Here is a 55544-nt window from a genome sequence, read left to right on the forward strand (position 1 = left end):
TTGCAGCCGGTGCTGTCCCCGAGCGCGAAGGCCAGCGTGTAGTTCTTCACCCCGGTCGCGGACGCGGCGGAGGTCAGGGACGGCGTGTTCATCGTGATGTCGATGTACGGCGCGAACCGGATCGTCCCGCTGGGCGGGGGCGGGGTGCCGCCGCCGTCGGTGGTCTTGCCGGTGACCGCGGACGAGTAGGCCGAGACGTTGCCGGCGGCGTCGCGCGCGCGGACCTTGAAGGAGTAGGACGTGTTCGGCGACAGGCCCGTCACGGTCGTCGAGGTGCCGGTGACCGTCGTGGGGGAGCCGTTGTCGCGGACGAGGTCGTAGCCGGTCACGCCCGTGTTGTCGGACGAGGCGTTCCAGCCGACCGTCAGGGACGTTCCGGTCGCGCCGCTCACGGTGAGGCCGGTCGGGACGGACGGCGGCGTGGTGTCGGGAGCGCCCGCGCAGGACTTCCCGTTCAGGGTGCAGTTCTGCGGCGCGCCGTTGCCGGAGGCGACCCAGCCGAAGGTGGCGGTCGCGCCCGGGGCGAGGGTGCCGTTGTACTCGCGGTTCTTGAACTCGTAGTGGTCGCCCGTGCGGGTGAGCAGGGCGTCCCAGTACGAGCCGACGCTGGTGCCGGACGGCAGGTCGAACCCGACCGTCCAGCCGTTGAGCTGGGCGTTTCCGGTGTTGGTGACGGTGAACTGGCCGGTGTAGCCGCCGCTCCACTCGGAGACCTTGGTGAAGGCGGCGGTGTCGGCGTGCGCGGGGACGCCGAGCAGGACGAGCAGGGCCGTCAGCAGGACGGCGACAGCGGCTCGGGACACGGGGAGCTCCCTGGGCAGGAGGGACGCGGTCAGGCCCCCGATGGCCTTACTAAAGGAAAGTTTCCTAACTGTTCGGCCGGATGCTAACCCCGGACGCCCGCCGCGGCAAGGGCCGTCCGGCCCGCGGCAGGCCGGCCTGTCCGCCGCACGGAAGGCCGGGGCGTCGAGCAAGCGGGCCGGGGCGTCGAGCAAGCGGGCCGGGGCGTCAGGAGAGCGGGCCGGGGCGTCAGGAGAGCGGGCCGGGGCGTCAGGAAAGCAGGCCGGGGCGTCGAGGAAGCGGGCCGGGGCGCCGAGGAAGCGGGCCGGGGCGTCAGGAGAGCAGGCCGCGCAGGACGGAGCGGAGCGCGTCGGCGGTGCCCGCCGCCGACAGGTCGCCGGTCGCCAGCCGGCGGACGGCGAGGCCGTAGAGCAGCGAGACCACGGCCGGGGCGTGCAGCTCGGCGTCCGGGACGCCGAGCGCGGTGAGGATCGCGGCGGCGAGCCGGTCGTAGGCGGCGACCGAGCGTTCCGCGGTGGCGCGCACGTCGGGGTCGCGCGCGGCGTGCAGGTGCAGTTCGAGGTTGGCGATCTGGCGGCGGTCGGTGGCGAACCCGACCACGGCCTTCTCGACCTCGTCGGCGGCGCGGTCGGGGTCGAGGCCCGCGTCGCGCAGGTGCTCCACGTACGCGGTGATGCCCGCGATCTCGTCGTCCACGAACGTGGTGAGCGCCTCGCGCAGCAGGTCGGACTGGCTCGGGAAGTGGTAGGTGAGCGAGCCGAGCGAGACGCCGGCGGCCTTGGCGACGGCGCGGTTGGTCACGGCGCCGACGCCGTGCTCGGCGATGAGGTCCAGGGTGGCCTGGAGCATGCGGTCACGCGGGGTGGTCATGGTCGTTCCAGTCTTCCCCATCCGGGCGCCGGGCGTTATCGTTCGTTCGAACGAACGATACCTGGGGCGAGACGAAGGGTGCGACGGGATGGACGACTTCCTCGGTCTGGCCGACCAGGCGGCGCTGCTGGCGGACGGCGAGGTCTCGTCGCGGGAGCTGGTGGAGCACGCCCTGGCCCGCGCCGACGCGCTGGACTCGCTGGACGCGTTCCGCGTCGTCCGGTACGAGGCCGCGCTGAAGGAGGCGGACGAGGCGGACCGGCGGATGGCGGCGGGCGAGTGGCTGCCGCTGCTCGGCGTCCCGGTCGCGATCAAGGACGACACCGACCTCGCCGGCGAGACCACGCCGTTCGCGGTGCTCGGCGACCACCGGCCCAAGACCACCGACGCCGAGATCGTCCGGAAGCTGCGCGAGGCGGGCGCGGTGATCATCGGTAAGACGACGACCTGCGAGATCGGGCTGTGGCCGTTCAGCGAGTCGCCCGGCTTCGGCCGCGCGCGCAACCCGTGGAACCCCGCCCGGACGCCGGGCGGGTCGTCCGGCGGGAGCGCGGCGGCGGTCGCGGCGGGCATCGTCCCCGCGGCGGTCGGCTCGGACGGCGCGGGCTCGATCCGCATCCCCGCAGCCTGGACGAACCTGGTCGGCATCAAGCCGCAGCGCGGCCGCGTGTCCGGTTACCCGCACACCGACCCGTTCAACGGCATCACCGTCTGGGGCCCCCTCGCCCGGACGGTCGGGGACGCGGCGCTGCTCCTCGACGTCCTGACCGGAAGCCACCCGGACGACGCCTACCAGCTCGACCATCCCGTCACCCCGTTCGCGACGGCCGCCGAAACCGCTCCCGGGCGGCTGCGGATCGCCGTGTCGTTCCGGACCGCCTTCGGCGTGCCGAGCAGGCTCGACCCCGAGATCCGGCTCGCGGTCGAGCGCGTCGCGCGCCGCCTCACGGCGCTCGGGCACAAGGTGTTCCCCGCCGACCCCGACTACGGGCCGATCTTCATGGGCCTCGTGCCGCGCGGCACGACCGGCGTCGCGGACTGGCTGGACGGCATGCCGAACCCGCGTCCGGAGCCGCGCACCGAGGTGGAGGCGAGGATCGGGCGGATCGCGGGCCGCCGCCTGCTGCCGCTCGCCCGCCGCCTCGACCCGTACTTCCGCCGCCGGGTCGGCCGGATCTTCCAGACCGCCGACGTCGTCCTCACCCCGACGACCGCGCAGCTGCCGCTGGAGGTCGGCGCGTTCGACGGCGCGGGCTACCAGCGGACGCAGTCGGGCGTGGCGGCGGCCTGCCCCTACGCCTGGACGTGGAACGTGCTCGGCTGGCCCGGCGTGAACGTCCCGGCCGGGTTCAGCCGGGACGGCCTGCCGATCGGCGCGCAGCTCCTCGGCCACGACTCCGACGAGGCGACGCTGATCTCGCTCGCCGCGCAGCTGGAGGCCGTGGAGGGCTGGGCCGACCGGCATCCCGCCGAACCGGCCGCGGCCGTGAGCCGCTGACACCCGCCGCCGCCCGCCCCGGCCGCGTGCGTCGAGGCGGGCGGCGGCGTTCGCCGGGGCGGGCGGCGGCGTTCGCCGGTCAGTAGCCCGAGCCGGTGACCAGGCCGCCGTCCACGAGCACCTCGCTGCCGGTGCAGTAGGACGCGTCGTCCGAGGCCAGGTAGGCGACCAGCCCGGACACCTCGCGCGTGTTCCCGAGGCGGCCGAGCGGCAGGCCCTGGATCAGGGCCTCGGCGCGGTCGGCGGTCGCGTCGATGACGTCCTGCTGCATCGACATCCCGGTGACGATCGCTCCGGGATGGATGGAGTTGACCCGGATGCCGTACTTGCCGAGCTCGCGCGCGGCGGACTTCGTCAGCCCGCGCACGCCGAACTTGGACGAGCTGTACGCCGAGAGCCCCGCCGCCCCGATGAAGCCCTCGGTGGACGACACGTTGATGATCGACCCGCCGCCGGCCGCCCGCATCGGCTCGATCACGGCCTTCACGCCCTGCCACTGGCCGAGCAGGTTGACCTCGATGATCGCGCGCGCCTCGTCGATCGTCATGTCCTCGATCGGCTTGTGCTTGAGGATGCCCGCGTTGTTGACCAGGACGTGCAGCGCGCCGTAGGTCTCGACGGCGGTCCGGACGGCGGTCGCCCAGTCCTCGGCCTTCGTCACGTCCATCCGGACGAACCGGACGGCGTCCCCGAGGTCGGCGGCGAGCTTGGCGCCCTCGTCCTCCAGCACGTCGCCGAACACGACCTTCGCGCCCTCGTCCACGAACCGCCGCACGTGCGACTTGCCCATGCCGCGGGCGCCGCCGGTGACGATCGCGACCTTGCCGTCAAGACTTCCCATCGAGGGTCCTCCTCATCGCGGCCACCGCGCTCGCGGCGGCCTCCATGCTGCGGTAGACCGGGACGCCCGCCTCGCGCGCGACGGCCCGCACCTCGTCCTCGACCCCGGGCGGGGCGCACTCGGCGTTCCGGACGACCAGGGTGATCCGCGTGCCGGGGACCTCCGCCTGGAGCTTCCCGACCGCGCGCGTGTAGGCGACCAGCGGATCGGCGCTGTTCCCGAAGGTGAAGAAGCTCTGCACGTTCACGTGCGCGACGACATCGGAGAACGCGCGCCGCGCCAGGATGGCCGTGACCGCGTTCCGGATGAGGTCCGGGTTGCCGCGCGGACCGACCGGAATCTCCAGCGGGTTCGCGAGCGAGCTGCCCGCGCCGAGACCGAGCCCGCGCAGGGCCTCGACGGCCTCGTCCGGGAACTGCGGCAAAGCGAGGGACGCGCCGTCGAACACGTCGGCGGCGAGCACGCTCGCGCCGCCGCTCGGACCGATGACGAGCACGCCGTCCCCGCGCACCGAGCGCCGTCCGTGCAGGTCCAGGGCGTCGAGCGCGCCGATCAGGTCGTCCTGGCTCCGGACGATCGCGGTCCCCGTCTGGACGCCGAGCGCGGTCCAGATCCGGTCGTCGCCGATCATCCCGCCGGTGTGCGAGGCGGCGGCCGTCCGGCCCTGGTCGCTGCGCCCGCCGACGAGCGCCACGACCGGACGCCTCGACGCGCGCAACGCGTCGAACAGGCCGCGCCCGTCGCGCGGATCCTCCAGGTAGAGGCCGATCGCGGACGTCCCGCCGTCCGCGGCCAGGTGGCGCAGCAGCTCGGCCGGGGTGACGTCGAGGCTGTTGCCGACCGTCGCGACCTTGGAGAACGTGAGCCCGCGCCGCTCGCCGACCTTGATGATCTCGCCCGCGAGGCCGCCGCTCTGCGACACGACCGCGATCCGTCCCGGACGGCCGGGCTCACCGCCGATGAACGTCTGCCCTCCGGCGGGGGAGTAGACGCCCATGCAGTTCGGGCCGAGCAGCCGGACGCCCGCCTCCCGCGCGGCGCGCGCGAGGTCGGTCTCCAGCTCGGGCTCGCCCATCTCCCGGAACCCGCCGCTCATGACCTGCACGAACGGGATCCCGGACGCCTGCCGCACGACGTCCGCGCACTGCTCGGCGGGGACGGCGACCAGCGCGTAGTCCACGTCGGCCGAGGCGAGCGACGGGACGCACGGCACCCCGTCGATCTCCTCGGCCGTCGGATGGACGGCGACGAGCCGCCCCTCGTACCCGACGGCCTTGTAGAAGCCGAGGAACATGTTCCCGAAGTTCGGCCGCTTCGTGGACGCCCCGACCACCGCGACCCCGCGAGGCGCGAACAACCGATCGAAGTCGGTCACCTCCGGCAACGCCGTCTCACCGCGCGAGGCCCGGTCTGCCTCCAGCGCCCCGTCGCCGCGCGAGGCCTGGCCCGCCTCCGATGCCCCGTCGCCGCGCGAGACCGTGCTTGCCTTCAGCGCTCCGGTGCCGGGCGAGGCCGGGCTCGCGTCCAGGTTCAGGTCGTCGCGGCCGACGAGCCGCGCGTCCACCGCCACCGCGCCCGACGGCCCGCAGATGACCGGGTTCAGCTCGAACTCGGTGAAGCCGTCGCCCAGCGCCGTGACGATGTCGCTCACGGCGAGCAGCACCTTGACCACCGCGTCCCGGTCCACCGGCGGCGCGCCCCGGTAGCCGTCGAGCAGGGCGGAGCCGCGCAGCTCCGAGAGCATCGCGTGCGCGTCGTCCTCGGTGATCGGCGCGAGCCGCAGCGCCGTGTCGCGAAGCGCCTCGGTCCACACGCCGCCGAGCCCGACCATCAGGACGGGGCCGAACGCCGGATCGCGCACCGCGCCCACGATCAGCTCGACGCCGGGCTCGGCCTGCTCCTCGACCAGCAGGCCGTCCGCGGCGATCCCCTTGTCGTCGAGCGTGAGCAGCATCTCGGCGGCGGCCTCCGCCGCCGACTCCGCCGAGTCGAGCCCGAGGCGCACGGCGCCCGCGTCGCTCTTGTGGAGCAGCCCGGGGCCGTACGCCTTGACCACGAGCGGCGGCGTCAGCCCACCGGCGGCGGCCACGACCTCGGCGCGCGTGCGCGCGGTCGCGCCGCGCGGCACGGTCACCCCGAACCCGGAGATCCACGCCTTGACCTGGTGTTCGGCAACGTGGCTCACAGTCCTCCTCAGAAGCGGTCGCGCATCGGGCGCGGTCGCGCATCGGGCGCGGTCGCGGATCGGGCGCGGTCGCGCGGATCGGGCACGGTCGTGCGTCAGACGCGGTCGTGCGTCAGACGCGGTCGTGCGTCAGACGCGGTCGTGCGTCAGACGCGGTCGGCGTAGGCGTCGCGGATGCCCCGGCGCAGGAGCTTGCCGGGGCCGCCCGACGCGTCCTGCGTGTGCGGCAGCATGCTCGCGATGACCACGGCGTCGGGGCGCCGGTGCTCGGGCAGGCGGGCGGCGAGGGCGGACTTCACGGCGTCCTCGGTGAGGGACGCGCCCTCGCGCGGCACGACCGCGAGCAGCACCTTCTGCTCGACCGCGTCCTGGCCCTCGGGGTGCGCGGGGACGCCGACCGCGCCCGCCTCGGCGACGCCGTCGAGCTCGATCGCCGCCTCCTCGATCTGGACGGGCTGCGTCCACTGGCCGCCCTTGAGGATCGCGTCCTCGCGGCGGCCCAGCACGTAGAGGAAGCCGTCGGCGTCCATGCGGCCGAGGTCGCCGCCGACGTACCAGCCGTCCCGCAGGACGTCGGCGGTCTTGTCCGGCAGCTTGTCGTAGCCGGCCATCACGTTCGGCCCGGCGAGGTTGATCTCGCCGACCTCGTCCAGCACGCGGTTCCCGTTCGGGTCGGTGATCCGCACCGCGCAGGACGTGCGGGCGCGGCCGACCGACGAGATGTCCTGGCTGCCGTCGTCCTGGCGTCCGAAGCAGGTGTAGGGGGCCTCGGTCTGGCCGTAGTAGCTGTAGATCGCCGCGCCCGGCACGCGGGCGAGGATGCGTTCGCGCAGCGCGGGGAGCAGCGGCTCGCCGCCGAGCACGATCGCCTTCAGCGACGACAGGTCCACGCCGGTGTGGACGTCCGAGCCGAGCAGCGCGGAGAAGAAGCTCGGGATCAGCGAGACGTGCGTGACCTTCTCGCGCGGGACGACCCGGAGGAAGTTCGCCGGACCCCAGTCCTGTTCGAGCACCAGCGTCATGCCCGCGTAGAACGCCGGGCCGACGAGCGCCGGGAAGCCGATGCCCCAGATGATCGCGCCGGTGCCCATCACCGAGTCGGGGCCGTGCTCGACGTCCAGCCAGATCTGCGCGGACGCCAGCGACGAGAAGTGCGTGTGCATGACGGCCTTCGGCAGGCCCGTCGTCCCGGAGGTGTAGAACAGCGCGAGCAGGTCGTTGCCGAACCCGCCGAGCGGCGGCTCGGCCTCCGGCGCCTTCGCGGCGAGCGCGTCGAGGTCCACGGTGTCGCCGGCCGGCCCGCCGACGCGGAGCCAGAGCTTCACGTTCGGCAGGTCGGGGCGGATCTGCTCGACGAGCTTCTCGACGGTCGCGTCGTACACGAACGCCGTGCACTCGGAGTGCTCGACGACCTCCCGCAGCGTATCGGCGGGCCAGAACGGGTTCAGCGCGGCGACGACCGAGCCGATCTTCATCTGCGCGAGGTACACCTCGGCGACGTGCAGCGTCTCGTTCATCAGCGACGCGACCCGCGTGCCGGGCGCCACCCCGGCGGCGAGCAGGCCGTGCGCGACGCGGTTCACGCGGCGGTTGAGCTGGTCGTAGGTGAAGCTCTGCTCGCCGCAGTACGTCAGCGCCGTCTTGTCGGGGGTGCGCAGGGCGTTGGCGGTCAGGATGGCGTGGGCGTAGTTGCTGAACGGGCTGTCGCTGCTGGGGCTGTTCTCTCGCGCCACGGCTCGGCTCCTTCGGCTCAAGCTGGAGGGGTGGGATGCGGTGAGGACGGCGGGAGGCGAGGCGGAACCGGCGTACCGGGGGACCGGTGCGGCGGTCCGGGCCGGCGGTCAGCGGGAGCTGTACAGGACGAACAGGTTCCCCGCGGGGTCGCGGAGGACGGCGCGGATCTCGTGCGGTCCCTCCTCGGGCTCCCGGACGACCGTGGCCCCGGCGGCGGTCAGCTTCCGGGCCGTCGCCGCGACGTCGGCGACCTTGAAGGACGCGGCGGGCGCGCCGCCCGCGACGTCCTCCTCGGGTCCGGCGATCGCGAGGGTCGTGCCGCCGCCGTCGAACGCGGCGAACCGGCCGCCGTCCTGGAACTTGAGCGTGAGGCCGAGGCCGTCCCGGTAGAAGGCGACGGCCTGCTCGACGTCCTGCGCCGGGTAGAGCACGTTGCCGAGGCGCGGCAGATCGGTCATGCGGGACTCCAGTGGGGGATCGGGCCGAAGCCGGGCAGCTCGGCGAAGCGGACCCGGACCGGCATCCCGATCCGGACGTCCTCGGGCGGGCATCCGGTGACGTCCCCGAAGACGCGCGCGCCCTCCGGGAGGTCGAGCCAGGCGACGGTGTAGGGCGGTTCGAAACCGGGCAGGAACGAGCGGTGCACGACGGTGAACGTGTGCACCGAACCGCGTCCGGACACCGGCTCGTAGGCCAGGTCCGCGCCGCCGCACCAGGGGCAGCGCGGCTCGGGGAAGTGCACGAACCGGCGGCATCCGGCGCACCGCTGGAGCGCCAGCTCGCCGCGCCGGCAGGCCGCCCAGTAGGGCTCGGTCAGCGGGCTCGGTGTCGGAGCGGGGCGCGGCTGGTCCATCGCGGCCCAACCTAGCGCACGCTTGGTTGAGCGACAAGGGCGCCGATGTGGCGCCGCGAACGGACGCTCTCAGGCCGCGGCGAGGCGGTCCCGGGAGAGGCGGTCGGCGCGCCGGGTCGTCTCGGGCAGGCGGTAGCGCGGCGCGAGCGCGAGCGCGAGGCGGCAGGCCTCGTCCAGGCCGACGCGATGGCCGACGGAGACGAAGACCGGCTTCACGCCGTCCTGCGTGCGCAGGACGCGGCCGACCTCCACGCCGTCCAGGAGCAGCGGAGCCTGGTCGCCGCGCGCGGGGCCGGGCGGCTCGTGCGCGCCGACGAACGCGGTCTTGGCGATCCCGATCGTCGGCAGGCCGGTGATGATCCCGACGTGGCAGGCGAGGCCGAAGCGGCGCGGGTGCGCGAGCCCGTACCCGTCGCAGACGAGCAGGCCCGGGGTGGCGGAGAGGCCGCGCAGCGCCTCGACCAGCGTCGGCAGCTCGCGGAACGCGAACAGGCCCGGGACGTACGGGAAGTCGGACATCCCGACCGCCACCGACTCCTCCACGACGTCGAGGGTCGCCGCGTCCAGCACCACCGCGGCGGCTGCCACGCGCGTGCGGGCGCCGCCGCCGTCGCCCGCGTAGGAGACGTCCAGTCCCGCGACCGTGCGCGGCGCGACCGAGCCGGACGCCTCGACGCGTCCGCGCAGCTCGTTCTGGATCGCCTCGGCCTCGGCCGGCGTGCCGGGCCAGGGGTGCGGAACCGTGATCTCCATGGCGGAAACGGTAGCGCCCGCGCACACTGTGATCATGGCTGAGCTGGAGACGGAGAGGCTGGTCCTGCGTCCGCTGGCGGGCGCCGACTGGGACGACTACGCGGCGATGATGGCCCACCCGGAGGTCGCGGCGGGGCTGGCCGAAGGGGTCGGCCGGACCCGCGACGACGTGTGGCGCAACCTGGCGATGTTCATCGGGCACCGGGAGATCCGCGGCTACTCGCACTGGGCGCTCGTCGAGAAGGCCACCGGCGCGTTCGTCGGACGCGCCGGACCGTGGAGCCCGCACGGCTTCCCCGGCCTCGGCGTCGGCTGGTGCCTCGCGCGCGAGCACTGGGGCAAGGGCTACGCGTCCGAGGCGGCACGGGCGGCGCTCGGCTACTGCTTCACCGAGCTGGCCGCGGGCGAGGTGGTCTCGCTGATCCTGCCGGGCAACGCCCGCTCGGTCGCGGTGGCGGAGCGGATCGGGCACCGGCACCTGCGCGACACCGAGTACCGGGGCCGCCGCGTCCACGTCTACGGGCAGCGCCGGCCGGGCTGAGGGCGGTCCACGCCTACCCAAGCAAATGCTAGGTCGTTTAGGGTGGGCGGGTGCCGACCGACCTCGCCGAACTCGCCGACCCCGCCCGCACGGCGCTGCTCGTCATGGAGATGCAGCGCGGCGTGGCGGGCGACCTCGCCCGCTTCCCCGACCTGGTGACGATCTGCGCCGAGCGCGGCGTGACGGCCAGCGCCGCGCGCGTCGCGCGAGCGGCCCGCGCGGCGGGCGTGCGCGTCGTGCAGTGCACGGCCGCGTTCCGCCCGGACCGGGCGGGCAGCCACACGCGCAACTCGCCGTTCCTCCGCGCGCTGCTCAAGGACCCCTCGCACATGCTGGAGGGGACGGGCGCCGTCGAGGTGCTGCCCGAGCTGTCCGACCCGTCCGACCTCGAATCGCGCCGCTACCACGGGTTCTCGCCGTTCACCGGGACGTCCCTGGACATGACGCTGCGCTCGCTCGGCGTCGGCACGGTCGTCGCGGTCGGGCTGTCGCTGAACCTCGGCGTCCCCGGCCTCTGCCTGGAGGCGGTGAACCTCGGCTACCGGGTCGTCTGCGTGACCGACGCGGTCGCCGGGACGCCCGCCGAGTACGGGGACGCCGTCCTCGCCCACACGATCCCGCTGCTCGCCGCGCGCGCCACCGCCGACGAGCTGATCCGAGCCTGGGAGGGCTGATGGACGGCCTCGACCTCACCGGACGCGTCGCCGTCGTCACCGGCGGCGCGGGCGGCATCGGCCGCGCGATCTGCGCCGACCTCGCCTCGCTCGGCGCGCACGTCGTCGTCGCCGACCTCGACGCGGACGCCGCGTCCCGCACCGCGAAGGAGGTCGGCGGCGCGGCGCTGCGCGTCGATCTCGCCGACCCCGAGTCGATCGACGCGTTCGTCGGAACCGTCGGGCCGGTGGACATCCTCGTCCACAACGCGGGCGTCAGCATCGTCGAGCCGTTCGTCCAGAGCGACCCGGCGCACTGGGACCTCATGTGGAAGGTCAACCTGCGCGCGCCGATGCAGCTCACGCGCGCGCTGCTGCCCCGCATGGCCGAGCGCGGGCACGGCCGCCTGATCTTCGTCTCCTCGGACGGCGCGCGCGCCGGATCGGGCGGCGAGGGCGCCTACGCCGCGACGAAGGCGGGCCTGTTCGGGCTCGCCAAGACGCTCGCCCGCGAGGCCGCGCGCGACGGTGTGACCAGCAACGTCGTCTGCCCCGGCCCCACGGACACGCCCATGGTCCGGCAGGTCGCCGAGCGGCATCCGGACCTGCTCGACAAGCTCGCCAAGCAGATCCCGCTGCGGCGCATCGGCCGTCCGTCCGACATCGCGGGCGTCATCGCGTTCCTGTGCACCGACCGCGCCGCCTACATCACCGGCCAGACCGTCTCGGTCAGCGGCGGGATCACGATGCAGTGACCCGCCGCGGAACCGGACCACGCGAAAGCGGGGCCGGACTACAGGGACGCGTAGGCGGCCTCGACCAGGCGGTAGGCGCGCAGGTCGCCCGAGAGCTGGTCGCCCATGCGGTTCGGGAGGTAGGCGACGGCCAGCTCGGCGTCGATGTCGGCGAGGCCGAGGGAGCCGCCCGCGCCGGTGTGCCCGAACGCCGAGCCGCGTCCCGCCTCCGGCGTGAAGAACGTCATGGACGGACGCATGAAGCCGAGGCCGAACGCGCTGGTCACGGTGAGGGTCAGGTCCTCGCCGTCCACGCGCGTGCGGATGCCCTCGCGCAGCGTCTCCGGACGGACGTACCGTCCGGCGATGAGGTCGGCGTAGAACCGGCCGAACGCGCGCGCGGTCGCGACCATCCCGGCGGACGGCCAGCCCGCGCGCAGCACGACCGGGTTGTTGAAGCCGCCCTTGCCGGGGCTCGGGTTGTTCAGCGCGCGGTTCATGCGGCTGCCGGTGTCGAGGTAGGCGTCGGCGAGCCGCGTGAGCAGCGCGTCGTCGGCCACCGCGCGCGGGCCCTCCTCGTTCTGGACGCCCCGCACGTTCGTCAGCTTCGCCGCCCGCTCGATGACCTCGTCGGGCGCCCCGATCCACAGGTCCAGGTCCGGCGCGAACTCCTTCTTGACGAACTCCCCGGCGGGCATCCCCGCGTGGTGGCGCACGAGATGCCCGGCGAGCCAGCCGTAGGTCAGCGCGTGGTAGCCGTGCGCCGTGCCGGGCTTCCACTCGGGCTCCTGCGCGGCCAGCTCGGCGGCGCGCGCGTCCGCGTCGGCCGCCTCCTCGGCCGTCACCGGACGGGCGAACGCGGGCAGGCCGACCTGGTGCGTCAGCAGGTGCTCGTTGGTCGCGACGTCCTTGCCGTGCGCGCCGAACTCGGGCCACCAGCCGGTCACCGGGTCGTCCCAGGCGAACGCGCCGCGCTCGGCGAGCAGCAGCGCGGCGGCGGCCGTCAGCGCCTTGGTGCAGGAGAAGCCGAACGCCGGGGTGTCCTCGGTCCACTCGCGTCCGGTGCGGCGGTCGGCGAGGCCGCCCCACAGGTCCACCACCCTGCGGCCGCCGGCGTAGACCGCGACGGCCGCGCCGATCTCGCGCCCCTCGTCGAAGTTCCGGGCGAACACGTCCCGGACGGCGGCGAAGGCCGGGTCGCAGTGTCCCTGCACGGTCGTCATGGCGGCGTCCTCTCCTCGGAAGGGTCTGAAACCGAATGATGCTCGATGAGCCGAACAACTGGGGACGGTGGGGTGCCGCCGACGAGCGCGGCGCGCTGAACCTGCTCACCCCGGAGACCGTGCTGGCCGCCGCGTCCTGCGTCCGGGAGGGGCGCGTGCTGGGCCTGTCGCTGCCGATCCGGGGGGCCACCTCCTCGCCCGCGCCGACGACCGTGCCGCACCTGCGCGGCCGGCCGCTGCCGCAGCACTTCATGTCGGTGGACGGCGGCGACTACGCGGCGGGCACCCGGCCGATCGGCGCGGGCCTGAGGATGGCCGACGACGCGCTCGTCGTGACCCCGCACGGCACCACCACCCACATGGACGCCCTGTGCCACATGTGGTCGGGCGACGAGCTGTACAACGGGCACCCGGCCGATCGCGTCCGCTCCTACGGCGCGGGACGGTGCGGCATCGACAAGGCCGGCCCGGTCGTCGCGCGGGGCGTCCTGTTCGACGTCCCGCGCCTGCGCGGCGTCGATCACCTCGCCGCGACCGACCGCATCACGCCGGACGACCTGGAGGCGTGCGGCGTCGAGCTCCGTCCGGGCGACGTCGCCGTCGTCCGCACCGGCTGGCCGCTGGTCTGGCAGGACGGCCCGGACGCGTACTGGAGCGGCCAACCGGGCCTGTCCGCCGACGCGGGCCGCTGGCTCGCCGCGCGGGACGTGTGCGCGGTCGCGTCCGACAACGCGGCGATCGGCGGCCTGAACGAGCGCCAGCTCGCCGACGAGGGCCTCGCCGACGACCTCCACATGATCCTGCTGTGGCGGCACGGCGTCCCGCTGCTGGAGATGCTGTGGCTGGAGGAGCTCGCCGGGACGTCCCGTACGGACTTCCTCTTCCTCGCCGCGCCGCTCAGGATCGAGGGGGGTACCGCCAGCCCCGTCACCCCCGTCGCCGTCCTCTGACCCGGGCCGCCCCCCGATGCGCGTGGCCGAATCTTCGTCTTTTGTCCATCCAAATGTGATCAACAGGTGATCGTCCGCCGACAGCGTTGCGAGGGTCCATCCCCCCACCGCAAGGAGGACACCGCTATGCGCAGACTCGTGACGGTCGGCGCGGCCGGGGCGCTCGTCGCCGCGACCGCGTCCCTCACCGGCACCGCCACGGCCGCTCCCTCCCCGACCGCTCCCGCCGCGCCCGCGCCGACCGCCCCGAACGTGCGGTTCGTCGACGCCGGGCAGAGCTCCGAGCAGGTCGACCGCTTCTGGACCCCGCAGCGGATCGCGAGCGCCAAGGAGTACCGCGGGGAGACCGCTTCGGCGGCCGGCTCCGGCGTCTCGTCCGACGCGACGGGCCAGGCCGCCCCCTACGTCCGCGCCGGGACGCTGCCCACGGGCGAGTCCGGCAAGGTCACCGCGCAGTGGCGCAAGCCGCCGGCGCTCGGCCGGCTGTTCTTCAGCCTCAAGGGCAAGACCTGGCTCTGCTCCGCGACCGTCGTGGTGTCCGACAACCACGACGTCATCTCGACGGCGCGGCACTGCGGGTTCGGCGAGGGCGGCAGCAACTACCGGTTCGCGCCCGCGTACGCCAACGGCAAGGCCCCGCGCGGCTGGTTCACCTGGCGCAAGGCGGGCTGGGTGACCACGAAGGGCGTCAAGGGCGACAACGCGTTCATCGTCCTGAACAAGCGCAACGGCAAGCACGTGCAGGACGCGGCGGGCTCCGAGGGCGTGGCGTTCAACTACAACCCGAGCAAGTACTCCACGAACCTGCTCGGCATCCCGGGCGACAAGGACTACCCGTGGCGCTGCTCGGGCAAGCCGAAGGGCAGCAGCGACCACCGCATCATCTACCTGGCGAACTGCAAGGGGATGAGCGGGGGCGCGAGCGGCGGCCCGTTCCTCATCAACTTCAACGCCAACACCGGCGTCGGCTGGCAGACCGCGAGCTACTACGGCAGCTGCGGTAAGGACGCCTGCGGCGCGCAGTGGCAGAAGGACGCGCTGGCCGTCTACCGGGGCGCTCAGCACCGCTGACCCCGAACTCGAAACGGCGGGCCGCCCCGACCGGGTGGCCCGCCGTTCCGCTGCGCCCGCTCGGGCCGGACGCGCTCGGGCTGGGCGGGCTCAGGCGGGGCGCAACTCCTCGACGCCCAAGGTCTTGGCGGTCGGGGACGGCGGGACCTCGTCCTTCGCCGGGTAGGTGCCGAGGACCTGGTCCGAGATCGGGGTGACCACGCCGAACCAGTACCGTTCGTTGCGGAAGTGGTGCAGGCGGTGGCTCCGCCACGCGACGCGGTACGGCGCGTGCCGGGGACGGTAGGACGAGTGGATCAGGAAGTGCGTCCACTCGTAGCCCGCGAGCGCGGTGAGCGAGGTCGCGATGCCGGTGAGCGCGACGCGCCGGTCCCGCGCGATCGCGAGGTTGAGGGCGACCAGCCCGGCGATCACGCCGGGGAGGACGGGCATCGGCACGAACACGAGTTCGGCGTCGCGCGGATCGCGGTGGTGCGCGCGGTGCTTGCGCGACAGCAGGGGATCGATCCGGCGGCCCCGCACCGTCCGCGGCTTCCAGTGCAGCACCGTCACGTGGACGATCCACTCGACGAACGGCTCGGCGGCCAGGACCGCGGCCGGGACGACCGCGTCCCGCCGGGTCCAGCGGCCCGCGGCCAGCCGTGCGGTGATCGCGGCCGCGGCGGCCGGAACGAGGACCTTCGGGCTCGGATGCCGGAAGAACTCGCGGGCCGCGCCGGTCAGGGTCAGGCCCGGCCGGAGCCAGCCGGGGGTGTCGGTACGGGGGCTCAACCCGGATCCTCCTCGGTGAAGTGGGCCAGCACGGCCGCGCGGCCTTGGTCCAGCAGCGCGGCGGCGCGGGCGCGGGCGCGCTCGCCGTCCCCGTCCTCGACGGCCGCGACGAGCTCCCGGTGCGCGGGCACGTCGCGTCGCTCGTCCAGGACGAGCAGGTCCACCAGGGACTCGACCGGGCGGTACGCGTCGCGCAGCACGTTCAGCGACAGCCGGTAGCAGACGTTCCCGGCCCCTTCGACCAGCAGGTCCCAGAAGCGCACGTCGATCGCGGCCAGCCCGGCGACGTCACCGTTCCGGGGTTCGGCCGCGCCCGCGTCGTCGCCCTGCGTGTCACCCCGCGCGTCGTTCTGCGCGTTGCCCTGCGCGTTGCCGTGCGTCTCGACGAGGCTCTCCAGTTCCTGGAGGACGGCGCGGAGACCCGCGCGGACGCCGGACGGGGCGCGCACGGCGGCGAGGGCCGCGGCGTCCGCGCCGATCGCGGTGCGCATCTCCATCACCGACCGGACGACTCCGGCGTCGATGCCGCCGTCCGCGCCGAGGAAGAGCCGGGGGAGCAGGTCGAGCCCGGCGGTGCGGCGGAAGTCGCGCACGCGCGTCGCGCCGCCGTGCCGGATCTCGACGAGCCCGAGCTGGTCGAGCCGTTGCAGCGCCTCGCGCAGCGCCTGCCGGTTGACGCCGAACTCCTCGGTCAGCGCGCGTTCGGGCGGGAGGCGGTCGCCGGCGGGCAGCGTGCCGTCGAGGATGCGGGCCGCGATCTGCTCGAACACCGCCGTGGCCACCGAGGTCCGCTCGACAGGGGAGAAGCCGCTCATGCCCGGATTCTGGCCATCCGAAGGTCAACATGTCAACTGGTCTGACCAGTTGTCCCGCAAAGAGCGCCGGCCGGCGGCGGGCCGACCGGCGCTCCGGAACTCAGGCGCCGGGGTACGCGCCGCCACCGTGGGCGGCGTCGAGCGCGTCATAGTCGGGCGTGTAACCGCGCTTGGGGATCTCGGCGACGAACACGACCTCGCGGGGCTTCTTGTAGGACGCGATCTCGCCCCGGACATGCTCGATGATCTGCTCCGACGTCGCCTCCGCGCCCTCCGCGAGCACGACGATCGCCTTCGGGGACTGGCCGAACCGGTCGTCCGGGACGCCGATGACGGCCGCGTCCGCGACCGCCGGATGGGTCTTGAGGGCCCGCTCGACCTCGGCCGGGTAGATGTTCTCGTGCGCCGACTTGATCATGCGCAGTTTCGGGCCGACGAAGGTGATCGTGCCGTCGTCCTCGCGCCGGCCGAGGTCGCCGGTGTGGTGCCAGCCGAACGCGCTCTTCTCCGCGTTCAGTTCCGGCCGGTTCCAGTAGCCGGAGAACAGGCTGTGCCCGCGCGCGCAGATCTCGCCGACCTCGCCGGGCGGCACCTCCCGCCCGTCCGGGTCCAGGATCTGCACGTGGACGAGCGGCGACGGCCGTCCCGCGAATCCCTCGCCGCCCATGCCGAGCCCGAGGAACGTCAGCATCCCGCCGACCTCGGTCTGCCCGTACCCGCCCATCCCGGACGCGCACCACGGGCTGTCGTCCACCGTGATCATCGCGTCCCACTCGGGGGAGTGCGAGACGAAGCGCAGCGACCCGAGGTCGTACCTGCCGTCCCGGTTCGCCTGGACGAGACCGTCGATCATCGGGCCGAACAGGAACGCCTGCGTGCACTTCTCGGCGTCGATGAGGCGGCACACCTCGTCCGGCTCGTACGCGGGCGTGAAGACGAGCTTCCCGCCGATCTGGAACGTCGCGAGCGTGAACATCATCGTCCCGACGTGGAACAGCGGACCGCAGGCGAGGAAGGTGAAGCCGTCCTCCATCTGCCGCATGTGCAGCAGCGCCATGCTGTGCGCGACCAGCGCCGAGTGGCTCAGCAGCGCGGCGTTCGGACGGCCGTCGAACGCGGCGGTGTACAGCGCGAGGACGGGCGCGTCGTCGTCCATGATCCCCGAGAACGCCGTGTTCCCGGACGTCAAGTACGTCTCGTACTCCTCGCCCGCGCGGATCCAGCGCGCGTCGGGCACGACCTGCCCGCGCGCCTTCTCGACCGCCTCGGACTCCTCCCACACCACGACGCGGGGGGTCAGGTCGTCCAGCACGTAGGCGATCTCGTCGGCGGACTGCCGCCAGTTGGCCGGGCAGAAGATCGCGCCGAGCCGCGCGCACGCGAGCAGCAACTCCAGCACGCGGAAGGAGTTCCGGCCGAGCCACAGCACCCGGTCGCCCGGCGCCACGCCGTCGCCGGCGAGCGCCCCGACGAGCCGGTCCACCCGCTCGTCCAGCTCCGGGTAGGTCAGCCGGACGTCGCCGTCCACGACCGCCGTGCCCTGCGGACGGCCGCGTCGATGCTCGGCGAGGACGTCGCCGAGAGTGAGCCGGTGAACTGCGGACATCGCGCCTCCTGGAACGGTGTTGCGGGACGTGGCCTCGGCGGGGGGACGGTCGGCTGCGGGGTCAGCGGAACGCGGGCATGACCTCCGCGGCGAAGAACTTCAGGATCTTCTTCATCTCCTCGAGCGGCATCGGCCGGGTGGAGCCGAAGTCGCACATCAGGTGCCCGAAGCCCATCTCCTGGATCGCCTTGATCTGGCCGATGACGCGCTCCGGGTCGCCGATCACCTCGAGCTGCTCCCAGCGGAACTCGTTGTCCACCGAGCCGCCCTTCAGGTAGCGGTCCTGGTAGTACTCGAAGCCCTTGGCGGCCTGCCCGGTCGCGCTGTCGATCGGCGCGCTCTGCAGGTTGAAGATGCGGGACCGGTCGAAGGCGGCCTCGAACCGGGCCTGGTCCTCGCGGGCCTGCTCGTTGGTCGGCGCGGCGTACACGATGCGGCTGGCGACGAGCTCGACGTCGGAGGAGTCGACGCCGTTCGCGGCGGCCGTCGCGTGCCAGGTCTCCGCCGCCTTGGCGATCTTCTTGAACGGCGCGGCCGGGTCGGCGAGGATCGGCAGCCCGCGCGCCGCGTACATCTCCACGGTCTCCGGGCTGACCGCCGCGACGTGCAGCGGCGGATGCGGCCGCTGGACCGGCTTCGGCATCAGGTTCAGCGGGCGCTCGGTCGAGAAGAACCGGCCCTTGTACTCGTAGTTCTCCTGCGTCCACAGGCCGAGGATGACGTCGAGGGACTCGTTGAACCGGTCCCGCGCCTCGGCCAGGTCCAGCCCGAAGTTCTCGAACTCGACGGCCTGGTAGCCGCGTCCGATGCCGAGTTCGAGCCGTCCGCCGGACAGCAGGTCCACCATCGCGGCCTCCTCGGCCACGTGGATCGGGTTGTGCAGCGGCAGCACCACGATGCCCGTCCCGAGCCGCAGCCGTTCGGTCCGCGCGGCGAGGTTCGCCAGCATGGTGAAGATGTTCGGGACGGTCCCGTACTCGCGGAAGTGGTGCTCGGCGACCCACACCCCGTCGAAGCCGAGCTCCTCCAGCAGTTCGACGATCTCGATCTGGTACTCGTACACCTCGCCCGCGGTCTGCCCCGCGAACTGGTGGAACAGGTGGAAGGTCGAGAACTTCATCGGGCGGTCAGCCACGTCGCAGGCTCCTTCGTCAACGCGCGGGGCGGGCGCGCCCGGGGGCGGCGCCGCACCCTGCCATCATTACGTACCAAGCGCTCGCTTGGGAAGCCTAACAGCCCGCCCGAATACGCGGGAGCCTCCCGCCCTGACCCTGAGACGCAAGCGTTACGCGCCCCGCTGTCAACGTCCGCCCCCGTTCGCGCGACCTACTGCTGCTCGATGAAAGATCAACTTGAGGAACGTGCACACGTGGGACGATCCACCTCCCTGCCCCTTCTCCGGCTCGCGGGCGCGACCGCGCTCCTGCTCGCCGCCCCGCTCACCCTGACCGCCTGCGGCGGCGACGGCGGGAACGGCGGCAAGAAGAGCGAAGCCAAGGTCGGCTCCACTCCGGCCGCCGCCGAATCCTCCGCGGCGCCGGAGTCGCCGATCGAGGCGTATCCGCCGGAGAAGGTCCTGGAGGCCGGGCTTGAGGACTTCAAGGTGGCCAAGTCGGTGCGGGTCGCCGGCGATTTCGACGACGGCGGCAACCCGATGCGCGTGGACTTCCGCCTCGGGGTGGACGTGGCGGACGGCACCATGCAGGGCAGCGACAAAGGCAGGGCAGTCTCGACGAAGCTCCGCTCGGTGGGCGGGAAGGTCTATATGAGCGGCGACGCCGGGTTCTGGGAGAGCATGACCGGGGACAAGGCCACCGGGCGGCTGCTCGGCGGCAGGTGGGTGATCGTGCCCGCCGCGGAGACCAAGGATTTCAAGCCGTTCCTCGGGGTCCGGCAGTTCGACGAGGCGATGTTCAAACGGTTCCGCAAAGGGCTCGCCTCGGGGTCCGGAGGGCTGACGGAAGGGCACGAGAGTCTCAGGGGCGCGCCGGTGTTCGCCATCGGGCCGCTGGCCAAGAAGCCCGTCGTCTATGTGGCCGCGTCGGGCACGCCGCACCTGGTCCGGCTGCAGACGAGCGGCCTGGGCGGTGACGTGCCGGACGGCGGCTTCGACTTCACCGAGTACGACGCGCCGCTCCAGATCCAGGCTCCGGCGGACGCGATCGACATCGGCAAGATGGGCAAGTGACGCGAGAGCCCGCCTCCCCTCGGGGCGGCGGGCTCTCTGGCTCTTGTGCGGTTCGGCTCTTGCGCGGTCGGGTGCCCGTGCGGTCGGGTCTCCGTGCGGTCGGGCGCTCGTGTGGTCGGGCCGTCAGTGGGAGCGTTCGGGGAAGCCGACCGGCGTGACGGGGTCCAGCGCGTGGTCGGCGGCCGGGACGGTGCCGGTGCGGCCGAACTCCAGGGTGAGCAGGGCGGCGGCGAGCCAGCCGATGTCGGCCCAGGAGCGGAAGACGATGCTGCGCGGCCGGTAGCCCGGCCGGAACTTACGGTCGAACAGGTAGAGCGACTCGACCGCGATCCACGGGTCGAGCAGGTGCAGGGCCTGGTAGCCCACCTTCTCGACCGCGTTGCGCTCGTCGGAGTCGAGGAGCTCGCGGAACGCGGCGAAGTTCAGCGACACCACCTCGATGCGCTGCTCCTTCGCCCACTCGGCGATGTCCACGATCAGGCGCTCGTTCAGGCCGTTCGGGGCGTCGGGGAGGCGGCGCATCGCGTCGAGGCTGAGGCCCTGGCCCGCCGCGACGTAGCGCTGGAAGGCGATCGGCGCGCCGTGCTCGTCGTAGGCGACGGCGACGACCGCGCCGGGGTGGTAGCCGGTGAGCAGCTCGTCCAGGTTCATGGAGAAGCCGCGCTCGGCCGCGCCGCCGAGCGAGCGGCTCGCGACGTCCAGCAGCTCGCCGCGCAGCTCGGGGCCGATCTCCCGCTCGGGGAGGACGTCGGTCTTGACGCCGAAGTTGTGGGTGCGCTTCACGGCCTGCCGGACGTTGCGCATCTGCCGTCCGGAGAGCGAGAACTCCGCGGGGAACAGCACGACCTCGTCGCCGAAGCCGAACGAGCGCAGCCCGCCCCAGGACGGCACCGTCTCGCTGCTCGCGCCCAGCACGGCCGGACGCCAGCCGGACCGGCGGCACAGGTCGAGGAAGGCGTTGATCGCGGCGCCGTGCGCGTCGGCGTCGCCGACCGGGTCGCCGCCCGCGACCGCGACGCCGAACAGCACCCGGTAGCCGATCGCGGCCCGGCCGTCCGGGCTGAACACGTAGGACTTGTCGCGGCGCAGTGCGAACGGCGCGAGCGTGTCGGAGCCGGGCCGGGCGACCAGGCCCGCGACGCGGCGGCGCTCGTCCTCGTCACCGGGCGGCGGCGCGGGGTCGGGCGCGAGCAGCGTGACGACCAGCACCAGCAGCCCGACGCCGCCGATCATCGACAGCGCGCCGGGCAGCCAGGCCGCGCCGCCGGACGGACCGCCGGTCGCGGACAGCCCGTGCGCGACGTCCGGACCGACCGAGCGGATCGTCACGCCGCCGAGGATCACCGTCAGCACCGCGGCGGCGACCACGAGCACCGCGCCGATGCGGATCGCCGAGCGGAGCCGGTCGGGGTGCGGCCGGACGACGAACGTGTCGCGGCTGACCCAGAGCGCGACGGCGGCGGCCGCGAGCAGCGGCAGCCGCCAGTAGGCGTCACCCCCGAACGCGACGGCCGCGAAACCCATCCCGACCATGACCATCAGCCCGTACCAGGCGGCCCGCCGGCGCAGCAGCGCGCCGCGCGCCACGAACACCAGGGCGATGGCCAGCACCACCGCGTGCGCGGGCGCCAGCGGACGGCCCGTGGCGAGCAGGGAGATCTGGTCCAGCCAGGACGGGGCGCCGTTCACGGCCGGCACGGAGAGCATCGCACCCACACCCAGGGTGGCGACGGCGTGCGGCCATGTCGGCGCCGTGTGCTTCGCTGCGTCCACGAGAGACACCTCCGAACGGCTGCAACCAAGATCCATGGGAACTCATTCCCGCCGTGGAACGTTAATTGCCGCCTATTTTGGGCCCGCGGCCCTCAGTGTCTGTGATGGCGGGACGGCTCGACAGGTTCCGTCCTACCCACCGCTACGGTGCTCCCATGACTGGATTCCGCCATGTGGTGCTCTTCACATGGGTCGAGGGCACGACCACCGCTCAGGTCGACGAGGTCGCCGCGAAGCTGCGCGAGCTGCCGGCCGTGATACCCGAGATCCGCGGTTACAGCCTCGGCTCGGACGCCGGCGTCAACCCCGGCACCGCCGATTTCGCGATCGTCGCGGACTTCGCCGACCGCGACGCCTACCTGGTGTATCGCGACAATCCGACCCACCGGGCCGTCGTCGACTCGATGAAGCCGCTGATCGCCTCGCGGGCCGCCGTGCAGTACGAGCTCTGACCCGCGGGCGGCGTCGCGCCGGTCCCGGACGAGGGTGGTCCCCTACCCGAAGAGTTCCCTTTCGAGGCGGCCCGGCCCCGGCCGGAAGTGGCCGCGGCTCCGGGTCGTTCGCGGTGCCGTGGAGCCGAGCCGCCGGACGGCCGTCACCGCAAGTGAACCGAGCAAGCGCTTGTGTTCTACCGGTCGCGCGGGTTAGGTTCGGCGACGAGGCCCGCCGGGGACGGATCGCGCCCCGTCTCCGGCGGGCGTCTCCGAAAACCGCGCGCGAAGGTCGAACCGGCCGGGCGCGGGGGCAACGGTCTGAGCTCGGAGGGGGCGGAGGTTGGCCGGACGCGGAGCGAGACAGGGCTTCTCGGGACGGGCGGCGATCGCCGGAATCGGGATGACCGCGCTGTCACGCGCGTCCGGACGCACCGAACTGTCGCTGGCCGCCGAGGCCGCCCGCGCCGCGCTCGCGGAGGCCGCCGAGGCGACCGGCGGTGCCGCCGCGAAGCCCGACGCGATCCTCAGCTACCACCTGAACGACTCCGCGCCCGTCCTCTACCTGGCGCGCGAGCTGGGCATGGCCGAGATCGGCTGGCACAACGAGATCTACGGCGGAGGGACGCAGAGCGCGTCGATCCTCGCGGACGCGTCGATGCTCATCGACGCCGGGCTCGCTCGGACCGTCCTGGTGTACCGGGCGCTGAACGGACGGTCCGGAAGGCGCATGAACGCGCTCGGCCTCAAGCTCGGCGAGGGCACGGAAGAGCAGTTCACGCACCCGTACGGCATGGCCGGGCCCGTCCACCAGTTCGCCTTGGCCGGGCAGCGCTACCTTCACGACACCGGCCTCACCGAGCGGCATCTCTACGCGGTCGTGGCGCAGTCCCGCGCGCACGCCGTCCGGAATCCGCGCGCCCTGCAACGCAAGCGGATCGCCCTGCCCGACTACCTCGACAGCCCGATGGTGGCGTCCCCGCTGCGCCGCGTGGACTGCTGCCAGGAGACGGACGGCGCGTGCGCGCTCGTCCTCACCCGCGCCGACCTCGCCCCGGACGCGCCGCGCGTGCACGCCGTCGTGCGCGGCGGCGGGCCCGGCGCGTCCGGGATGGACCGCGCCCCGGACGTCACGCGGATCTTCTCGTCCTACGTGGCCGGCCCGCTGTTCGAAGCCGCCGGGATGAAGCCCGAGCAGATCGACGTGGCGCTGCTCTACGACGCCTACTCCTGGCTCGTCCCGCGCCAGCTGGAGGACTTCGGCCTGGTCGGACGGCCCGACCTCGGCGTCCTGCTGACGGCCCAGGAGATCGCCTGGAACGGCCGCCACCCCGTCAACCCGCACGGCGGGCTGCTCTCCGAGGGCTACGTGCACGGGCTCAACAACGTCGCCGAGGCCGTCCGGCAGCTCCGCGGGACGGGCACCAACCAGGTCCCGGACGCCTCGGTCGCGCTCTGCACCGGCTTCGGCGGCGCCTACGGCAGCGCCGCCCTCCTCACCCGCCCCTGACCACCACCACAGCGAACCCAGCACCCATCGCGTGCGCAGCGGACCCCGCGAGCACAGCGAGCGTCGTGTGCAGAGAAGACGCCGCGTGTGCAGCGGGTGGCGCGTGCGCAGCGCCCGTCGCGTGCGCAGCGGACGCCGCTGGCGCAGCGGACGTCGCGTGCAGAGCGGACGCCACGTGCGCAGCGGGTATCAGGTGCGCCGTGTGCGCCACGTGCGCAGCGGGTGTCGCGGGCAGGGCGGGTGTCGCGAGTGCAGTGGGCGGCGCGTGTGCAGCGGACGGTGCGGACGGCGCGGGCGCGGTCGGGGCTGCGGGGTTACGGTGACGGCGTGACAGGCGGTTGGAAGTGGCGCGTGCCCGCGGGCGTCGTCGATGCGGTCCTCACCCTGCTGGTCGCGGGGACGGTCGAGCTGATGGTCAACGTCGCCGACGACCCGAGCGATCGCCCGGCGACGCCGCTCGCGTACGCGCTCGGCGCGACGCTCGCGCTGCCCGTCCCGCTGCACCGGAGCCGGCCGATGACGTCGCTGCTGCTCGCGAGCCTGCTGATGACGGTGTACTACGCGTCCGGTGCGCCGGGGTTCTCGCCGATCTGGGTGCTCGGCGTGCCGCTGTTCTCCGCGGTCCTCGCCGGCCACCTGCGCTGGGCGATCGGGATCACGCTGTTCTTCTTCGGCTACGGCTACTTCGCGGTGATCAACAGGGGTTCGGCACCCGTCGCCGCGCTCGCGACGTTCGTGCAGCAGTGGGTGCTGGTCACCGTCGTGATCCTGCTGGCCGAGGTGGTGCGGAGCCGCCGCGCGCTCGCCGCCGAGAACCGGGAGCGGCTGCGGATGGCCGGGGTCGAGAAGGAGCGCGAGGCGGCGCGCCGGGCCGCCGAGGAGCGCCTCCGCATCGCCCGCGACCTGCACGACACCGTGGCGCACGGGATGGCGACGATCACCGTCCAGTCGGGCGCGGCGCTGCGGCGCCTCGCGGACCGTCCGCCGGACGACCCCGTGCGCCAGGCCGTCGCGGCGATCCGGGCCAGCAGCAAGGAGTCGCTCGCGCAGCTGCGCGCGACGCTCGGCCTGCTGCGCGGGGACGAGGCCGGACCGCGCGCGCCCGGTCTCGGACGGCTGCCGAACCTCGTGGACGCCGTGCGCTCGGCGGGCCAGCCGGTCGAGGTCGCGGTGTCCGGGACGGCCGTCCCGCTGGACGCGGCGACCGACGAGGCCGCCTACCGCATCCTCCAGGAGTCGCTCACCAACGTGCTCCGCCACGCGGGGGACTCCGCGACGGCGCGGATCAGCGTCGACTACTCCGCCGGTGCCGTCCGCGTGGAGATCGCCGACGACGGCCGGGGCGGCGCGGCTCAGGGTCGGGACGCCGACCCGTCCGGGGGCGGGCACGGCCTCACCGGCATGCGCGAACGCGCCGAGGCGGTCGGCGGGACCCTGACCGCCGCCCCTGAGGCGGACGGCGGTTTCCGGGTCGTGGCCGTCCTCCCCGCGACCCCCTCCGGGCCGCTGGGGACTCCCGGGGAAGTACTCCAGGGGGAGTAGCCGCGCGCCGAAGTGTCTCCGGACACCGGACGCGACGGCGCATACCGCGCCGCGAACCTCTTCCCATGACCACGAAGACCATCTCGCCGGACGGCGCCGTCGCGCGCCTCGCCCGGCTCTGCCACCGGAGGCGGCGGCTCGCCGTCCTGTTCTGGGTGCTCGGCGCGATCGCCGTCATGGTGATCGGCTTCTCGTTCTCGGCGAAGGCGTCCAACGCGTTCGGCGGCGGCTCATCGCCGTCGGCGAGGGCGCAGAAGATCCTGGACGCGCACTTCCCGAAGATGAACGGCGACAGCATCACCCTCGCCATCCAGGCGGACGGGAGGATCCAGGACCCGGCCGTCCGGGCGCGCGTCCAGTCGGCGCTGGACCGGCTCGCCCGCACCCCGCACGTCACCGGCGTCGCCTCGCCCTACCAGGGGCCGGGCCGGATCTCGTCCGACGGGCACATCGCGTTCGCGACCGCCCAGCTCGACGTCGGATCCGCCGACATGCCGAAGGCGGACGTCACGAAGCTCATCTCGGACGTCCGCGGCACGAAGGACGGCGTGCGGCTGGAGCTCGGCGGCAGCTCGGTGAGCGCGGCCGAGACGCCCGGCGGCGGGTCGTCGGAGGGCATCGGCGTGCTGGCCGCCGTGGTCATCCTGCTCATCGCGTTCGGCTCGGTGCTGGCCATGGGCCTGCCGATCGTGACCGCGCTGCTCGGCATCGGGACCGCGCTCGCGCTGATCGAGCTGCTCGGCCACCTGCTGCCCGCGCCGTCGTTCAGCCCGATCGTCGCCGCGCTGATCGGGCTCGGCGTCGGCATCGACTACGCGCTGTTCATCGTGACCCGCTACCGCGAGGCGCTGCACGACGGCGAGGACCCCGAGGACGCGACCGTCACCGCCCTGTCCACCGCCGGACGCGCCGTCCTGTTCGCCGGGACGACCGTCGTCATCGCGCTGCTCGGCCTGCTGGTCATGGGCGACAAGCTGCTCGCGGGGGTCGCGGTCGCCGCGTCCGTCACGGTGCTGATGACGATGGTGACCGCGGTGACGCTGCTGCCCGCGCTGCTCGGCTTCACCGGCCGCCACATCGACCGGCTGCGCGTGCCCGGCCTCGGCCGCCGCACCGGACGGCCGCTCGCCGAGCGCTGGGCGGGCGTCGTGCAGCGGCGTCCCGTGCCGTCCGCGCTGGTCGCCGGGGGACTGCTCGTCGCGCTCGCCGTCCCGGCCCTGTCGATGCGGCTGAGCCTGCCCGACTCGTCCACGCAGCCGCACGGCACCAGCGGGTACGCCGCGCACGAGATCGTGGCGCGCGGGTTCGGCGCGGGCGTCGAGGCGCCGCTGGTGATCGTGTCCGAGGGCGGGGGCTCGGCAGCGTCCCACGTCGCGGAGGCGTCCCACGCCGCGGATGTGTCGCGCGTCGCGAACGCGGTGCGCAGCACGCCGGGCGTCGCGACCGTCCAGCCGCCGCGCACCAGCCCGGACGGCGCGGCCACCGTCACCATCGCCTACCCGCGCACCGGCGCGCAGGACGCCGCGACGCAGAAGCTCGTCCACCACCTGCGCGACACCGTCGTCCCGGACGCCACGCGCGGCACCGCCCTGGCCGGGAAGGTGTACGTCGGCGGACCGAACGCGGGCTCGATCGACTTCGCGGACAACGTCCAGGCCCGGCTGCCGTGGCTGGTCGCGGTCGTCGTCGGGCTGTCGCTGGTGCTGCTGGTCGCGCTCGTCCGCTCGGTCGTCGTCGCCGCGCAGGCCGCGCTGATGAACCTGCTGTCGATCGCCGCCGCCTACGGCGTGCTGACCGCGGTCGTCCAGTGGGGCTGGGGCGGGCGGCTGCTCGGGTTCCCGGGCTCGATGCCGGTCGCCACCTGGGTCCCGCTGATCATGTTCCCGATCCTGTTCGGGCTGTCCATGGACTACGAGGTCTTCCTCGTCTCGCGGGTGCGCGAGTACCACGAGCGCGGCCTGCCGACGCGGCGGGCGGTGGCGGGCGGGCTGGCCCGCACCGCCCGGGTGATCACCGCCGCCGCCGCGATCATGGTGATGGTGTTCCTGTCCGTCCTGCTCGGCGCGGACGTCGCGGTCAAGCAGCTCGGCTTCGGCATGGGCGTCGCCATCCTCATCGACGCGACGGTCGTCCGGATGCTGCTGGTCCCCGCGCTGATGGAACTGTGCGGCGAGGCCAACTGGTGGGTCCCGAAGTTCGCCCGGCGCGCCGCGCGGGAGCCCCGGACCCCGGTGTCCAGCCGTTCATGACGGCGGCCGGACAGACGCGAAGCGCGTCCGCGATGCCTCGCGGACGCGCTTCGCGTTCTGCTCACCGTGCTGTCGCGTCTTACTACTGCGCTTCTCGTCGCGTCTTGCTTCTACGCTCTCGCGCTTTGCTTCTACGCTCTCGCGTCTTGCTTCTACGCTCTCGCGCTGTGCTTCTACGCTCTCGCGTCGTGCTTCTGCGCACTCGCGCCTTGCTTCGCGCTTGCGGGTCTTTCAGGTCTTGCCGGTCGGGCCGTGGTTCAGCCTCGGGACCGCGCGCTGAGGATCTGCTCGCGGAGCTGCTGCGAGGTGGACGCCTCGACCAGCCGCGGGCCGGAGCGCAGCGGCACCATCGCCCACCACGAGCCGGTGGCCTCGCCGTACCAGACCCGGACGCCCGGGAACTGCTCCTGGAGCCCGCGGGCCATGGCCTCGCGCAGCGCCGCGGGCGGTGGTTCCTCGCGCCCGGCCGTACTACCCGGTGATCCTGTCATGCCGCCCTCCCCCCGAAGTTCTCATCGTCCACAACAACCCCGTTGCTTCGGGTGTGACCCTAACTTGGCAAGGTGTGACGAAAAGCACCGGGGTCCCTGAGAGAGTTCGGCTCCCATCGACTCGGCGACCTCCTCCGCGGGCGCGACGACCTAGCGAACATGAGCCAGTTTCATGTAATTTTCGTGTCCCGCGTCACAGGAACGCCGGGACACTCTGAGGGGGCGCGTTGGCGTCGCGTCGGCTTCCGTTCCTGACCGCCGGGGTCCTCGCCGCCGCGGTCGTCCTCGGCGCGCTCCTCGACCCGGTCGGGTTCTTCGCGCTCTACGGCGTCCCGGGAGATCTGACGCCCCGCACCCGCTGGCAGTTCGCCCCGTTGGCGGTGTATCTCCCGCTCCTGCTCTGCGGGACGGCCTGGGTGACCCACGTGTACGCGGCCGGCGGCCGGCGAGGCCGCTTCGGGGCGGTCTGGGCCGGGACCGTCCTGGTCGTCCTGGTGGCGCGGGCGGCGACGACCCTCGTGGCGACGTTCCCGTGGTTCGGCGTCCCCGACATCGTCTGGGCCACGTCCTACACGGTTCCGACGGCCGTCCTCTACGCCCTTCTCCCAGCCGCGACCGCCGTCGGGCTGCCGTCCCGCCGAGGGGGCGCGCTGTCGATTCGTCACGATTCATCGGGTGCGGACGTGCCCGGCGAGCCGCGCGTTACACGGCAGGTCGGCCGGGGCGGGACGCGCGGGAGTGGCGTGACGTCCGCTCGGGTCGCGTTGATCGTCGGGCTGGCCGTGATCGCGTCCAGCCCGTGGGTGTCCTCGCACTGGTCACGGGACCTGCCGGACTGGGTGCCTGCGATGGCGCCCCACGCGCACGGGAAGAGCCTGCCCACCGGCCTGCCGTGCGGGCTGTTGGTGCTGCTCCTCGCCCTTTTCTCGGCGCATCGCGTCTGCATGCGTCGCGCCCGGAGCGAAGCGGCCGTGTTCCTCGGCGGCTGGGTGGCGACGTTGTGGGCGGGCGCGGCGTTCGGCGCGGTCCAGACCCTCGCGCTCGTCGGCGAGGACGGTTTGGGCAGCCTTCTCCAGACTCCGGCGAGCCTGTACGTCCGCGTCTGCGAGGGCGTCTCGCTCGGAGTGATGATCGGTTGGCTGACCGGCCTGGTTACGCTGGCCTTCGCGGTCTCGGCCCGGCCGTTCGCCGTGCGGGCGCCGCGGATGTCGGCGAGGGAGCGTGAACGTTTCACCGCGTTCATCACTCTCTGCGAGCTGATGCTCCTCCTGGTGGTCGCGGGCCAGGACGGTTCGGACACGTCCGCTCCCAGCGTCGCGCCTGCGCGGGAGGGGCTCTCGCCGCTGCGGGCCGTCCGGGGCGAGCATCCCCGGATCGTGGACGCGGCGGGACGGCAGGTGCTCCTCCGCGGCGTCAACGTCAACCAGCTCGTCGACTTCCACGCGGGACGTCCCGGCTTCCCGGCGACGCGTCCGCTCGGCGAGGACGACTTCCGGCAGATGGCCGCGCTCGGCTTCGACGTCGTCCGGCTCGGCGTGTCCTGGTCGAAGATCGAGCCGGCGCCCGGCCGGTACGACCCGTCCTACCTGGGACGGATCGACCAGGCCGTCGCCTGGGCGCGGCGGAACGGCCTCTACACCGTGATCGACATGCACCAGGACGGCTGGAACGCCGAGCCGACGCCGCCGGGCACGTCCTGCCCCGCCGGGACGTCCCCGATGGACGGCTACGACGGCGCGCCGGAATGGGCGACGGTCACCGACGGCGCGCCCCGCTGCCAGTTCACCGGCCGCGACATCTCCCCGGCGGGCGACCGGGCGTTCACGAACTTCTACTACGACCGCGACGGCGTCCAGTCCCGGCTCGTGGACGCCTGGGGGATGCTGGCCGCGCGTTTCGGTTCCGATCCGTCCGTGGCGGGTTTCGACCCGCTGAACGAGCCGGGCTTCGGCGAGCAGGCCCCGGTCACCTCGTCGCTCCTGCTCGGCCGCTTCTACGACCGCGTGCTGCGCCGCATCCGGACGTCCGAAACCCGCCCGCACCTGTTCTTCGCCGAGCCGAGCATCCTCTGGTCGGGGGCCGGCTTCGACGCGATGCCCCGCGGCTCCTTCGCCGACGACCCGGACGTGGTCTTCGCCCCGCACCTCTACGCCGAGTCGATCACCATGGACGCCTCGCTCGGCCTGCCGCCCGTCACCACGATCGAGCACGGCTTCACGCTCGCGTCCCGCACCGCCCGGAACCTTCCGGTCTGGAGCGGCGAGTGGGGTTACTGGGGTCCGGAGCGGACCGTCCAGAACAAGATCCGCCGCTACGCCGTCCAGGAGGACCGCCACCTGATCGGCGGGGCGTTCTGGGTCTGGAAGCAGGCGTGCGGCGACCCGCAGAACGGCACCGAGCCGATCGGCGGCGGCCTCAACAAGGTGGACTGCGCGACGGGCGAGGACCTCCCGCGCGACCCGGTCGCGGTCAGAGCACTGTCCCGCGCTTACCCCCGCGCCGCCCCCGGCGTCCTGACCCACCTCTCCCATCCGGGAGACCGAGGACTCCACCTGACCGGCGTGGCCACCGGCCCGGCTCCCTTGGACGTCTGGTTTCCCGGCCCCACCCGCCCCGTTGTGGAAACCCAAGGCATCAAGGCCGTCGAGATCCACCCCGTCCCCGGCGGCTGGCGCCTGACCGCCCACCCCACCGGCCGCTACGCACTAACCGCCGGCTAACCCGGCCGCCCGAGGCGCCCCGTGAGGGGGAGACGGCTCGGCGGTGTCAGTGGGTGTTGATGCCGTCGAACATGACCTTGAGGTAGTGCTCGGCGAGGCCCTGGGCGTCGAGGCGTCCGCCCGGCTTGAACCAGCGGACCGCGACCCAGACCGTGTCGCGGATCATCCGGTAGGTCAGCTTGGGATCGACGTCGGAGCGGAAGAGGCCCTGCTCCTGGCCGGCCTTGATGGTGTCCACCCACATCTTCTCCACCTCGTCCTCGGACTTGGTGAGGTAGGCGAACCGCTCCATCCCCTTGAGGTAGTTCCAGTCGTTCTGCATGACCGTGATCGCCGCGCGGTGCGGCTCCAGGGTGCCGAACGCGATGCGGACCAGCCCCGCGATGGTGGCGCGGGGGTCCTCGCCCTGGTCGATGACCTCGCGGTACCGGGTCATGATCTCTTCGAAGAAGCCGGACAGGATCTCGTCCACGATCGACTCCTTGGAGTCGAAGTGGTGGTAGAGACTGCCGGAGAGGATGCCCGCCTCGTCGGCGATGTTGCGCACCGTGGTGGCTTGGAAGCCCTTCTCGGCGAAGAGCTCCGCGGCCAGTTTCACCAGGTGCTCGCGCCGCTCGGACGCGGCGGCCGACGAGCCCCTGCCGCGCCGCCGGGCGCCGGGCTCCCCGCCGCCTGATTTCGGTCGTCCGGAATTAGTGCTCGTGGTCGTCACGCTCTCATTATGCCGCGTCCGCCCAACCGCTTGCTCAGTATCGCTCCGGTCCCGCCGCCGAGGTGCGCATCTAGCGCTTGTTTCCCCGCCTCGGCGCAGGTCGAGCGGGCGGCATCGGCCATCGCCCGCCCCGGATGCCGCCGATCATGCTTAGCCTGGACGGCATGTCCCAAACCATTGTCTTCGACCTCTACGGCGTGATCGCCCGCACCCAGACGGAAGCCGCCAAGAAGCACATCGAGGAGCTCGCGGGCGTCGCCGGGACCCCCTTCTGGACCGCCTACTGGGACTGCCGTCCCGCCTACGACGCCGGCCAGCCGAGCGCCGCCTACTGGGCGAACGTCGCCGACCGCCTGGACACTCGCTTCCCCGACGTCCCGGCCCTCATCGAGGCCGACCTCGCCAGCTGGACCGGCGTGGACGACCGCATGGTCGCACTGGTCAGCGAACTGGCCGATCAGGGCCGCACCCTCGGCCTGCTCTCCAACATCATCGCCGACCTCGTCCCCCGCTTCGAGGCGAAACACGGCGACTGGCTGTCCCGCTTCGCCGAACGCGTCTACTCCTGCCAGATCGGCGTCGCGAAACCCGATCCGCGCGCCTACGAGATCTGCGCGGCCCGCCTGTCCGTCCACCCGTCCGACGTCATCTTCTTCGACGACAACGCCCGCAACGTCGAAGCCGCCCGCCAGGCCGGCATGACCGCCGAACTCTTCACCAGCCCCGCCCAGATAACCCCCTTCCTGCACTAACCCCTCAAGAGTCTCCGCCCACCCACCCCGACGCACCGAACGCCGGCCGAGCGCGCGATCAGATCGCACGCGCCGCTTGGGGGCCGGTCCATGCGGGCACAGCCTGCCGTCCGCTTACGAAACGGCCTCCGTCCGCTCACGAAGGACAGGCCGGTCGCTCGCGACCGGCCTGTCGTGGTGCTCAGGTCCGTGCGGGGGACGTCCGCGTGTGAGACGTGACCTCGGGCAAGGGGGCCTCCCACAGGGGCTCGGCTGCCACCCGGGAGATCCGCCACCCTTGCGGGGTGCGGGTGGCGGTCAGGTGGTAGCGCTCGGCGAACAGCCGCCCTCGGCCCTCGGCCTGGTCGACGAAGACGGCGAGCAGGTTGGCGGCGACCGCGGCCGTGTCGCCGTCCACGTCGATGAGGGGGTTGGTGATGAAGCTCTGGGTGAAGACACCGGCCGGGCGTACTGCGCGGGCCTTCTCGACGAGCGCTTCGATGCCCCGCACCGCGCCGCTGGCGGTGGAGATCGAGGCGTCTTCGGCGAAGACGGTCCGTACCTCTTCGAAGCGCTTCTCGTCCAGGCAGCGCCCGAGGCGGGCTACGAGGTCGGTGATCTCATGACGGTCGGCGTCGTTCATGGCCCCTCCATATTGTTGGCCGCGCCAACGTTGGCCCGGCCAACGATAGCAAGTCGTTGGCCTGGCCAACAATGTGTGGACGACGCCGCTTTGAACGGCCACCAGCGGAGAGCGAGGGACGTGGGGCTCGCGTGGTTGCCGGATGCGGTCAGTCTTCGCTGCGGAAGGAGAGGCCGCGGGTGCGGAGGGCCAGGCGGAGGGCGGCGAGGGCCTTCGGCCCTATGCCGTGGAGGTCGCGCAGGTCGCGCTCGCGGGCTTCGGTCAGTGATTCCAGTGTCCGGTAGCCCGCGCCGGACAGGGCTCTGCGGGCGGGGGCGGCGACTTCCCGGGGCCAGGGGTTGTTTCCGGAAGCGGTCATTCTCGTCCTCCCTGTGATTGTCGGAATGAACCGATGGATCGGGCAGTACGTGAGGTCAGTATCGCGCCTGGGTCGTCCGTCCGGCAGGAGGGGAGCGGACGGGCGGCCCGGCGCGATTCGGCCATCCGCGAGCGGTTTCCGGATAACTGGACTCGGTGTCTCATGGGGGATCGGGAGCCGTTCGGTCGCCGCGGGGGTGGTGGACGGTGCGTGCGGTCGGCCTAAGCGGCCTGGGGCGGGTGCTGCTCGGGCTGCTGGGGATCGCTCGGCCGTCGTTGTGGACGGTCACGTTGGTTCCTTTCTGGGTGGGGAATCTGCTGGCCACGCGGGAGCTGGTGGTAGGGCCGCGCGAGTGCCTGCCTCGACCGCGAGGGTGTGCAGGGGCGGTCGCGCCCGTGGTGGCCGGGGTGGCGGTGTGGGGGCCGCTGCTGTGGCTGGCCGTGCTCGCCGTCAACGACGTGGTGGACGCGCCCGGGGACCGGAGGAACCCGCGCAAGCGGGACGCGCCGCTCGTGAGCGGGCAGGTCTCGGTGCGGGAGGCCATGGTCGCCGCGCATGTCGCGGGGCTGGCGGCCCTGCTGGTCGCGATCACGGTCCGGCTCTCGTTCGCGCTGGTCACCTTGGGGTTTCTCGGGCTCGGGTGGCTGTACAGCGTGCCGCCGTTCCGGTTCAAGGGCCGGCCCGGGCTGGACGTGGCGACCAACGCCGTCGCGGTCGGCGGGCTCGCGGTCGTCGCGGGGTGGACGGTGGTCCGTCCGCTGGCGGGGTTTCCATGGGTGATGGCCTTTCAAGGAGTGCTGGTGGCTGTGGCGTTGTACGTGCCGACCACGGTGGTCGACCACGGGGCCGACGTGGCCGGCGGCTACCGCACCGTCGCCGTCCGGCTGGGGCCTCGCGTCGCGCATCGCGTCGGCCTCGCCGCCCTGGCCTCCGCCTGCGCACTCGCCATCCTGCTCGCCGCCCGCGGCACCCTCTACCCGAACCGCATTCTGTGGATAGAGGTCGCCTCCGCACCGATTCTCTTAGGTGCCTACTGGCGGCTGCTCGTGCGCGCGCGTGAACCGCATGCCGTGCTGCGCGGCATCATCATCGTCAGTTGGCTCTTCCTGATGCCGTGTGCGGCGTTCGCGCTCGCCTATACCGGCACGGTCTAGGACGCCTGCCCGCGTACTCGTCCGGCCCGGCTACTCGTCCGGCCCGGCTACTCGTCCGGCCCGGCTACTCGTCCGGCCCGGCTACTCGTCCGGCCCGCGTACTCGTCCGGCCCGCGTACTCGTCCGGCCCGCGTACTCGTCCGGCCCGCCTATTCGCCCGGCTCGGCTACTCGTCCGGCGACTCGGTCAGGCGCGCGCGCAAGACGGTCAGGAGGTCGTCGCTGCGTTCGGTCAGCCGCTCGATCTCCGGCAGGGCCATGTCGTCCCGGACGGTGTCGGCCACCAGTTCGTCGTACTCGTGCGCGCGCCCGGTGATGTCGTCGACGCGGCGCTGGGCGATGAGCGCCTGGTCGGCGGCGCGCACGCGGTCGGCGTAGCGCTCCAGCGCCTCGACGCGGCGGGTCACGGCGGAGACGGAATGGTCCAGCTTCTCCCGCAGCGGACGCAGGGCCCGCTCCACCTCCGGGAAGTCGTCGCCCGCCTCGGGCTCGTCCGCGCGCAGGCGCGACTGCCGGGCGAGGGCGTGCGCGATCTCCCACTCCTCGCGCGGCAGGATCACCGCGTTCTCGGCGCTTTCCAGGAGCCCTTCCTGGTTCACCTTGCTCTCGCGGACCGTGTCCACCGCCACCTGCGCGCGCGTGAGGAGCGCCCGCGCGTCTTCGTCCAGGTCGTCCGGCGTGACGTAGCGGTCGCGGCGCTTGTCCAGCTCGTGCGCGCGATGCAGGTCGAGGAAGAACGTGGGGGAGCCGATCGCCACCAGCGCCGCCAGCATCGTCATCCCGAGCAGCCACATGGACCCGAACACCGGCAACCCCGCGAATCCGGCGCTCAGCACCGTGAACGGGGCGAGCGCCACCAGCGGACGGCGTCGCTTGACGAGAGGGTCGAGTTCCGCCCGCAACGTCGGATCGGTGACGGGACGTGGTTCCGAAGCGTCCGAGCCCGTTCCCGTGGCGGCGTCCGCTATCCGCCGCCAGTACGTGCGCACGTGAGTCTCGAAGGCGAAGTCGCTAGGCGAGATCTCGATTTCGGTGGGCCCGGCGGGCAGCGGCCAGGAGCCCACGGGGTCGCCACCGCGCGGTCCGGTGAAGCGCACCCACCAGCCTCCCTTACCGTCCTCGCATCGGTAGCGGCCCGGTGCGATGTCGATTCCGACGAAGAACGTCCCGATGCCCGGAATGGACTCGTTCCAGGTTCCACTGGCCACGGCGACCTCCGACCCGCCTCGCGCCGCTCGGCTCCCTCTCCGGCCGCATCCACGCGCCGCGTCCCCTGCGACGCCGGAGCGATATGGGAGCCGTACCCCGTTGCGTCACGGTGAAGTCGCGTCCGGGGCAGGAGATTGGAACTGGAATACTCCAGACGTGCGACCCGACTACGACCCGCTGGACGATCCGCCTTGGGCGATGCAACTGGTAGTACGCGTGGAGAAGGCCGATCCGCCGACCCATGACGCGGTATGCGCCGCCGCCGCGACTGCCGTGGTGAGGCTGCTCTCCGACCCGCGCGCGCACGAGCCCGAGGGGGAGTGGCACGCCTGCGTCCAGGGATGGGAGTCGCGCCGCATCCGCAAGGTGGCGCGGCGAGCGCGCGGGGTGCGCTGGCCCGAGGTCCAGGAAATCCCCGGCATCACGGCCGCGGCGTACGGCGCCGAGGTGCGAGCGTTCCCGCCCGCGCCGATGGACGAGGTCCCGCCGCAGATCGCCAAGCTCCAGGTGGCCGGGCTCGACCTGCCCCTCGCCGACGACCCGCTCCCACCGCCGGACGGCCCGCACGCCGAAATCGCGCTGAACCCCGACGTCACCATGACCACGGGAAAGGCGGCGGCCCAGTGCGGGCACGCCGCGCACCTGCTGTTCCGCCAGGCGGGCGCGCGGGCGCGCGAGAAGTGGCTTGAGAACGGGCTGCGCGTCCATCTGGCCAGGGACGTCCCGTGGCGCAAGTGCGTGGACCGTGCCACCGTCGCCGTCCGCGACGGCGGCTTCACCGAGGTCCCGCCGGGCACGATGACCGCCATCGCCTGGATCGCCGACTAGAAACGACGAGGATCGACGAGAACCGGCTAGGGCAGACGAGAGCCGGCGGCAACCGGCGAGAACGCGCGTGCGCGGGGGCGAAATGTGCCCGCCCCCGCGCACACGGGTGTTACGGCAGGACGACCGCCACCGGGGCGATGCCCGCCTGGCGGATGAGGGACGGAAGGCGTCCGGCGAACGGGTGGTGGTCGGTCGGCAGCCCGGCCGGGTTGTCGATCACGTAGTGGACGACGTCACCGGAGCGGCGCTCGGTGTAGTGCGCGCCGACCGAACGCAGGATCGCGGCCGTCCGGTCCGCGTCGGCCGACCTGACCGAAACCCGGATCGGCGACTCGACCTGGAGCGGGGCGTTCGCCACCGCGCGCGGACGAGCCGAGGCGAGCCCCGACACTCCCGCCTTCGGGTTCGGCCCGAGCAGCGCGTTGTACAGCAGTCTCGCGGTGCCGTCGCTGAACGCGCGGAAGTTGGGCTCGCCGCCGAAAAGGACGGTCCGGCCCTTGCCGACCGGCTCGTCCGTGACGGCGGCCGTGCCGCCCAGCTCGGCGGATCCGCGCTCGTATCCGGAGACGAACCAGTCCGGCGAGGACGCCGCCGGATAGCCGGCCGCGACCTTGGCGGGGTCGCTCTGCCGGATCACCGGGTCGTAGGAGTAGAACTGCCAGGCCGTGGCGCCGACGCCGCGCGCGAGCGGGCTGCGGGCGTCCACCTTCACGCGGAAGAGCGAGCCGGGGACGTCGGAGGTGGGGTCGGCGAAGGTGTCGGTGGTGATGCCCGCGCGCTGGGCGAGCTGCGCGCCGCCCTGCCAGCCGACGTACCGGCCGCCGTCCTGGACGAACTTCGCGAGTGCGGCGCGTCCGGCGTCGCCGAGCGCCTTGGCGGCGGTGTCGGCCGGCCCGTTCGGGACGACCAGGACCCGCACCCCCGCCAGCTTCCCGGCTGCGACGTCGGCCGGGCTGAGCAGCGTGTACGGCAGCTTCCACTCGCGGTCGAAGCGGGACCGCAGCCAGCCGACGGACTGCCGCGAACTGGACGACGTGGAAGACAGTTGGAGGACGCCGATCCTCGGCGCTTGTCCGGAATGTCCGGGCGTCTCGGCGGGCAGCGGCGGCACCGGCACGGCGACCGGCCGGAGCTCGGCCCCGGACGACCCGCCCGCGACGTTCTGGAGCAGCGGCAGCGACCACGCCGTCACGTCGTAGAAGTACGGGAACGGGGTATACGAGTCCTCGTTCAGCATCGCCTGGATCCAGTGTTTCTGGCCCTGCGCCATGCTGATCGAGTACGTCCCGGCGGGCAGCGTCGTGCGCGTTTCCGGACGTCCGTAAGGCTTGAAATCGGGCACGGTCAGCGGCCGGACGAGCCGGTCCACCCGGACGCCCATCCGTTGCAGCCGCCGCACGATCGTGCGGACCTCGAAGCCCTTCGCCGGGTCGTCCGCGCGCAGGAAGTAGCGCTTGACGAGCCGGTCCGGCACCGGCCGGTCGATCTTGTTCGGCGGGTTGTAGACCTGGTTCGGCTCCAGCTTCCCGGCGGCGCCCTCCCGGTAGGCGTCCACCGCCATCTGGTGCCACTCGGCCAGGATGCGCCGCCGGTTGCGCGCGGCCTGCGACAGCGACACCCACTGCGTCAGGTAGTGCTCCTTCACCCGTTCGGGGTAGGGGCTCTCGTCACCCTTCTCCAGCGTCATCCCGGCGGCGAGGAACCCGGAGATCGGCACCGTGTCGCCGTACCCCTGGTAGAAGAGGTCGTAGGTGTCGCGGTTGAAGTAGTCGATGCCCTGCCGCCGGAACTCCGCGGCCATCGACGCGCCGTAGACGTCGTTGATCCAGCCGATCGCCTGCTCGGGCGTCTCGTGGTAGATCGGGTCCGCGTTCGGCGGGAAGAAGAACGACGTCCCGCCCATCTCGTGCGCGTCGATGTACAGCACCGGCGGGTACTGGTTCAGCATCGCGACCTTGCCGTCCACCTCGGGCTGCGTGCGCGCGAACCAGTCGCGGTTCATGTCGAAGCCGTAGGCGTTCTGGCGGGTGTTCAGCGTCCGGCCGTCGGGGTTCTGCGTCGGCAGGACGACCACGAGCGCGTTGTCGAGGATCGACTTCGCCGCGCAGTCGGTGCGGTCGCCGAGGTCGCGCAGCACCTTGAGCGCCGCGTCCGTGCCGCTCGGCTCGTCGCCGTGCACGTTCGCGCTGACCCACAGGATCGGGACGCCGCGCTGGGCGAGCCGTTCGGCGAGCTTGGCGGGTGTGCGCGGGTCGCGCAGCGCCGCCGCCTCCCCGCGCACGCGCGCGAGGCCGGCCCGAGTGAGCAGCTCGGGCCGTCCGACGATGGCGTACTTGAGCGGACGTCCTTGCGCGGACTTGGCGAGCGTCCCGGAGATGACGCGTTCGCTGGACGCGGCGACGGCCTCCAGGTAGCGGTCCGACTCGGCGGCCGTGACCTCGCGGTCGCCGAGTTCGATGCCGAGGACCTGCTTCGGGGACGGGACCTTGCCCCGGTAAACCGGCGCGGTCCGGGTGGGATCACAGGACGGAGCGGAGGGCGGGGGTGCGGCGGAGGCGGACGTCGCGACCGCGGTGGGCGCCGCGAGGGACGCCGCCGCGACGAACGCCACCGCCAGGCGTGAGGCTCTCATGCCTTCGCAAGGTGGCATGTGTCCCGGAATGCACCAAGGGCAACTTCTGCCAAGATCGCGTGCGTCCGGGGGCTACCGCGGCGGGCGCGAACGTGGTTCGGTTCGGGGAACGACCATTACGCCACCGGATACTGGGAGGAAGTCGATGCGCGCGGCGCTGACGACCAAGGACAACACCCTCACCGTCACCGACGTCCCGGATCCGGTGCCCCTGGAGGGGCAGCTCCTGGTGCGGACGCTGGCGTGCGGAATCTGCGGGTCCGACCTGCACGCGCTCGCCGACCCCGAGGGCTTCATGGAGACCACCCGCAGGTCCGGCGGCACGCCCTACGACCCGCGCGAGGGCCTGGTCTTCGGGCACGAGTTCGCCGCCGAGATCGTCGGCTACGGCCCCGGCACCGAGCGGACCCTGCCGGTCGGGACGGTCGTGTGCGGCCCGCCCATCGCCATCGGCCCGCAGGGCGCCGGGATCGTCGGCTACGCGCCCATGTTCCCCGGCGGGTACGGCGAGTACATGATCCTCAACGAGGGCCTGGCGATGCCCGTCCCCGGCGGTCTGGACCCGAAGGTCGCCGCGATCACCGAGCCGTTCTCGGTCGGCGCGCGCGCCGTGCGGCGCAGCGGCATCGAGCCCGGCGACGTGGCGGTCGTGCTCGGCCTCGGCCCGATCGGGCTCGGCGTCGTCGCGCAGCTCAAGGCCCGCGGTCACGGCCCCGTGATCGCCGCGGACTTCTCCCCGCGCCGCCGCGCGCTCGCCGAGGCCCTCGGCGCGGACGAGGTGATCGACCCGGCCGTCGCGTCCCCGCACGCGCGCTGGGCCGAGCTCGGCGTCCCGGTCAGCACGGTCGAGCGGATGGCCGCCGAGATCTTCGGGACGGCCGCGCGCGGCGCGTGCGTCTTCGAATGCGTCGGCGTCCCGGGCGTCCTGCGGCAGGTCGTCGACGGCGCCCCGGCCGGGGCCACGGTCATGCTCGTCGGCGTCTGCATGCAGCCCGACACGATCGAGCCGGGCGTCGCCGCGTCCAAGGAGATCACCGTGCGCGGCACCTTCGGCGCGATGCCCGAGGAGTACCGCGCGACCCTGCACGACATCGCCGCCGGACGCATCGACGCGGGATCCATCATCACCGGCGAAGTCGGCCTCCCCGGCCTGGCCCAGGCGTTCAAGGACCTGGCGGACCCGGAAGAGCACGCGAAGATCATCGTCCGCCCGTGACCTGCGCGCCGTCCGAAAGCCGTGCGCCGAGCGCCCGTCGCGGCGCTCGGCGCACGGGCTTCGCTCAGTGCGTCGGCGGCCGGCTGAACTGCGGCCCCGCCGGACGCGACGGCGGCGCGGCCGGACGCGGGATGCGGTTCAGCGCCGCCAGCGCGAGTTCCTGCGTGCGGCTGAGGCTGCCGCCGTCCCCGGAACCGCCGCCCCCGATGCGGGCCTTGACGCCGAGCCCGTACGACACGAACAGCAGGACGCCGAACAGCAGCAGGTAGGCGACGTGCTCAGCGAGCCCGCCCCACTTGCCTCGCAGGACGTCCAGGACGGCGAGCACGCCGAATCCCGCCATCCAGCAGGCGAGCGGCGGCAGGAACCACACGTCGCGCCGGCGCACCAGGCCGAAGGCGGTGATGAGGACGAGCAGCAGCTCCAGCCCCTTCACCCCCGCGAGGACGCCGCTCGCCACGCCGGAGTCCAGGTAGGACGCGACCTGGTCGCGCCGGTCGCTCCACGACACGGCCGCTGCCACGGTGCTCGCCAGACCGTAGGCCAGCAGGAACACGCCGACCGGGTAGTGCAGCCGGTGCCAGCCCGTGGCCCCGCCCGCCGGCTTCGGCGCGGACGGACCGGAGACCGGGCTCGCGCCGGGACCGGCCGCGGGACCCGGAGCGGGCGTGAACGGGGCGTCCGCGGGTCGCTGGGGAAGCGGATAGTCCGGCCTCGTCAGGTCGTTCCGCCAGTCCCCGTTCGCCCCGCTCATCCCGAACCCCCGTCTTCCTCGCAACCGCCACGCGCACGATATCCCGAATATCAGATACATGATCGGGCAGATCGGTTCGCGAGAGATCACCGAAACGCCCGCCGTGACCGATCTGCACCCGCGATCGGCCCGACCGGCCCCGCGCGTCGTGCCCGACCGGCCCGACCGACCCCGCGCGCCGTGCCCAACCGGCCCGTACCCCGTGACCGGCCGGCCCGCGCCTTGCCCGACCGCCCCCGGCACTGTGACCGACCAGCCCGTACTCCATGACCAACCGGCACATGCGCCATTGACCGGCCAGCCCGGGCGCCGTGACCGGCCAGCCCGGGCGCCGTGACCGACCAGCCCGGGCGCCGTGACCGGCCGGCACATGCGCCGTGACCGACTGGCGCTGCGTCCGGACCGAACACGAGCGCGCCGACCGGCCGAAGTGCGTGCGCCCCGGCCGGCGGCGTGCCAGTCTGGCGCTCGTCGGGCCACGCGATCCCATGGGGAGAGACGAGGAATGACGCCTGACGACACGGGAACAGCCGCGCTGGTCAAGACGCGGATCGAATATCTGGAGGAGCTCGGCGACGAGCTCGCCCGGCGGGGCCTGCGCGTGCGGCTGACCGTGCCGCGCGGTCAGGCGCCCCGCCTCCAGGTGCTGAACCCGGACGCGGCCGCCCTCACGGAGAACATCCTGGTCGAGGAGGACGCGGACGGCTGGTGGTACCGGTGGTCCTGGGGCGAGCGCCTCGCCCCGGCCGGTGCGGTGGAGAGCGCGACCGAACTCATCCGGCGCGTCCTCGCCGCACTGGACTGAACGCGCGCACGCGCGACCACCACGCGGAGCGGCCATGCGCCAACCGCATGGCCGCTCCGGACGCCTGCGCTCCCTCGCGTTCTGCCCCTCCGCTTCCGGTGGTCTTCCGGGACGTCCGGCTTCCGGACCTTATGTTGGGGCGGCGAACTTTCACTTGATCTTGATGGGCGCCGAGAGGCCTGGAAGTCCGTCCTGGTAGGGGCTGTTTCATCCCTGTTGAGCTGGCGTTACTGGATTGTTACTGCTCACAACAAATTCATCCGCCTCGAGGGGTGGCATCACCGTCGAACGCGACATAAGTTGCGGGGCACAACATTTCGCGCGACGGCAGGGGGATCCCCGCCCGGGCGCGATCCCACCCCCGATCAACCCGGCCGCGCCCGACGCGACGCGGCCACCCCAGAAAGGACCCGGGCACATGCGCAAGGGGATCATCGGCCTCGCGGCGGTCACCGCCGCGGCGGCCCTCACCCTCACCGCCTGCGGGGACGACAAGAAGGACAGCTCGTCCGGCGGATCCGACGCCGCCGCCAAGGGCAAGATCGGCGTGATCCTGCCCGACACCAAGTCCTCGGTCCGGTACGAGAGCTTCGACCGCCCGTTCCTGGAGCAGTCGTTCAAGGCCGCCGGCGTCAAGTACGACATCCAGAACGCCGAGGGCTCCACCCAGCGGTTCCAGACCATCGCCGACCAGATGATCACCAACGGCGTGACCGTGCTGGTCGTGGACGGCCTGGACTCCAACTCGGCCGCCGCCGTGCAGCGCAAGGCGCAGCAGCAGGGCGTCAAGACCATCGACTACGACCGGCTGACCCTCGGCGGCGTGTCCGACTACTACGTCTCCTTCGACAACGTGAAGGTCGGCGAGGAGCTCGGCAAGGGCCTGCAGAAGTGCCTGGGGAACAAGCAGGCCAACATCGCCTACCTGAACGGCGCGCCCACCGACAACAACGCGACCCTGTTCGCGCAGGGCGCGCACAGCGTGCTGGACAAGGTCGCGACCTACAAGAAGGTCGCCGAGCAGGCCGTCCCGGACTGGGACAACCAGAAGGCCGCCACGATCTTCGAGCAGATGCTGACCCAGCAGGGCGGCAAGATCGACGGCGTGCTCGCCGCGAACGACGGCGTGGGCAACTCCGCCATCTCGATCCTGAAGAAGAACTCGCAGGCCGGCAAGGTCCCGGTGACCGGCCAGGACGCCTCGGTGCAGGGCCTGCAGAACATCCTGGACGGCACCCAGTGCATGACCGTCTACAAGCCGGTGAAGCAGGAGGCCGACGCGGTCGCCAAGCTGGCCATCGACGTCATGAAGGGCCAGAAGGGCACCACCAACGGCACCACGCACGACCCGCAGGGCAAGCGGGACGTCCCGTCGGTGCTGCTGAACCCGATCGGCGTCTTCAAGGACAACGTCAAGCAGGTCGTGGACGACGGCTTCGTCAAGAAGGAAGAGCTGTGCAAGGGCGCCTACGCGGCCAAGTGCACGGCCGCCGGCATCCAGTGACGACCGAACGCTGAGCGGAACCCCGCGCGCGCCCGGCCCTCCCCGCCGAGGGCCGGGCGCGCGCCGGGGGGCGCACGGCGAACCCGAAGGGAATGACGTGGCAGAAAACGGCGACCCCGTCCTGCGCCTGGTCGGCGTCAACAAGAGCTTCGGCCCGGTGCACGTGCTGCACGACGTGGACTTCACGCTTCGCCAGGGCGAGGTGATGGCCCTGGTCGGCGACAACGGCGCGGGCAAGTCCACCCTGATCAAGTGCATCGCCGGGATCCACCCGATCGACTCCGGCGCGATCGAATTCGAGGGCCGCGAGGTCAAGATCGGCGGCCCCCGCGACGCCGCCGACCTCGGCATCGAGATCGTCTACCAGGATCTCGCGCTCGCTGACAATCTCGACATCGTGCAGAACATGTTCCTCGGCCGCGAGCAGCGCAAGGGCATCGTGCTCGACGAGGACGCGATGGAGGAGAAGGCCCGCGAGACGCTCGCGCGCCTGTCGGTCCGCACCGTCAAGTCCGTCCGGCAGCAGGTCTCGAGCCTGTCCGGCGGGCAGCGGCAGACCGTCGCCATCGCGAAGGCCGCGCTGTGGGACTCCAAGGTGGTCGTGCTCGACGAGCCGACCGCCGCGCTCGGCGTCGCGCAGACCCGGCAGGTCCTCGACCTGGTCCGCAGGCTCGCCGACACCGGCCACGCGGTCGTGCTGATCTCGCACAACATGAACGACGTGTTCGAGGTCGCCGACCGCATCACCGCCCTGTACCTCGGCCGGGTCGCGGCGGAGGTCAAGCGGACCGACGTCACCCACGGCCAGGTCGTGGAGCTGATCACCGCGGGCCGCTCCGGCGACCTCGGGCTCGCTCCGGCGACCGCGGCAGAGACCATCTGATAGGGGAAGCGATGTCCACCGACATCCCCAAGCTGGCGGACGCTGACTTCGCCGCCGACCGCCGCCGCCTCGACGTGCGCACCGCGGTCTCCGACTACTGGGCGCGGGTGCGCGCGGGCGAGCTCGGGGCGATCCCCGCGATCCTCGCCCTGCTGTTCCTGATCGCCCTGTTCACCGGGCTGCGTCCGGACACGTTCCTGTCCAAGGGCAACGTCGCGAACCTGTTCACGCAGGCGCTGCCGGTGACGATCCTCGCGATGGGGCTGGTCTTCGTCCTGCTCCTGGGCGAGATCGACCTCTCGGCGGGCGTGGCGAGCGGCGTGTGCGGCGCGGTCATGGCCAAGCTCATCGTCGACTCCGGACAGCCCTGGTACGTCGCGGTCATCGCGGCGATCGCGGTCGGCGTCGTCATCGGGACCGTGATCGGCTGGCTGGTGTCGGTCATCCGGATCCCGTCGTTCGTGGTGACCCTCGCGCTGTTCCTCGGCCTCCAGGGCATCACGCTGAAGCTGATCGGCAAGGGCGGCACCGTCCCCGTCCGGGACGACGTGATCGTCGCGCTGGCGAACAAGAACATGCCGATCTGGCTCGGCTGGGTGCTCGCCATCGTGGTGTCGCTCGGCTACGCCGCCAGCCAGCTCCTGCGCTGGAACCGGCAGCGGCAGCGCGGCCTGCACGGCAAGCCGGTGCAGCTCGTGGTCGCGCGCGTCGCGATCGTCGCCGCGATCCTGCTGTTCGGCACGTTCGCGCTCAGCCTCGACCGCGCGCCGAGCCCGCTGGTGACCCTCGCGGGCATCCCGTGGGGCGTGCCGCTGGTCGCGGTGCTGCTCATCATCGCGACGTTCGTGCTCGACCGCACCGCCTACGGGCGGCACATCTACGCGGTCGGCGGCAACGCCGAGGCGGCCCGCCGCGCGGGCATCAACGTGACCCGGATCCGGATGTCGGTCTTCATGATCGCCTCCGGGCTGGCCGCGGTGTCCGGCATCGTCGCGGCGTCCCGGCTGAACTCGGTCGCGACGGACGCGGGCGCGGGCAACACGCTGCTGTACGCGGTCGGCGCGGCCGTCATCGGCGGGACGAGCCTGTTCGGCGGGCGCGGACGGGCCCGGGACGCCATCCTCGGCGGCCTGGTCATCGCGATCATCGACAACGGCCTCGGCCTGCTCGGCGTGGACGCCTACGCCAACTTCCTCATCACCGGCGGCGTGCTGCTGCTGGCGGCGAGCATCGACGCGCTGTCCCGGCGGCGCCGCTCGGCCGCCGGGCGGTAGCGGGACGCACGGTGCGCTTCCGGCCGCGCCCCGGGGACCCCGCCGACGCGGATCCCCGGGGCGCGCCCGTCCCCCCTCCGGAAACGGGCGCGCGAGGCGTCCCGGACGGGACGAGCGCGGTTGCGGGGGCGGACGGCGCGGCTGCTACGCTCATCGGCCACGACCGCTCCACGCGCGCGGGCGGCGCGGCTTGGTGGGAGCCCCCCGGAATGTCACAGACCCCTGTGTTGGACCTGCGCGGCATCGACAAGAGCTTCGGGCCGGTCCGAGTTCTCCAGCAGGTCGACTTCGCCGCGTACGCGGGCGAGGTGACCGCGCTGGTCGGCGACAACGGCGCGGGCAAGACGACGCTGGTGAAGTGCATCGGCGGCATCCACCCCATCGACCGCGGCGAGTACCTGTTCGACGGGCGTCCGGTGCGTCCGGGGAGCCCGCGCGAAGCGGCCTCGCTCGGCATCGAGGTCGTCCACCAGGACCTCGCGCTCGCCGACAACCTCGACATCGTGCAGAACATGTTCCTCGGCCGCGAGCGGCGCCGGGGCATCGTGCTGGACGAGGCGGCGATGGAGGAGCTGGCCCGCCGGACGCTCGCCGAGCTGTCGGTGCGGACGATCGGCTCCGTCCGGCGCAAGGTGTCGGAGCTGTCCGGCGGGCAGCGGCAGACCGTCGCGATCGCGCGCGCCGTGCTGTGGGACTCGCGCGTCGTCGTGCTGGACGAGCCGTCCGCCGCGCTCGGCGTCGCGCAGACCCAGCAGGTGCTGGAGATCGTCCGGCGGCTGGCCGACCAGGGCCTGGCGGTCGTGCTGATCTCGCACAACATGAACGACGTGTTCGCCGTGTCGGACCGCGTCGTCGCGCTCTACCTGGGCCGCACGGTCGCGCAGGTGCGCACGGCGGACGTGACGCACGCGCAGGTGGTGGAGCTGATCACGGCCGGGCGCAGCGAGTCGCTGGGGATCACCGGATGAAGGCGGGACCGTCGCAGGAGGACATCCGGCGGCACAACCTCGGCACGCTGCTGCGGTACGTGCACGTCCGCGGGCCGGCGTCGCGCGCGACGCTGGCCGAGTCGCTCGGGCTGAACCGCAGCACGATCATGGCGCTGACGGCCGACCTCACCGCGGCCGGGCTCGTCCGGGAGGAGCTGCCGCGCAGCCCCGGACGCCGCGCCGGACGCCCCTCGCTGGTCGTGCGCCCCGAGTCCACGCTCGTCTACGTGCTGGCGTTCGACGTCGGCGTGGACCGGATCGCGGTGGCGCGGGTCGGGCTCGGCGGCGTGGTGCTCGACCGGCGCGAGTCCCCGCACGAGGGACGCGGGCCGGTCGAGCCGTCCGAGCTGGTCGGGGTGCTCGCGGGGATGGCCCGGTCGCTCGTCCGCAAGGCGGGCCGGGACGCGGTGTGCGTCGGCGCGGCGCTGGCGTTCCCCGGCATCGTCCGGCGCGGCGACGACGTGATCCGGTTCGGGCCGAACCTGCGGGTCGGGGACGTCACGCTCGGCGACATGCTGTCGCGGCGGCTCGCGCTCGGCATCCCGGTCGCGGTCGCGAACGACGCGAACCTCGGCGCGATCGCCGAGCACGAGCGCGGCGCGGGCGTCGGCTGCGACGACATGGTCTACCTGCACGGGGACGTCGGCATCGGCGGCGGCATCATCGTCGGCGGGCGGCTGCTCGGCGGGCAGGACGGCTACGGCGGCGAGATCGGCCACATGGGCGTCAACCCGGGCGGCCGGACGTGCTCGTGCGGCGCGCGCGGCTGCCTGGAGTCGGAGGTGGGGGAGCGGACGCTGCTGACGCTCGCGGGCCGCGCCGACCTGACCGGGATCACCAGCCGGGAGGCCGTCCGCACGATCGTGGACGCCGCCGACCGCGGTGACGTCGTCGCGCGCGACGCGCTGCACCAGGTCGGCACGTGGCTCGGCCGGGGCGTCGCGAACCTGGTGAACATCTTCAACCCGGGGCTGGTCGTGTTCGGCGGGACGCTGCGGGACCTCTACCTCGGGTCGGCGGCGCAGGTCCGCAGCGTCCTCGCGACGGAGGGGCTGGCCGCGCCGCGCGAACGCGTCCGGCTGCGTACGGCGCAACTCGGCGACGACGCGACGCTGGTGGGCGCGGCCGAGTTCGCCTTCGCGGACGTCCTGGAAGACCCGTTGCACGTCCTCGCGCGCCTGCGCGATCCGGAAGAGGAACCGGTCACCTCGTAGGACGGCCCAGCCGCTAGGACTCGTCAGGCGAAGCTGCCGTACGCGCCCTTGTAGAAGAGCAGCGGTTCGCCCTCGTGGTGCTTGTCGAGGTGGTGGACGCGCGCGACGACGATGACGTGGTCGCCCGCGACGTGCTCGTTCTCCACCGACACCTCGATCCAGGCGAGCGCGCCCTCGATGACGGGGCTGCCGCCGGGGGACCCGGTCCAGGTGATGTCGGCGAACTTGTCGCCGCCCTTCAGCGCCAGCCGCTTGCAGACTTCCAATTGCGGCTCGCTGAGGATGTTGATGCACAGGCGTCCGACGTCGCGCAGGCGCGGCCAGGTGGTGCTGGTGTGGGCGACGCAGAAGGCGACCAGCGGCGGGTCGAGCGAGACCGAGGTGAAGGAGTTGGCGGCCAGGCCGGTGGGCCGCCCCGTGGCGTCCTCGATGCCGGTGATCGCGACGACGCCGGTGGCGAACCGGCCGAGGACGGACCGGAACCGGGCGCCGTCGATGTCGGTGACCGCGCCGTCCGGAGCCGCGGTGATCGCACCGTCCGCCGGGGCGGTGCCGGCGGCGCCGGAGGCCGAGCCGTTGGCCGAGTGCCCGCTGGGGGATCCGTGCATGCGGCGTTCCACTCCCGGTCCGTGGGGTCGCCCGGCCGTCGCGGTCGCCGGGATCGCGGTGGCGTGTTCGGCCATCACTCCCGTTCCCTTCTCTTAGCCAAGCGCTTGCTTGGACGATAGGCGGGCCCTCTCGATACTGTCAAGCGCGCCGCATCGGACCTTCTTCCCCATCCCCACCACTTCGGGCGGAAATCCGCCCGGCGCCGGTGATAAGGTCACACAAGCGCTTGCTTGCTCACGTCTCCAGGAGGACGGCCGTGCCCGGATTCCGCGACCGGACCGCGATCGCCGGGGTGGGCTACACCCCGTTCAGCAAGGACTCCGGCGTCTCCACCCTCACCCTCGCCGCGGACGCGATCACCGCCGCGCTCGCCGACGCCGGCCTCACCGTGGACGACGTGGACGGCATCGCCACCCACCGCGTCGGCGACAGCACCCCGCCCTGGGTGGTCGCCCCGGCGCTCGGCGTCCCCGAGGTCACCTGGTACCTCGACCAGTTCGGCGGCGGCAGCGTCTCCCACTCGGTCGTCGCCCAGGCCGCGATGGCCGTCGCGTCCGGCGCGGCGGAGACGGTCGTCTGCTACCGCGCCATCAACGCGCGCTCGGAGTTCCGCATGGGCGGCACCGGACGGGCCCCCGCGCCCATCTTCGACGTCCAGTACCAGGCCCCGTACGGCTACTTCGCGCCGCCGCAGCAGTTCGCGATGTACACGCGCGCGCACATGAACCGCTACGGCACCACGCACGAACAGCTCGGCCGCATCGCCGTCCGCCAACGCGAGAACGCCGTGAAGAACCCGCGCGCCCTGAAACGCGACCCGATCACCCTGGACGACTACCTCGCGTCCCGCTGGATCGCCGAACCGCTCCGCCTCCTCGACTGCTGCCTGGAAACGGACGGCGCCTGCGCCCTCGTCATCACCTCAAGCGAGCGCGCCCGGGATCTGCGGCGTCCACCCGTCCTCATCTCGGGCGCGGCCTGGGGAGGCGGCGACAGCATGTTCTCCGGCGCGGGCTCGACCCCTTCGGGCACCGACTGGACGGTCACCGAAGCCGCCCGCCTGGCCCCCCGCCTCTACAAGATGGCGGGCATCGGCCCGTCCGAAATCGACGTGGCCGAGCTGTACGACTGCTTCACCTATTCAGTGCTCGTCCAGCTGGAGGACTACGGCTTCTGCAAGAAGGGCGAAGGCGGCCCCTACGTCGAATCCGGCGAGGGCCCGCCCGTCAACACCCACGGCGGCTTCCTGTCCGAGGGCTACGTCCACGGCATCAACCACATCGCCGAGGCCGTGTCCCAGCTCCGCGGCGACGCCGGCGACCGCCAGGTCCCGGACGCCCGGACGGCCCTCTCGACCGCCCAACCCGGTTACGTCCTGGCCGGAACCTCGGCCCTGATCCTGCGGAGCGACCAGTGATCGTGCGCCCCGAACCCGACCGCGACTCCCGCCCCTGGTGGGACGCCGTCCGCCGCCACGAACTGACCGTCCAGAAGTGCGACGACTGCTCCACGCTCCGCTTCCCACCCCGAGCCATCTGCAACAAGTGCCGCTCCCGCGCCTCGTCCTGGACGCCGGTCTCAGGCCGAGGACGCGTCTACTCCTGGATCGTCAACCACCAGCGCTTCGCCCCGTCCATGCAGACCCCGATCACGATCCTCGCCGTCCGCCTGGACGAGGGCGACGACCTGATCATGTACGGCAACCTCACCGACCCCGCCGACCTGAAAGAGGGCCTCCCCGTCGAAGCCGTCTTCACCGATCACGAAGAAACAACCCTCATCAACTGGCGCCCCCTCCCCACCGCCTAGTGGCAGCGCCTCGGTTCGCGCCGCAATACAGGAGTGACGCGGGGCTAGAGGGCGGCGAGCTTGGCTGCAAGCTTGACCGTCGGTGCCTTGTCCCGGGGGAGCCAGGCGTAGCCGTCCACTTCCTCCGCCTGGAGTGCGATCCTGGGTTCCTTCACCCAGAAGGCCCAGCGGAAGTCGGCGTGCCAGTGTTCGGGCTCTCCTTTGGACGGGTTGGCGGGGATGGTGTGGACGTCGATGTCCACCGGGGTGATGTCGTGACCAGGCGGCGAGACCGCGCCATGCCAGGAGATTCCGGTCTCCTCCTCCAGTTCGCGCAGCGCCGCGTACGGCAGAGTGTCGTCTTCCGGCTCCAGGTGGCCGCCGGGCAGCAGCCAGCGCCGGAGGGCCTTGTGCTGGATGAGAAGCAGCCGGCGGGTGTCGTCGATGACGACCGCACCGCAGGTCACGTGTCCGCCGTTGGCCTGGTCGCGCGAAATCAGGTCAGCCCCGTTCGCCAGCGCCTCGGTCAGCGGCTTGAGATGGTCGGCCTCGCCGGGATGTGCCGTCAGGTACCGGGCGACGGTCGTGCCGATCTCCATCGGATTGATGCTCATGACGTCCCATCGAAGTAGCGCAGCCAAGTCGAGGCGATCAGGCCGCGTTCGGTCGCGTCGAGTTCATGCAGACCGGGCTCGTGACCGTCGGAGGCGGCCAGCGCGCCCAGCGCCGCCAGGATCTCGGCCTGCACGAGGAAGATGAAAGCCCCCACGCTCGCGCCATGGAGGAAGTTGACGGCGTTGCCGTCGGCCAGCACGTAGAAATAGTGGCCGGTCCGGGCATACCGGGTGACGTGAGGGCCGCTGGGTGCGCGCTCGTACAAGCCGTTCAGCGCTTCAAGCTCCAGTTCGTCGTCGCTGCTGGTGACGCTGGCGATGTACGCGCCGTTGGTGACGCGTGCGAAGTCGTCCTCTTTGAGTGCCAGGTTGCCCGTGGCGCACACGATCACGCCTGCGCCGGCGATCGCCTGGGCGAGGGTTGACGCCGTCCGGAATCCCTGGGACAGGGCCTGGGTGCGTCGGACGGGGTCGGAGTCGTAGACGGTGACCCTGACATGCCGGGAGTGCAGCATCGCCGCGATCGAACGGCCCAGCTTCCCGTAGCCGATGACCGCAGCGGGGCGGCCTTGCAGGATGTCTCCGCGCGAGCGGATCAGAGCCTCGGCCGAGAACGTGACCGACTGGCCCACCAGGTAATCTTCGGGGTCCTTCAGCGGGGAGCGGGCCACACTGAACACCGGGCACGGCAGCTTGCCCAACGCCGCGTACCGCTGGTGTCCGTTCTCCGTATCCTCCACCACCCCGGCCAGGCGCCCGGAGAACCTCGCGCAGAGGTGCGCGAGGCTCGGTGCGAAGTAGCCGCCGACGTCCAGCAGCACCAGCGTCCGCCCTGCCGCCCGCGATTCCAGGTAGTCCAGCGCCCGGTCGGGGTCGGCGAACACGGACCGGTCCAACTCGTCCACGGGCACGCGGCCCGTGATCTCCCGCAGAGCGCCCGGGTTGATCGACTTCGGCTTGGGCAGCACGGCGGCGATCTCGGCCAGCCGTCCGACCGCGCGCAGGTAGGTCGGCCGCTCCGCGAGGAGGTGTGTGATCACGAGTGCCGACAGGGCAACGGTCGGCCGGTGGCGGGCGGTGGCCTTCCGGAAGAACGCCTCGGCCCGTGAGATCTCGAAGTCCTCGAGCGCTGTCAAGGGTCCACACCGATCACGCCGAACCTCCTGCTGAGCGTTACGTGCAGTTCGCTATGGAGCACGCTAGGTGCCCGGCATTCTCGGGAGCCATGGATGTGCCCGAAGTTGCCCGAGCTGCTCAGCCGAAGGCCCGGAGAGCGGCGTCCAGCAGCGCCCGGGCTCGCCTCCCATGGACCGCCAGGGCGACAAGATGGGAGAAAACCCGCATATACATGCCGACCTCGGCGGGTTCGGTGACGGTCAGGTATCCGCTGACCAGTTCCACGTTGACCCGAGTGTTGTCGAACATGACGAACGACTCGGCCGGATGCTGAAGTGACCTGTCCGCGTCCTGAGGGATGACACCCAGCGACACCGAGGGGAGCGCGGATACTTCCAGCAGGTGTCTCAGTTGGGCGGCCATCACGTCGGATGCGCCGATTCGATACCTGAGGACGGACTCCTCCACCACGAAGACGAAACGGTGATCGCCCTCGCGAAGCACGGCTTTGCGGGCCTCGCGTTCGATCAGGACCGCATCGACGTCATCGACCGGAACCTTGCGCGAGTCTCGGATGGCGGAGAGGACGGCGCGCGTGTAGGCCGAACTCTGGAGAAGGCCCGGCACCACCTTCGAGGAGTAGGCACGAAGGAGCCGAGTACTTTCGAAGATGCTTCTGACCTGGACGTTCAACGGCAACAGGCCGGTCTGCTCGGCCCGTCGCCAGTCCAGCCACATGGACTCGGCGGCTCGGAGGGCGGCGATCAGCTCCTCGGCCCGCTCACTCCCCACGCCGCACACCTGACACCACAGCCGGATGTCGTCCGGGGAGGGCGGACGCACGGCGTGCTCGATCTTGGAGATCTTCGAGCCGCCGTGCCAGCCGGCTGCGGCGGCCAAGGCGCGGCCGGACAGACCGGCGTCCTCGCGGATCTCCCGGAGCCGGTCACCCAGACGTTGACGCGCTGCCTGCGCTGAGGAGAAAGGGGAAGCAGTCACGGAACCAGTTGAGTTCGGCGGCGTTAAGGGCGGTAGTCCGCGTGGTCGATCCCGCGGTTCCAAACCGCCTCGACCGCCGCCGCGCACCGCGAGACCACCGATGGATCACCGCTCACCTCGGATCCCGCTGACTCGCCTTGGCCGGAGAAGAAGTAGAACAGGGCGATCTCGTCATCGACCACCCACAGATCGCAGCCCGGCATCAGGAGATCGAAAGTGCGCGATCGAGGCACCCACCGAATCCGCTCACCGCCCGCGACGTTCACTCTCTCCGTCACCGCGTGCTCGAAGCGGATGTAGTCGCTCACGGGCTCGGACACCACTCGCGCGCGCCGCACGCTCACGCCTCGGGCGACGGCTTCGCGGACCTGTTCCGTCCACGGCGCGTACAGGCGGAAGGTCTCCTCGCGGTCACCCTTCCGCCAGGCCACGTAGGCGGGATCATCGGGCAGGTAGACGTCGCGCAGTTCCAGTTTCAGAGCGGACCGCCGGCACTTCTTCAACAGGTCGCTGAACGACGTCGGGATGGGACGCGAGGAACTCACGGACGACCTCCATGACGATCACCGCGGCGTGGGGCGGCAGAGCGACGACGGACTCGCCGGGCAACATCGGGCTGTGCGCGGCGACCTCGGACAGGATTGCGGGAGCGGTCACTGCGTTGCCCCGGAAGTAGAACCGTTCGGTCGCCGCGTCCCAGTGAGCCGCCGAACGTCGATCCACTGCGTCGGCCACGATCTCATCATGAGTCCCGACGCACTCGCGCGCAGCCTCCAGGATGATGGCCGCCATACGCGGCGGAAGGGAGACGACGGCTTCGACCGGTGACCTGCGACCGGCCATGCCCGTCTCCGTGGGCAGCTCAACGGCGGTGACCGTGTCTCCCTGGAAGTAGAGGTGCTCGGCCGCAGGGTCCCAGAAGACCGCCGGACATTGGTCTGTCGGATTGCCCTTGCCATAGAAGCGTAGCGCCATCGAGCCCTCCCCAGCGGTTCTGTCGCGGATCGCTTACCTAGCGTCACGTCCCGAAAGAGGCAGGAGCAAGAGGCAGGCCTACGTCCTGAACAGCACGAAAGTGTGGCGGTGGAGGGCGTTCCAGACGTCAGCCCTGGCCCCGCAACGCGTGGGTGAGCGCGCGCCAGCCGGGACGGGAGATGCTCAGATGGCCGTTGCCGGGGTTCTTGGAGTCGCGAATCAAGACCGCCGGCTCCGCCGCCGCCACCTCAACGCAGTTCTCACCATCTCCGCTGTGGACGGACTTGTGCCACGCGGGAGCGACCTCGACGCAGTTCTCGCCAGAGGTGCTGTAGGACGACTTGTGCCAGGTCGCAGCCACTTCCACGCAGTTCTCACTGCCTCCGCTGTAGGACGACTTGCGCCAGAAGTTCGTCTCAGAGCTCAAGGGAGACCTCCTTGATGAGCTGGCTCAGCAGCTCTTGAGTGCTCTCGGGAGAGAGGGCCAAATCGAACAGTCTGTTGAACTGGAGCCTAGCCTGTTCGACTTCCGGCTCACCTTCAAGGTAGAGATCTCCTCCTGATGATTCGATGTAGGCGATGTCGGAGTAGATCTCCGGGTCGAAGCTCAGGATGGTGCAGGAGCCGTCCAGTCCTGGGTGAGAACCGGCGGAGAAGGCGATCACGCGCAGGTCGATATTGGGGCGTTTCGAGTCAACGAGCAGGGACTCCAACTGTGCTCGCATGACCTGGCCTCCTCCATGGAGCCTGCGCAGAGCACCTTCGTCGACGACGAGAGACAACGCCGGGGCATGTGGGCGGCTTAGAATCGCGCGGCGGGCCATTCGGGCGGCCACGCGCCGATCCAGTTCCGGCGTGTCCTCGCCACGGATCGCCTTCGTGACGCTGCGCGCGTAGTCAGGCGTCTGCAGGAGGCCCGGTACCAGTTGCGGTTCCCAGCTGCGGATGCGGGTTGCTTCGTCCTCCAGTGACAAGAACGTCCCGGAGAAGATATCGCGGTAGGCGGTCCACCAACCGCGCTTCCAAGCGTCCTTGGACAACTGGAGGAGTGCTTCGCGCTGAGGGCTGGAGACGCCGTATAGATCGAGTAGCTCGTTCAAATCGTGGGGGCTCAGCTTGGAGAGCGCCTTCTCGATGCGCATGATCTTCTGCTGGCTCCAGCCGAGCCGCTTGCCGACGTCCGCCGGCATGAGGTTCGCCCGGAGGCGCAGGTCGTGCAGCTCTCGGGCCAGGCGACGACCGCGGACGGTGGGATTGTGAGCTCCTGGCATGGCGTCAGTCTGGCGCGTTAACAAGATCCTTCTAGGATTTTCGCGGAATTACTGACTCGATTTGGCATTCCATATTGTGATCATGGAATTTCCGGTTCACCATGGCCTGGTGACGCACTGGAGTCGAGCCAGTACACATTGTCCGAATAGGGGCGCGTCGGCCCTCGCTGGCTCGGGCGCGTCGGTGAGACTCCGGCCCACCTTCCCGGTGGCTCGGTGAAGCCGCCGCGCGGCCGGGTGCAGGAGTCACGGCCCGCCCGGCCGCGCGGCTTCCACCTCCTGGAAGGAGGCAAGGTGAGCATACGCATCGCGAGTCTTGGCCCGCCCGGTTCTGCGGGATATGCGTCGCAGAATGTGCCCGCGAGCGGACGTTCCGTCGCCGTCAGCGGGTCGCCGCAGGGTGTCGCGCGGGCCGAGATGGAGCGGGAACGCTCCGCCGTCGCCGCTGTTCAGGCTCGTCATCC

At 72.2% G+C, this 55544-nt stretch carries 54 protein-coding genes (2 of these 54 cut by a window edge); 25 read left to right on the top strand and 29 right to left on the bottom strand.

Features of this window, described 5'->3' with window-relative positions:
* Together ACFPCY_RS03420 and ACFPCY_RS03425 are read right to left on the bottom strand one after the other, a co-directional pair.
* Positions 1-803: the 5' portion of a cellulose binding domain-containing protein gene (locus ACFPCY_RS03420; RefSeq protein WP_378252062.1), read on the bottom strand. The gene continues 733 nt to the left of window position 1, outside the view; only the first 803 of its 1536 coding nucleotides appear in the window; its start codon is at positions 801-803; its stop codon lies off the left edge, out of view.
* Positions 804-1113: 310 nt separating this feature from the next.
* Positions 1114-1671: a TetR/AcrR family transcriptional regulator gene (locus ACFPCY_RS03425; protein ID WP_378252063.1), complete on the bottom strand. Its 558-nt coding sequence runs from the start codon at positions 1669-1671 to the stop codon at positions 1114-1116.
* A gap of 88 nt (positions 1672-1759) precedes the next feature.
* Between ACFPCY_RS03425 and ACFPCY_RS03430 the strand changes: the two genes are divergently transcribed.
* Positions 1760-3169, top strand: a complete 1410-nt coding sequence (locus tag ACFPCY_RS03430) for an amidase (protein ID WP_378252064.1) — start codon at positions 1760-1762, stop codon at positions 3167-3169.
* A 79-nt stretch (positions 3170-3248) separates the two neighbouring features.
* Here the strand turns inward: ACFPCY_RS03430 and ACFPCY_RS03435 are convergent, their stop codons facing one another.
* The 6 genes from ACFPCY_RS03435 to ACFPCY_RS03460 all read right to left on the bottom strand — a co-directional run bounded on the left by ACFPCY_RS03435 (position 3249) and on the right by ACFPCY_RS03460 (position 9535).
* Complete coding sequence (locus tag ACFPCY_RS03435) at positions 3249-4010, bottom strand: glucose 1-dehydrogenase (protein WP_378252065.1); 762 nt, start codon at positions 4008-4010, stop codon at positions 3249-3251.
* Positions 3997-6195: an acetate--CoA ligase family protein gene (locus ACFPCY_RS03440; protein WP_378252066.1), complete on the bottom strand. Its 2199-nt coding sequence runs from the start codon at positions 6193-6195 to the stop codon at positions 3997-3999. The genes ACFPCY_RS03435 and ACFPCY_RS03440 overlap by 14 nt, the downstream gene beginning before the upstream one ends.
* 146 nt (positions 6196-6341) lie before the next feature.
* On the bottom strand, positions 6342-7928 hold the full coding sequence (locus tag ACFPCY_RS03445) for a class I adenylate-forming enzyme family protein (RefSeq protein ID WP_378252067.1): 1587 nt from the start codon (positions 7926-7928) through the stop codon (positions 6342-6344).
* Positions 7929-8036: 108 nt separating this feature from the next.
* A complete protein-coding gene (locus ACFPCY_RS03450; RefSeq protein WP_378252068.1) occupies positions 8037-8387 on the bottom strand; it encodes a VOC family protein in 351 nt (116 codons plus the stop codon).
* Complete coding sequence (locus tag ACFPCY_RS03455) at positions 8384-8782, bottom strand: Zn-ribbon domain-containing OB-fold protein (RefSeq protein ID WP_378252069.1); 399 nt, start codon at positions 8780-8782, stop codon at positions 8384-8386. The genes ACFPCY_RS03450 and ACFPCY_RS03455 overlap by 4 nt, the downstream gene beginning before the upstream one ends.
* A 69-nt stretch (positions 8783-8851) precedes the next feature.
* The gene (locus ACFPCY_RS03460) at positions 8852-9535 is read right to left on the bottom strand and encodes an endonuclease V (protein WP_378252070.1); all 684 of its coding nucleotides are present in this window, start codon (positions 9533-9535) and stop codon (positions 8852-8854) included.
* Positions 9536-9569: 34 nt separating this feature from the next.
* Here ACFPCY_RS03460 and ACFPCY_RS03465 point away from each other — a divergent pair, with 34 nt between their 5' ends.
* From ACFPCY_RS03465 to ACFPCY_RS03475, 3 genes are read left to right on the top strand one after another with little or no spacing between them, the layout of a single operon-like run.
* Positions 9570-10076 carry a GNAT family N-acetyltransferase gene (locus ACFPCY_RS03465; RefSeq protein ID WP_378252071.1) on the top strand — a complete coding sequence of 169 codons (507 nt, stop codon included), beginning with the start codon at positions 9570-9572 and terminating at the stop codon, positions 10074-10076.
* 50 nt (positions 10077-10126) lie between these two features.
* Complete coding sequence (locus ACFPCY_RS03470) at positions 10127-10750, top strand: cysteine hydrolase family protein (protein ID WP_378252072.1); 624 nt, start codon at positions 10127-10129, stop codon at positions 10748-10750.
* Positions 10750-11484 carry an SDR family NAD(P)-dependent oxidoreductase gene (locus ACFPCY_RS03475; protein WP_378252073.1) on the top strand — a complete coding sequence of 245 codons (735 nt, stop codon included), beginning with the start codon at positions 10750-10752 and terminating at the stop codon, positions 11482-11484. The genes ACFPCY_RS03470 and ACFPCY_RS03475 overlap by 1 nt, the downstream gene beginning before the upstream one ends.
* Positions 11485-11522: 38 nt before the next feature.
* Here the strand turns inward: ACFPCY_RS03475 and ACFPCY_RS03480 are convergent, their stop codons facing one another.
* Positions 11523-12686: a serine hydrolase domain-containing protein gene (locus tag ACFPCY_RS03480; RefSeq protein WP_378252074.1), complete on the bottom strand. Its 1164-nt coding sequence runs from the start codon at positions 12684-12686 to the stop codon at positions 11523-11525.
* Between the two features lie 38 nt (positions 12687-12724).
* Here ACFPCY_RS03480 and ACFPCY_RS03485 point away from each other — a divergent pair, with 38 nt between their 5' ends.
* Both ACFPCY_RS03485 and ACFPCY_RS03490 read left to right on the top strand, forming a co-directional pair.
* Entirely contained in the window at positions 12725-13636 is a 912-nt protein-coding gene (locus ACFPCY_RS03485) for a cyclase family protein (protein ID WP_378252572.1), read from the top strand.
* A 126-nt stretch (positions 13637-13762) separates the two neighbouring features.
* Complete coding sequence (locus ACFPCY_RS03490; RefSeq protein WP_378252075.1) at positions 13763-14707, top strand: hypothetical protein; 945 nt, start codon at positions 13763-13765, stop codon at positions 14705-14707.
* 90 nt (positions 14708-14797) lie between these two features.
* On the opposite strand, the gene ACFPCY_RS03495 is transcribed toward ACFPCY_RS03490, so the two are convergent.
* From ACFPCY_RS03495 to ACFPCY_RS03510, 4 genes are all read right to left on the bottom strand, one after another.
* Entirely contained in the window at positions 14798-15478 is a 681-nt protein-coding gene (locus ACFPCY_RS03495) for a sterol desaturase family protein (RefSeq protein ID WP_378252076.1), read from the bottom strand.
* Entirely contained in the window at positions 15475-16293 is an 819-nt protein-coding gene (locus tag ACFPCY_RS03500; protein WP_378252077.1) for a FadR/GntR family transcriptional regulator, read from the bottom strand. The genes ACFPCY_RS03495 and ACFPCY_RS03500 overlap by 4 nt, the downstream gene beginning before the upstream one ends.
* 100 nt (positions 16294-16393) lie before the next feature.
* A complete protein-coding gene (locus ACFPCY_RS03505) occupies positions 16394-17899 on the bottom strand; it encodes an AMP-binding protein (RefSeq protein WP_378252078.1) in 1506 nt (501 codons plus the stop codon).
* 61 nt (positions 17900-17960) lie between these two features.
* Positions 17961-19019 (bottom strand): LLM class flavin-dependent oxidoreductase, encoded by a 1059-nt coding sequence (locus ACFPCY_RS03510; protein ID WP_378252573.1) that lies wholly within the window; start codon positions 19017-19019, stop codon positions 17961-17963.
* A gap of 249 nt (positions 19020-19268) precedes the next feature.
* Here ACFPCY_RS03510 and ACFPCY_RS03515 point away from each other — a divergent pair, with 249 nt between their 5' ends.
* A complete protein-coding gene (locus ACFPCY_RS03515) occupies positions 19269-20087 on the top strand; it encodes a hypothetical protein (RefSeq protein WP_378252079.1) in 819 nt (272 codons plus the stop codon).
* 123 nt (positions 20088-20210) lie between these two features.
* Here ACFPCY_RS03515 and ACFPCY_RS03520 read toward each other — a convergent pair whose 3' ends face one another.
* A complete protein-coding gene (locus ACFPCY_RS03520; protein WP_378252080.1) occupies positions 20211-21860 on the bottom strand; it encodes a bifunctional lysylphosphatidylglycerol flippase/synthetase MprF in 1650 nt (549 codons plus the stop codon).
* A 155-nt stretch (positions 21861-22015) separates the two neighbouring features.
* Here ACFPCY_RS03520 and ACFPCY_RS03525 point away from each other — a divergent pair, with 155 nt between their 5' ends.
* The 4 genes from ACFPCY_RS03525 to ACFPCY_RS03540 all read left to right on the top strand — a co-directional run bounded on the left by ACFPCY_RS03525 (position 22016) and on the right by ACFPCY_RS03540 (position 27592).
* Positions 22016-22312 (top strand): Dabb family protein, encoded by a 297-nt coding sequence (locus ACFPCY_RS03525; protein ID WP_378252081.1) that lies wholly within the window; start codon positions 22016-22018, stop codon positions 22310-22312.
* A gap of 382 nt (positions 22313-22694) precedes the next feature.
* Entirely contained in the window at positions 22695-23801 is a 1107-nt protein-coding gene (locus tag ACFPCY_RS03530; protein ID WP_378252082.1) for a thiolase C-terminal domain-containing protein, read from the top strand.
* 327 nt (positions 23802-24128) lie between these two features.
* Positions 24129-25343, top strand: a complete 1215-nt coding sequence (locus ACFPCY_RS03535) for a sensor histidine kinase (protein WP_378252083.1) — start codon at positions 24129-24131, stop codon at positions 25341-25343.
* Positions 25344-25408: 65 nt separating this feature from the next.
* Positions 25409-27592 carry an MMPL family transporter gene (locus ACFPCY_RS03540; RefSeq protein WP_378252084.1) on the top strand — a complete coding sequence of 728 codons (2184 nt, stop codon included), beginning with the start codon at positions 25409-25411 and terminating at the stop codon, positions 27590-27592.
* Positions 27593-27849: 257 nt separating this feature from the next.
* Here the strand turns inward: ACFPCY_RS03540 and ACFPCY_RS03545 are convergent, their stop codons facing one another.
* Complete coding sequence (locus ACFPCY_RS03545; RefSeq protein ID WP_378252085.1) at positions 27850-28083, bottom strand: hypothetical protein; 234 nt, start codon at positions 28081-28083, stop codon at positions 27850-27852.
* Between the two features lie 227 nt (positions 28084-28310).
* On the opposite strand from ACFPCY_RS03545, the gene ACFPCY_RS03550 reads away from it, so the two are divergent.
* Complete coding sequence (locus ACFPCY_RS03550) at positions 28311-30803, top strand: glycoside hydrolase family 5 protein (RefSeq protein WP_378252086.1); 2493 nt, start codon at positions 28311-28313, stop codon at positions 30801-30803.
* Between the two features lie 46 nt (positions 30804-30849).
* Here ACFPCY_RS03550 and ACFPCY_RS03555 read toward each other — a convergent pair whose 3' ends face one another.
* Positions 30850-31515: a TetR/AcrR family transcriptional regulator gene (locus ACFPCY_RS03555; RefSeq protein WP_378252087.1), complete on the bottom strand. Its 666-nt coding sequence runs from the start codon at positions 31513-31515 to the stop codon at positions 30850-30852.
* 164 nt (positions 31516-31679) lie between these two features.
* On the opposite strand from ACFPCY_RS03555, the gene ACFPCY_RS03560 reads away from it, so the two are divergent.
* A complete protein-coding gene (locus ACFPCY_RS03560; protein WP_378252088.1) occupies positions 31680-32267 on the top strand; it encodes an HAD family hydrolase in 588 nt (195 codons plus the stop codon).
* A 181-nt stretch (positions 32268-32448) separates the two neighbouring features.
* Here the strand turns inward: ACFPCY_RS03560 and ACFPCY_RS03565 are convergent, their stop codons facing one another.
* The gene (locus ACFPCY_RS03565; protein WP_378252089.1) at positions 32449-32889 is read right to left on the bottom strand and encodes a nuclear transport factor 2 family protein; all 441 of its coding nucleotides are present in this window, start codon (positions 32887-32889) and stop codon (positions 32449-32451) included.
* Positions 32890-33037: 148 nt separating this feature from the next.
* Positions 33038-33247 carry a helix-hairpin-helix domain-containing protein gene (locus ACFPCY_RS03570; protein ID WP_378252090.1) on the bottom strand — a complete coding sequence of 70 codons (210 nt, stop codon included), beginning with the start codon at positions 33245-33247 and terminating at the stop codon, positions 33038-33040.
* Positions 33248-33486: 239 nt separating this feature from the next.
* Between ACFPCY_RS03570 and ACFPCY_RS03575 the strand changes: the two genes are divergently transcribed.
* On the top strand, positions 33487-34401 hold the full coding sequence (locus tag ACFPCY_RS03575) for a UbiA prenyltransferase family protein (protein WP_378252091.1): 915 nt from the start codon (positions 33487-33489) through the stop codon (positions 34399-34401).
* 166 nt (positions 34402-34567) lie between these two features.
* Here ACFPCY_RS03575 and ACFPCY_RS03580 read toward each other — a convergent pair whose 3' ends face one another.
* Positions 34568-35608, bottom strand: a complete 1041-nt coding sequence (locus ACFPCY_RS03580) for a hypothetical protein (RefSeq protein ID WP_378252092.1) — start codon at positions 35606-35608, stop codon at positions 34568-34570.
* Between the two features lie 157 nt (positions 35609-35765).
* Here ACFPCY_RS03580 and ACFPCY_RS03585 point away from each other — a divergent pair, with 157 nt between their 5' ends.
* Positions 35766-36437 carry a peptidyl-tRNA hydrolase gene (locus tag ACFPCY_RS03585; protein ID WP_378252093.1) on the top strand — a complete coding sequence of 224 codons (672 nt, stop codon included), beginning with the start codon at positions 35766-35768 and terminating at the stop codon, positions 36435-36437.
* 109 nt (positions 36438-36546) lie between these two features.
* Here ACFPCY_RS03585 and ACFPCY_RS03590 read toward each other — a convergent pair whose 3' ends face one another.
* Entirely contained in the window at positions 36547-39069 is a 2523-nt protein-coding gene (locus tag ACFPCY_RS03590) for a M14 family zinc carboxypeptidase (protein ID WP_378252094.1), read from the bottom strand.
* A 145-nt stretch (positions 39070-39214) separates the two neighbouring features.
* Between ACFPCY_RS03590 and ACFPCY_RS03595 the strand changes: the two genes are divergently transcribed.
* A complete protein-coding gene (locus ACFPCY_RS03595) occupies positions 39215-40285 on the top strand; it encodes a zinc-binding dehydrogenase (RefSeq protein ID WP_378252095.1) in 1071 nt (356 codons plus the stop codon).
* 64 nt (positions 40286-40349) lie between these two features.
* Here ACFPCY_RS03595 and ACFPCY_RS03600 read toward each other — a convergent pair whose 3' ends face one another.
* Positions 40350-41039 carry a hypothetical protein gene (locus ACFPCY_RS03600; protein WP_378252096.1) on the bottom strand — a complete coding sequence of 230 codons (690 nt, stop codon included), beginning with the start codon at positions 41037-41039 and terminating at the stop codon, positions 40350-40352.
* Positions 41040-41544: 505 nt separating this feature from the next.
* Here ACFPCY_RS03600 and ACFPCY_RS03605 point away from each other — a divergent pair.
* From ACFPCY_RS03605 to ACFPCY_RS03630, 6 genes are all read left to right on the top strand, one after another.
* Entirely contained in the window at positions 41545-41844 is a 300-nt protein-coding gene (locus tag ACFPCY_RS03605) for a hypothetical protein (protein WP_378252097.1), read from the top strand.
* 418 nt (positions 41845-42262) lie between these two features.
* Positions 42263-43348 carry a sugar ABC transporter substrate-binding protein gene (locus ACFPCY_RS03610; RefSeq protein ID WP_378252098.1) on the top strand — a complete coding sequence of 362 codons (1086 nt, stop codon included), beginning with the start codon at positions 42263-42265 and terminating at the stop codon, positions 43346-43348.
* 97 nt (positions 43349-43445) lie between these two features.
* Positions 43446-44231: an ATP-binding cassette domain-containing protein gene (locus tag ACFPCY_RS03615; protein WP_378252099.1), complete on the top strand. Its 786-nt coding sequence runs from the start codon at positions 43446-43448 to the stop codon at positions 44229-44231.
* A gap of 11 nt (positions 44232-44242) precedes the next feature.
* Complete coding sequence (locus tag ACFPCY_RS03620) at positions 44243-45505, top strand: sugar ABC transporter permease (protein WP_378252100.1); 1263 nt, start codon at positions 44243-44245, stop codon at positions 45503-45505.
* Between the two features lie 209 nt (positions 45506-45714).
* Positions 45715-46473: an ATP-binding cassette domain-containing protein gene (locus ACFPCY_RS03625; RefSeq protein ID WP_378252101.1), complete on the top strand. Its 759-nt coding sequence runs from the start codon at positions 45715-45717 to the stop codon at positions 46471-46473.
* Complete coding sequence (locus tag ACFPCY_RS03630) at positions 46470-47708, top strand: ROK family transcriptional regulator (protein WP_378252102.1); 1239 nt, start codon at positions 46470-46472, stop codon at positions 47706-47708. Before ACFPCY_RS03625 ends, ACFPCY_RS03630 begins: the two co-directional genes overlap by 4 nt.
* Before the next feature lie 23 nt (positions 47709-47731).
* Here the strand turns inward: ACFPCY_RS03630 and ACFPCY_RS03635 are convergent, their stop codons facing one another.
* Complete coding sequence (locus ACFPCY_RS03635; protein ID WP_378252103.1) at positions 47732-48316, bottom strand: flavin reductase family protein; 585 nt, start codon at positions 48314-48316, stop codon at positions 47732-47734.
* A gap of 257 nt (positions 48317-48573) precedes the next feature.
* Here ACFPCY_RS03635 and ACFPCY_RS03640 point away from each other — a divergent pair, with 257 nt between their 5' ends.
* Together ACFPCY_RS03640 and ACFPCY_RS03645 are read left to right on the top strand one after the other, a co-directional pair.
* On the top strand, positions 48574-49734 hold the full coding sequence (locus tag ACFPCY_RS03640; RefSeq protein ID WP_378252104.1) for a thiolase C-terminal domain-containing protein: 1161 nt from the start codon (positions 48574-48576) through the stop codon (positions 49732-49734).
* Positions 49731-50126, top strand: coding sequence for a Zn-ribbon domain-containing OB-fold protein (locus ACFPCY_RS03645; protein ID WP_378252105.1), 396 nt, complete (start codon positions 49731-49733; stop codon positions 50124-50126). Before ACFPCY_RS03640 ends, ACFPCY_RS03645 begins: the two co-directional genes overlap by 4 nt.
* 44 nt (positions 50127-50170) lie before the next feature.
* Here the strand turns inward: ACFPCY_RS03645 and ACFPCY_RS03650 are convergent, their stop codons facing one another.
* From ACFPCY_RS03650 to ACFPCY_RS03680, 7 genes are all read right to left on the bottom strand, one after another.
* Positions 50171-50719, bottom strand: a complete 549-nt coding sequence (locus ACFPCY_RS03650; protein ID WP_378252106.1) for an NUDIX hydrolase — start codon at positions 50717-50719, stop codon at positions 50171-50173.
* Entirely contained in the window at positions 50716-51855 is a 1140-nt protein-coding gene (locus tag ACFPCY_RS03655; protein ID WP_378252107.1) for an adenosylhomocysteinase, read from the bottom strand. The genes ACFPCY_RS03650 and ACFPCY_RS03655 overlap by 4 nt, the downstream gene beginning before the upstream one ends.
* A gap of 118 nt (positions 51856-51973) precedes the next feature.
* A complete protein-coding gene (locus ACFPCY_RS03660; RefSeq protein ID WP_378252574.1) occupies positions 51974-52834 on the bottom strand; it encodes a helix-turn-helix domain-containing protein in 861 nt (286 codons plus the stop codon).
* A 23-nt stretch (positions 52835-52857) separates the two neighbouring features.
* Positions 52858-53379, bottom strand: a complete 522-nt coding sequence (locus ACFPCY_RS03665) for a DUF6879 family protein (protein ID WP_378252108.1) — start codon at positions 53377-53379, stop codon at positions 52858-52860.
* The gene (locus ACFPCY_RS03670; protein ID WP_378252594.1) at positions 53276-53809 is read right to left on the bottom strand and encodes a hypothetical protein; all 534 of its coding nucleotides are present in this window, start codon (positions 53807-53809) and stop codon (positions 53276-53278) included. Before ACFPCY_RS03670 ends, ACFPCY_RS03665 begins: the two co-directional genes overlap by 104 nt.
* 127 nt (positions 53810-53936) lie before the next feature.
* Positions 53937-54236, bottom strand: coding sequence for a DUF397 domain-containing protein (locus ACFPCY_RS03675; protein ID WP_378252109.1), 300 nt, complete (start codon positions 54234-54236; stop codon positions 53937-53939).
* A complete protein-coding gene (locus ACFPCY_RS03680; protein ID WP_378252110.1) occupies positions 54226-55080 on the bottom strand; it encodes a helix-turn-helix domain-containing protein in 855 nt (284 codons plus the stop codon). Before ACFPCY_RS03680 ends, ACFPCY_RS03675 begins: the two co-directional genes overlap by 11 nt.
* Positions 55081-55374: 294 nt before the next feature.
* Between ACFPCY_RS03680 and ACFPCY_RS03685 the strand changes: the two genes are divergently transcribed.
* On the top strand, positions 55375-55544 hold the 5' portion of the coding sequence (locus ACFPCY_RS03685) for a hypothetical protein (protein WP_378252111.1). It continues 160 nt past the right edge of the window; 170 of the gene's 330 nt are visible here — the first part of the coding sequence; its start codon is at positions 55375-55377; the stop codon falls past the right edge of the window.

Source organism: Actinomadura gamaensis, assembly GCF_042652125.1.
In the GTDB taxonomy this organism is placed as follows: domain Bacteria; phylum Actinomycetota; class Actinomycetes; order Streptosporangiales; family Streptosporangiaceae; genus Spirillospora; species Spirillospora gamaensis.

What these genes read in the sequence shown, in the direction of transcription:
- ACFPCY_RS03425 (WP_378252063.1), bottom strand. Translation starts at nt 1,671, where the DNA reads ATGACCACCCCGCGTGACCGCATGCTCCAGGCCACCCTGGACCTCATC.
- ACFPCY_RS03430 (WP_378252064.1), top strand. Translation starts at nt 1,760, where the DNA reads ATGGACGACTTCCTCGGTCTGGCCGACCAGGCGGCGCTGCTGGCGGAC.
- ACFPCY_RS03435 (WP_378252065.1), bottom strand. Translation starts at nt 4,010, where the DNA reads ATGGGAAGTCTTGACGGCAAGGTCGCGATCGTCACCGGCGGCGCCCGC.
- ACFPCY_RS03450 (WP_378252068.1), bottom strand. Translation starts at nt 8,387, where the DNA reads ATGACCGATCTGCCGCGCCTCGGCAACGTGCTCTACCCGGCGCAGGAC.
- ACFPCY_RS03455 (WP_378252069.1), bottom strand. Translation starts at nt 8,782, where the DNA reads ATGGACCAGCCGCGCCCCGCTCCGACACCGAGCCCGCTGACCGAGCCC.
- ACFPCY_RS03460 (WP_378252070.1), bottom strand. Translation starts at nt 9,535, where the DNA reads ATGGAGATCACGGTTCCGCACCCCTGGCCCGGCACGCCGGCCGAGGCC.
- ACFPCY_RS03465 (WP_378252071.1), top strand. Translation starts at nt 9,570, where the DNA reads ATGGCTGAGCTGGAGACGGAGAGGCTGGTCCTGCGTCCGCTGGCGGGC.
- ACFPCY_RS03475 (WP_378252073.1), top strand. Translation starts at nt 10,750, where the DNA reads ATGGACGGCCTCGACCTCACCGGACGCGTCGCCGTCGTCACCGGCGGC.
- ACFPCY_RS03480 (WP_378252074.1), bottom strand. Translation starts at nt 12,686, where the DNA reads ATGACGACCGTGCAGGGACACTGCGACCCGGCCTTCGCCGCCGTCCGG.
- ACFPCY_RS03485 (WP_378252572.1), top strand. Translation starts at nt 12,725, where the DNA reads ATGCTCGATGAGCCGAACAACTGGGGACGGTGGGGTGCCGCCGACGAG.
- ACFPCY_RS03490 (WP_378252075.1), top strand. Translation starts at nt 13,763, where the DNA reads ATGCGCAGACTCGTGACGGTCGGCGCGGCCGGGGCGCTCGTCGCCGCG.
- ACFPCY_RS03500 (WP_378252077.1), bottom strand. Translation starts at nt 16,293, where the DNA reads ATGAGCGGCTTCTCCCCTGTCGAGCGGACCTCGGTGGCCACGGCGGTG.
- ACFPCY_RS03505 (WP_378252078.1), bottom strand. Translation starts at nt 17,899, where the DNA reads ATGTCCGCAGTTCACCGGCTCACTCTCGGCGACGTCCTCGCCGAGCAT.
- ACFPCY_RS03510 (WP_378252573.1), bottom strand. Translation starts at nt 19,019, where the DNA reads ATGAAGTTCTCGACCTTCCACCTGTTCCACCAGTTCGCGGGGCAGACC.
- ACFPCY_RS03525 (WP_378252081.1), top strand. Translation starts at nt 22,016, where the DNA reads ATGACTGGATTCCGCCATGTGGTGCTCTTCACATGGGTCGAGGGCACG.
- ACFPCY_RS03530 (WP_378252082.1), top strand. Translation starts at nt 22,695, where the DNA reads ATGACCGCGCTGTCACGCGCGTCCGGACGCACCGAACTGTCGCTGGCC.
- ACFPCY_RS03540 (WP_378252084.1), top strand. Translation starts at nt 25,409, where the DNA reads ATGACCACGAAGACCATCTCGCCGGACGGCGCCGTCGCGCGCCTCGCC.
- ACFPCY_RS03545 (WP_378252085.1), bottom strand. Translation starts at nt 28,083, where the DNA reads ATGACAGGATCACCGGGTAGTACGGCCGGGCGCGAGGAACCACCGCCC.
- ACFPCY_RS03560 (WP_378252088.1), top strand. Translation starts at nt 31,680, where the DNA reads ATGTCCCAAACCATTGTCTTCGACCTCTACGGCGTGATCGCCCGCACC.
- ACFPCY_RS03565 (WP_378252089.1), bottom strand. Translation starts at nt 32,889, where the DNA reads ATGAACGACGCCGACCGTCATGAGATCACCGACCTCGTAGCCCGCCTC.
- ACFPCY_RS03570 (WP_378252090.1), bottom strand. Translation starts at nt 33,247, where the DNA reads ATGACCGCTTCCGGAAACAACCCCTGGCCCCGGGAAGTCGCCGCCCCC.
- ACFPCY_RS03590 (WP_378252094.1), bottom strand. Translation starts at nt 39,069, where the DNA reads ATGAGAGCCTCACGCCTGGCGGTGGCGTTCGTCGCGGCGGCGTCCCTC.
- ACFPCY_RS03595 (WP_378252095.1), top strand. Translation starts at nt 39,215, where the DNA reads ATGCGCGCGGCGCTGACGACCAAGGACAACACCCTCACCGTCACCGAC.
- ACFPCY_RS03600 (WP_378252096.1), bottom strand. Translation starts at nt 41,039, where the DNA reads ATGAGCGGGGCGAACGGGGACTGGCGGAACGACCTGACGAGGCCGGAC.
- ACFPCY_RS03605 (WP_378252097.1), top strand. Translation starts at nt 41,545, where the DNA reads ATGACGCCTGACGACACGGGAACAGCCGCGCTGGTCAAGACGCGGATC.
- ACFPCY_RS03610 (WP_378252098.1), top strand. Translation starts at nt 42,263, where the DNA reads ATGCGCAAGGGGATCATCGGCCTCGCGGCGGTCACCGCCGCGGCGGCC.
- ACFPCY_RS03620 (WP_378252100.1), top strand. Translation starts at nt 44,243, where the DNA reads ATGTCCACCGACATCCCCAAGCTGGCGGACGCTGACTTCGCCGCCGAC.
- ACFPCY_RS03625 (WP_378252101.1), top strand. Translation starts at nt 45,715, where the DNA reads ATGTCACAGACCCCTGTGTTGGACCTGCGCGGCATCGACAAGAGCTTC.
- ACFPCY_RS03630 (WP_378252102.1), top strand. Translation starts at nt 46,470, where the DNA reads ATGAAGGCGGGACCGTCGCAGGAGGACATCCGGCGGCACAACCTCGGC.
- ACFPCY_RS03635 (WP_378252103.1), bottom strand. Translation starts at nt 48,316, where the DNA reads ATGCACGGATCCCCCAGCGGGCACTCGGCCAACGGCTCGGCCTCCGGC.
- ACFPCY_RS03650 (WP_378252106.1), bottom strand. Translation starts at nt 50,719, where the DNA reads ATGAGCATCAATCCGATGGAGATCGGCACGACCGTCGCCCGGTACCTG.
- ACFPCY_RS03670 (WP_378252594.1), bottom strand. Translation starts at nt 53,809, where the DNA reads ATGGCGCTACGCTTCTATGGCAAGGGCAATCCGACAGACCAATGTCCG.
- ACFPCY_RS03680 (WP_378252110.1), bottom strand. Translation starts at nt 55,080, where the DNA reads ATGCCAGGAGCTCACAATCCCACCGTCCGCGGTCGTCGCCTGGCCCGA.